The following is a 52,679-nucleotide window of genomic DNA, read 5'->3' on the forward strand; positions in this document are numbered from 1 at the left end:
GGGGGGGGCCGCGCCACGGCGCATGGTGGCGCTTCGCCGGGCTACTTCAGCTGGTCGGCCGTGTAGTAGCCGCTGTCAACCAGTTCCTTTGTGTAGTTCGCCTTGGTGACCACCACCGGCTGGAGCAGGAAGGTCGGGACCACCTTGACCTTGTTGTTGTAGCTGGTGGTGTCGTTGACCTCGGGGGTCTTGCCCTTGAGCAGGTCATCGGCCATGGTTACGGCCTGGTCGCCGAGCTTGCGGGTGTCCTTGTAAATCGTCGAGTACTGCTGGCCGGCGATGATGGACTTCACCGAAGCGGCCTCGGCGTCCTGTCCGGTGATGATGGGCAGTGCGTTGGAGGCGTAGCCGGAGGCCTGCAAGGCGGAGATGATGCCGATGGACAGGCCGTCATACGGGGACAGGATGCCGTCCACCTTCGTGCCGGAAGAGTAGGTGCTGGCAATGAGGTTTTGCATGCGCTTCTGGGCCGTGGCCGGGTCCCAGCGGAGCGTGGCGATCTGGGTGAATCCGGTCTGGCCGCTCTTGACCACCAGGGTGCCGTTGTCGAGGTACTTCTTCAGGGTCTTCATGGCGCCGTTGTAGAAGAAGGTGGCGTTGTTGTCGTCGGGGCTGCCGGCAAAGAGCTCAATGTTGAACGGGCCCTTCTTCCCGGTTTCCTTGCCTGCATCGTCGAGGATGCCCAGCCCGGTCAGCAGCGACGTGGCCTGCTCCACGCCCACCTTTTCATTGTCAAAGGTGGTGTAGTAGTCAACGTTCTTGTTGCCGTTGATGAGGCGGTCGTAGGCAATGACCTTGATGCCGGCCTTGGCTGCGTTGTCCAGCTGGTCGCTCAGTGCCGTACCGTCAATCGAGGCAATGATCAACACTTTCGCACCCTTGGTGATCATGTTGCTGACCTGCTGGACCTGCTGGGGGATCTTGTCGTCGGCATACTCGAGGTCTGTTTTGTAGCCCAGATTTTCCAGCGACGCCTTGATGGCGTCGCCGTCCTTGATCCACCGTTCCGAGGTCTTGGTGGGCATGGCGATGCCGATCAGGGCCCCGCTGGAATTGGCGGCGCCGGAGCCGGCGGCGGCTTCCCCGCCCCGGGTGCCGCAACCTGCCGTCCCCAAAGCAAGGCCCAGGGCTACGGCCCCAACGATCAAACTTTTGAATCTCATGGTTTGTTCCTTTGTGTCCCGAGGGCGTCAACACCAGGGGCCGGCGAAGGTGGCGGCCCCTGGCATGGATTCCAAGTAATTGTCGTGCCAGCAGCGCCAATAGATTGTTAGCGCTAACACGTGGGGTAAAGTGTAAGCCGCCTCACACGGGTCGTGTCAAGCCCGGGATGCGGCGGCTCGCTGGGATCCGCAGGGTTTTGGGGGTTGTTGACATTGTTAATTGTTAGCGTTCACAATTGAGACTGAAACCACACCATCCTGTTTCCGAGAGGCCTCCATGACTGAAATCCCACCGCCGCCGGTGCTGCCCCAACCGGAGGGCGCAGACAGCTACGTGGTTGGCGTTGACTATGGCACCCTGTCCGGACGGGCCGTGGTGGTCCGGGTGAGGGACGGCGCGGAACTGGGCAGTGGGACGTTTGACTACCCTCATGCCGTCCTGGCGGAGGCTCTCCCATGCGGCGTTCCGCTGGGCCTGGACTGGGCGTTGCAGGTGCCCAACGACTACCGCCTGGTGCTCCAACATGCAGTCCCAGCCGCCATCCGCGACGCGGGCATCGACCCGGCAACCGTCGTCGGGCTTGGCACCGACTTCACGGCCTGCACCATGGTCCCCACCCTGGCGGACGGAACCCCCCTGAACGAGGTGCCGGGCTTCGCAGAGCGTCCGCACGCCTATGTGAAACTGTGGCGCCACCACGCCGCGCAGCCCCAGGCGGAACGGATCAACACGCTGGCTGCCCAGCGCGGCGAGTCCTGGCTGCCGCGCTATGGCGGGCTGATCTCCTCAGAATGGGAGTTCGCCAAGGGCCTGCAGCTGCTGGAGGAGGACCCCGAAGTCTACGCGGCCATGGACCGCTGGGTTGAGGCTGCGGACTGGATTGTGTGGCAGCTGACCGGTTCCTATGTCCGTAACGCGTGCACCGCCGGCTACAAGGGCATTTACCAGGACGGCGCCTATCCCTCCGAGGACTTCCTTGCCGCGCTCAATCCCGCCTTCTCCAGCTTCGTCGCAGACAAGGTGGAGCACACGATCGGCCGGCTGGGGGACTCCGCCGGCACACTGACCGCCGAGGCTGCGGCCTGGACGGGGCTCCCGGAAGGCATCGCCGTGGCAGTGGGCAACGTGGACGCGCATGTCACCGCCCCCGCCGCCCGCGCCGTGGCCCCCGGCGCGATGACGGCCATCATGGGCACCTCCACCTGCCACGTCATGAACGGCACCGAACTTCGTGAGGTCCCCGGTATGTGCGGCGCGGTGGACGGCGGCATCATCGACGGGCTGTGGGGCTACGAAGCCGGCCAGTCCGGCGTGGGCGACATCTTCGGCTGGTTCGTGAAGAACGGTGTTCCCCCGCAGTACCACCACGACGCCGCGGCGCGCGGCCTCAGCGTGCACGAACACCTGACGGAGCTGGCTGCCGCACAAAAAATAGGCCAGCACGGGCTTATCGCCCTGGACTGGCACAGCGGAAACCGCTCCGTGCTGGTGGACCACGAACTGTCCGGGGTGGTGGTGGGGCAGACCCTGGCCACCAAGCCTGAAGACAGCTACCGCGCCCTGCTGGAAGCCACGGCCTTTGGCACCCGCACCATCATCGAGGCCTTCAAGGCCTCGGGTGTGCCAGTGAATGAATTCACGGCCGCCGGTGGGCTGCCCCGCAACCGGCTCCTGATGCAGATTTACGCGGACGTGACTGGCCTGCCCGTGCGCACCATCGGCTCCACGCAGGCCCCGGCGCTGGGATCGGCCATTCACGCCGCCGTTGCGGCCGGCGCCTATCCCGACGTCCGGGCGGCCTCCGGTGCCATGGGTGCCGCTCCGGCGGACATCTACCTGCCCATCGCGGGGAACGTGGCTGCCTACAACGAGCTCTTTGCCGAGTACACCGCGCTCCACGACTACTTTGGCCGGGGAGCCAATGGGGTCATGCACCGGCTCAAGGCCATTGCGCGTAGGGCTGCCGGGGAGGTGCCGGCATGAGTGCCGCAGTGACGGGTCAAACATCCCCGGCCCCCACCCCGACCGTGGCGGAGAAGGTGGCCGCCGTCCGCGCAGAGGTGTGCGCCCTGCATGCCGAGCTGACCAGGTACGCCCTGGTGGTGTGGACGGCCGGCAACGTTTCGGCCCGAGTCCCGGGGGAGGAGCTGATGGTCATCAAGCCGTCAGGCCTGGCCTACGCGGAGCTGACGCCGGAATCCATGGTGGTCACCGACCTTGACGGCACCCCGGCGGCAGGCGACTGGGACAACCCAGCCCTTGCACCGTCGTCGGACACGGCAGCGCACGCCTACGTCTACCGCCACATGCCGGAGGTCGGCGGGGTGGTGCACACGCACTCCACCTACGCCACGGCGTGGGCGGCGCGCGGGGAGGCGATCCCGTGCGTGCTGACCATGATGGGCGACGAATTTGGCGGCGACATTCCCGTGGGGCCCTTCGCGCTGATCGGGGACGACTCCATTGGGCGCGGCATTGTGGAAACCCTGCAGTCCTCGAAGTCGCCGGCCGTGCTCATGAAGAGCCACGGGCCGTTCACCATCGGGCGGGATGCGCGCGCGGCGGTCAAGGCCGCCGTCATGTGCGAGGAGGTGGCCAAGACCGTCCATGTTTCGCGCCAGCTGGGCCAGCCGCTGCCCCTTGACCCGGCGCTGATTGCCTCCCTGCACCACCGCTACCAGAACGTTTACGGCCAATAACCCCTAATTTTGAGGAAATCATGACGATCAATCCCGCCGCAGTGTCCCTTCAGCAGTACGAAGTATGGTTTTTGACCGGCAGCCAGCACCTGTACGGGGAGGAGGTGCTGGCCCAGGTGGCCGCGCAGTCCCGCGAAATTTCCAATGCGCTCAATGCCTCCGGCGCCCCCGTGAAGCTGGTTTGGAAGCCGGTCCTGACGGACTCCGACGCCATCCGCCGCACCGCCCTTGAGGCGAACGCCTCGGACCACGTGATTGGCGTGACAGCGTGGATGCACACCTTCTCCCCGGCCAAGATGTGGATCCAGGGGCTGGATGCGCTGCGCAAGCCCCTGCTGCACCTGCACACCCAGGCCAACGTGGAACTGCCGTGGGAAGACATTGACTTTGACTTCATGAACCTCAACCAGGCCGCCCACGGCGACCGCGAATTTGGCTACATCCAGGCCCGCCTGGGCGTCCCCCGGAAAACCGTGGTGGGGCACGTGTCCAACCCGGAGGTGCAGCGCCAGGTGGGCGTGTGGCAGCGTGCGGCAGCCGGCTGGGCGGCCGTCCGCGGGCTGAAGCTGACCCGCTTCGGCGACAACATGCGCAACGTGGCAGTCACGGAAGGGGACAAGACCGAGGCGGAGCTGCGCCTGGGCGTGTCCGTCAACACCTGGAGCGTCAACGAACTTGCAGACGCCGTCCACGCCTCCGCCGAGGCGGACGTTGACGCGCTGGTGGCCGAATACGCTGAACTCTACGACGTGGCCCCGGAGCTGCGCCGCGGAGGGGAGCGGCACGAGTCCCTGCGCTACGGGGCGAAGATCGAACTGGGCCTGCGCTCCTTCCTGGAGGCGAACGGCTCGGCTGCCTTTACGACGTCGTTCGAGGACCTGGGTGCCCTGCGCCAGCTACCGGGACTCGCCGTGCAGCGCCTCATGGCGGACGGCTACGGCTTTGGCGCCGAGGGCGACTGGAAGACGGCCATCCTGGTCCGGGCCGCCAAGGTCATGGGTGCCGGGCTGCCCGGCGGGGCCTCGCTCATGGAGGACTACACCTACAACCTGGTGCCGGGGCAGGAGACCATCCTCGGCGCGCACATGCTTGAAGTCTGCCCGTCGCTGACCACGTCCCGGCCCCGCCTGGAGATCCACCCGCTGGGCATTGGCGGCCGTGAAGACCCCGTCCGGCTGGTCTTTGACACGGACCCGGGCGCGGGCGTGGTGGTGGCCCTGTCCGACATGCGGGACCGCTTCCGCCTGGTGGCCAACGCCGTGGAGGTGGTCCCGCTGGAGCAGCCGCTGCCCAAGCTGCCCGTGGCCCGGGCCCTCTGGTCCCCCAAGCCGGACTTTGCCACGTCCGCCGCCGCCTGGCTGACGGCCGGCGCCGCCCACCACACGGTGCTGTCCACCCAGGTGGGTGTGGAGGCGTTTGAGGACTTCGCCGAAATGGCGCAAACTGAACTTCTGACCATTGACCAGGGCACCACCCTGCGCGACTTCAAGAAGGAGATCCGATGGAACCAGGCGTACTACAAGCTGGCCGGCGGACTGTGAACGGACCCGACTACCTCATCAAGGCCGGGGACTACACGGCCCGCATCGTGGCCCGGGGTGCCGCCCTGTGCGAACTCCAGCACCTGGGCCGCGACTTGGTGGTGCCGTTTTCCGCCGATGAGCCCATCCCCGACTACCGCGGCATCATCGCCGCGCCCTGGCCAAACCGGGTGGCGGACGGCGCCTACCGCTGGGACGGGGACGTCTACCACCTCCCCCTCAACGAGCGCGACCGCGGGACGGCCCTCCACGGGCTGGTGCTGGGCCTGGAGTGGGAGCTGGAAGCGCACGACGACGACCGGCTCACCTTGCGCTGTGCCCTGGAACCGTCGAAGGGGTATCCGTCCGCCCTGGAGGTCCGCGCGGACTACCGGCTGGACGAAAATGGGCTGCACTGCACCGTGACCGCCAGCAACGTTGGCACGGCCGCAGCCCCCTACGGCGTGTGCCCCCACCCCTACCTGGTGGCGGGAGAGGCGCCGCTGGACGAATGGACACTGTCAGTGCCGGCGTCGCACTTCCTGGCCGTAACGCCGGACCGCCTGCTGCCGCTGGGCCTGGAGGCGGTGGAGGGGCACGCCTTTGACTTCCGCACGCCCCGTGCCATCGGAACCACGCAAATTGACCATGCCTTCACCGGCCTTGGCCTGGACGTGGACGGCGTGCACCGGCTGCTCCTCTCCGACCCCTCCGGGACGTTCGTGGGAATGCAATGGGACGCCTCATGCCCCTGGCTCCAGCTCCACACGGCGGACAAGCCGGAAGGTGTGCCGGGCCGCCTGGGCCTGGCCGTGGAACCCATGACCTGCCCGCCGGATGCGTTCAATTCCGGCACCGACCTCATCCGGCTGGAACCCGGGGACAGCCACACGGCCGGCTGGAGCATTTTTGGCGGCTAGGGTCTTGTAGCATCAAAGCGGCGGGCGATTGTCCCGCCGCAACGATGAAACGAGGAACGCATGCGGGCTACGGTGAAGGACGTTGCAGCCCGCGCGGGGGTCTCGCCCAAAACCGTCTCCAATGTGGTGAACGGGCTGGTCCCCGTCAGTGAACGCACGCGCGCCAAGGTGGAGGCCGCCCTGGCGGAGCTGGACTACGTGCCCAATCTTTCCGCCAGGGGCCTGCGCAACGGCCGCACGGGCGTCATTGCGCTGGCACTGCCCGACCTGGCCACGCCGTATTCAGCCGAGTTGGCCCACCACGTTGTCGAGGTGGCCCACGAGCAGGGGTTCGGCGTCCAGATTGAGGAGACGGGCCGGGATCCGGGCCGGGAGTTTGAGCTGGTGACCAAGGCCCGGTCCAACCTGATCGACGGGTTGATCCTGAATCCCGTGGACCTGGATGAGAGCGCCATCAGGGTGGGCGGAAACCTGCCCCCGATGGTGCTGCTGGGAGAGGTGTCGCAGCGGCGCGTGGACCAGGTGGGCGTGGACAATGTTGGTGCCGCGCGGGAGATGACACTGGCACTGGCCGGCACGGGGAGGCGCCGGATCGCCGTGCTGGGCTGCGTTGACCGGCGCAGTTCCGCAACGGCACTGGTGCGCACCGAGGGCTACCGGCTGGCCCTCCAGGATGCCGGAATTCCCCACGACCCCGCGCTGGAAATTGCCTGCGACGAGTGGACGCCGGCAGGCAGTGCCGCCGCACTGGCGGACTTCCTGGCGCGGCATGAATTGCCGGACGCGCTCTTTTGCTTCACGGACTCGCTGGCCATTGGCGCCCTGAGCGTGCTGGCCGCTTCCGGGCACCGCGTGCCCGAAGAGATCCTGGTGGCCGGCTTTGACGACGTGGCGGACGGCCAGTATGCCGTCCCTGCGCTGACCACCATCTCCGTGGACAAGCGCGCCATGGCTGAAAACGCGCTGCGGTTGCTCACCGAACGCATGGCCGACCGGCGGAGGGAACCGGTCCAGCTGGCGCTGCCCTACAAGCTGGTGGTCCGTGCCAGCACAGGGGCCATTTCCGGGCCGGGGGCCTGACACCGGGCCGGGGGCCTGACACCGGGCCGGGGGCCTGACACCGGGCCGGGGGCCTGACACCGGGCCGGGGGCCGTGCGAAAGAAACATTGTGCGCGCTAACAAAAAAACTCTTGCGCCGCCTATTACAACGATGTAATCTGTGTTGCAGGTCACCAAACGTCCACCGGGGCGGCGGCATTTCGCCGCAGGCCGAGGTTGATGGACGGCACGGTTGCCGGATGGCACACAGGCCAGGGATTTACCTCAGACATCGAATGAACTGATTCGGCGCAAACAAAGGAGTGAGCGATGCACGGAGCGCGTGAAGCATCCGCAACCGGGCTGTCCAGGAGGACGCTGCTGCGCAGCGGCGGACTGGCACTGTCCGGGCTGGCGGCGGCCGGCATGCTGTCCGGCTGCGGCGGCACGGCCCAGGCAGCCGGGGCGGAGCAGCTGCGGTTCTGGCACCTGCTTTCAGGCGGTGACGGAATCAAGATGCAGGCCATGATCGACTCCGCCAACGCCTCGCAGCAGGCCTACAAGGTGCTGCCCACCGTACTGGCCTGGGGCGCCCCGTACTACACCAAGCTCGCGATGGCCTCCGCCGGCGGCAGGCCGCCGGAAGTTGCCATCATGCACGCGGCCCGCGTTCCCGGCTATGCCCCCGGCGGGCTCCTGGACCCCTGGGACCTGGACCTGCTGGCCACGCACGGGGTCACGAAGGACGATTTCGCACCGCGCATCTGGGAAAACAGCCAGCTGGACGGCAAGGTCTTCTCCATCGCCCTGGACTCCCACCCCTTCATCCTGATGTACAACACCGAGGTGGCCGGCAAGGCCGGCGTGCTGGGCGCCAACGGCCAGCTGGAGACCATCACCAGCGGGGACCGCTTCAAGGAAGCCGCCCTTGAGATGGCCAAGGTCACCGGCAAGCACGGCCTGTCCTACGGCTACCTCAGCGACGGGGCCCAGATGTGGCGCATGTTTTACACCTTTTACCGCCAGCACGGCGCCACCATGGAACTGCCGCAGGGGCAAAAGGCCAAGGTGGACAGGGACGTGGCCGTGGACGTGCTCGAATACATCCACTCCCTGCTGGACGGCAAGATTGCCACGGCCAGCGGCGACGGCGGCACGGCCATCGCAGAATTTGCCGGCCAGGGCTCGGGCATGCTGGCCAGCGGCGTGTGGGAACTGCCCACCATGCAAACCGCCAAGGTCCCCTTTGACGCCATGCCCATCCCCACCCTCTTCGGCACCCCCGCAGCCTACGCGGACTCGCACGCCTTCGTCCTCCCGCACCAGCAGAACCTGGATGAGCAGAAGCGGTCCGATGTTTACGCCTTCGTGGCCCAAATACTCAAGGGCTCGCTGAACTGGGCCAAGGCCGGACACATCCCCGCCTTCCAGCCCGTGGTGCGCTCGGAGGCCTACAAAAACCTGCTGCCCCAGGCCCATTACGCCGGTGCCGCGGACATCATCAACTACGATCCGCGGGCCTGGTTCACCGGCTCCGGCTCCGACTTCCAGTCCTACTTTGCCGAGAACATCCAAAACGTGTTCCTCGGGCGCACCCAGGCCAAGGACGGCTGGGACGCGTTTGTCCGCCGCCTGGACACCCTGCTGTCCAAGCCGAACCCGGTGTAGGCGGCGGGGATGGAATCACAATTCATGTTTGGGAGAGAAATTCTTGCGGCAAGGGAGCCACGGCAATGAGCACTACCATCGACAAGCGGCAGGCGGCCCCCGCGGCGCCCGCTGAAAACCGGCACGAGGCACGGAAGCGGCGCGACAGGATCCACGGCTGGTCCTTCATGGCGCCCTTCCTGGCGTTCTTTGGCCTGTTCCTCATCTGGCCCCTGATTTACGGGGTCGTCATGAGCTTCACGGGCAAGTCCCTGACAGGGGCCAACAGTTCCTTCCTGGGCCTGGCCAACTATGCCGAAGCCCTCGGGGACGCCGACATGTGGCATTCCCTCGGCAACACGCTGTACTTCACCGTCATCAGCACCGTGCCGCTGGTGCTGGTGGCCCTGCTGATGGCCGCACTGGTCAACATGGGCCTGCCCGCCCAATGGTTGTGGCGGCTGTCCTTCTTCGCCCCGTTCCTGCTCGCCTCGACCGTGGTGTCCCTGTTCTTTGTCTGGATGTTCAACCCGCAGCTGGGCCTCATCAACGACGTCCTCGGGAAGGTGGGCCTGGCCCCGGTTGACTGGCTCAACAACCCCGACGTGGCCATGTGGTCGATCGTCATCGCCACCCTGTGGTGGACTGTGGGCTTCAACTTCCTGCTGTACCTGGCGGCGATGCAAAACATCCCGACGGCGCACTATGAGGCGGCGCAGCTGGACGGCGCCGGAGGGTGGCGACAGTTCTTCTCCATCACGCTGCCGCAGCTGAACCAGACCACCATCATGATCGTGATCCTGCAGGTCCTGGCCTCGCTGAAAATCTTCGACCAGGTGTACCAAATGACCGGGGGAGGCCCCGGCGGGGCAACCCGGACCATTGTGCAGTACATCTTCGAGGCCGGCTTCACCGGCTACCGGCTGGGCTATTCGGCAGCCATCTCCTACATCTTCTTTGGCCTGATCGTGGTTGTCTCGATCGCCCAATTCGCCGTCACCCGCAAGAGGAGCGCATAGCCATGGCCACCACCCTCACCGCACCCGCCCGCACCAGCCGCCGGACCGCCGTCGAGCCTTCCAGGAAACGGCGCAAGCCGCTTTCCCCGGCACGCATCATTGCCACCGTGATTGTCGCCGTCCTGGCGGTGACCTGGCTGGTGCCCTTCGCCTGGGCCACCGTCACCGCCTTCAAGAGCGAGACGGAGGCCGCGGCGGCGCCCATCACGCTGGTGCCAAAGTCAGGGTTCACCTTCGATGCCTTCGCCAAGGTGCTCCAGCAGGGAAACATTCCGCAGTGGACATGGAACTCCCTGTTCACCTCCGCGGCTGTCACGGCCGTCACGCTGGTGATTTCCGCGCTGGCCGCCTACGCGCTGTCCCGGATCGACTTTAAGGGCCGCAAGGTGCTCATGACTGTCATCGTGGCATCGCTGATTGTGCCGCCGCCCGTGCTGATCATCCCGCTGTTCTACCAGATGGTTTCCTTCCACATGATTGACACGTACTGGGGGATCATCCTGCCGCAGGTCATTGCGCCGGCCATGGTGTTTGTGCTCAAGAAGTTCTTTGACCAGATCCCCCGCGAGCTTGAGGACGCCGCCCTGGTGGACGGCGCCGGGCGGATCCGCATCTTCCTGCAGGTGGTGCTGCCGCTGTCCCGGCCCATCCTGGCAGCCGTGGCCATCTTCGTGTTCATTGGCGCCTGGAACAACTTCCTCTGGCCGTTCATCGTCACCAATGACAGCGCCATGCTGACCCTGCCCGTGGGCCTGCAGACCATCAAGAGCGCCTACGGAATCCAGTACGCGCAAAACATGGCCTCAGCCCTGCTGGCCGCGCTGCCGCTGATCCTGGTGTTCCTGTTCTTCCAGCGCCAGATCATCAAGGGCATTTCCACCACCGGCCTGGCCGGGACCTGAATTTCACCCCACCTTTTTCGAATCGCACATACCCACTAGGAGAACCAGCCACATGTCACGCGCACGGATCAGCATTGACCGCGACTTCACCGTTTCCGAGGTTCCGCACCGCCTCTTCGGATCCTTTGTGGAACATATGGGCCGGTGCGTATATACCGGCATTTACGAGCCCGGCCATGCCCGGGCGGATGCGCAGGGCTTCCGCGAGGACGTCCTGGCCCTGACCCGCGAACTGGGCGCCACCGTGATCCGCTACCCGGGCGGCAACTTTGTCTCCGGCTACAACTGGGAGGACGGGATCGGCCCCGTGGCGGAGCGCCCCCGCCGACTGGACGGCGCCTGGCACACCCTGGAGACCAACGCGTTTGGGCTCCACGAATTCGTTGACTGGTCCAGGAAGGCCGGCACCGAGATCATGGAGGCCATCAACTTGGGCACCCGCGGCGTGGAGGCGGCCCGCGAGATTGTGGAGTACGCCAACCACCCCGGCGGCACCTATTGGTCCGAGCTCCGTGCAAAGAACGGCCACCGGGACCCCTTCGACATCAAGCTGTGGTGCCTGGGCAATGAGATGGACGGCCCGTGGCAGATTGGCCACAAGACGGCGCAGGAATACGGCCGGCTGGCCCAGGAGGCAGGGAAGGCCATGCGGCTGGTGGACCCGGACATTGAGCTGGTGGCCTGCGGCAGCTCCGGCTCCGGCATGCCCACCTTCGGCGCCTGGGAGCAGACAGTGCTCACCCATGCCTACAGCGAGGTGGACTACGTCTCCCTGCACGCCTACTACCAGGAGCACGACGGCGACGCCGCCAGTTTCCTGGCCAGCGCCGTGGACATGGACTACTTCATCGACGCCGTGGTGGCCACGGCGGACTCCGTGCGTGCCAAGGGCAAGCACAAAAAGCACATCAACCTGTCCTTTGACGAATGGAACGTCTGGTACCAGCGCGGGCTGGACTCCGAGGACCAGCCGGACCAGGTCAACGCCTCCGGCTGGCGCGAGCACCCCCGCGTCATCGAGGACAAGTACAACGTCACGGACGCCGTGGTGGTGGGCACCCTGCTGAACTCGCTGCTGCGCCACGGCGACCGGGTCAAGATCGCCAACCAGGCCCAGCTGGTCAACGTCATTGCCCCGATCCTGGCGGAACCCAACGGACCGGCCTGGCGCCAGACCATCTTCCACCCCTTCGCCCGGATGGCGGAACTGGCCAAGGGGCAGGTGCTGCGCACGAACGTGGTTTCGGACAAGGTGGAAACCACCCAGTTCGGCGGGGCGGACCTGGTGGATGTCAGCGCCACCTGGAACGAGGAGACAGGCCGCCTTGCCCTGTTCCTCGCCAACCGGGGCCTGGACGAGGCCGCCGAGGTGGACGTGGCGCTGCGCGGCTTTGACGCCAAGCGGGTGCTGCGCGCCGAAGTCCTGAAGGTGCCCGAAGGCGGGGACCGCTTCACCAAGAACACGCTGGCGGCGCAGGACCAGGTGGGGATGGTGCCCCTGGACGGCGTCACGGCCGCCGGGGACCAGCTGAAGGTGGCGCTGCCCGCGCTGTCCTGGTCCGTCGTCGAACTTGAGGTGGCGAAAAACTAGCGCCCGCGGGCGTCCTGGGCCGTGCTAGCTGCGGCGGTCCAGGACGCCGATCGTGGCGCCCTTGGAGTCGGTGATGGTCATCTTGTTGCCGTCGATCTTGGCGCCGGCCGCGCCGCTGAGCCAGGTGTCGATGCCGTCGCAGGACGTCTTGGTGTTTGCCTGGTGCTGGAGCTGGACCGTGTTGGGGTTGGCGTCCTGCACGGCCCACTGGCCCACGATGCGGTTGCAGCCGTCGCTGCCGGAGAGGTAGCCGGCCGAAACGCCGCCCGTCTGCTGCGCCACGGCGAGCTGCAGGTACGGCTGCTTGTCGGTGTTGTAGCCGTTGCCCCAGGTGCCGACCGGGCCGGTTGAGGCACCGCAGGCGGACATGGTGAAGGCGAGGGCAAGGCCGCCGGCAAGGGCGAGGACGCGTTTCATGAAGAGGTTGCTCCGTTCGTGGGGCTCAGCAGTTCCGTTTCCCCCATGGTATTGCATGCACCTTGGTTGCCGCCCCGTCCCTTGCGCCGGGCAGGGTCAGGCGGGCACCAGTGGGGAGGTGGGCACGGCCGCCGTCAGGACGCCGTCGCGCATGGTCGCGACGCCGTCGGTGAGCGGCACGAATTCCGTGTCGTGGGTGACCATCACGGTGGCGACCTGGAATTCGTCCGTCACCTGGCGCAGCAGGCGCACGATCGATTCGCTGCGCTCGTGGTCCAGCGCCGCCGTGGGCTCGTCCACCAGCAGCACCTTGGGCGAGCCCATCAGGGCCCGGGCAATGTTGACGCGCTGGCGCTGGCCGCCGGAGAGCTGGTGCGGGCGCTTGCCGGCGCAATCGGCCAGCCCGACGACGTCCAGCAGCTCCGCGGCCCGGCCCGCCGCCGCGCGCAGGGACTTCCCGCGCAGGTGGTCGCCGATGATGAGCTGTTCGGCAGCCGTCAGGGAGGCGAGCAGGTTGGGCTGCTGGAAGATGATGCCCACTTTGTCCCGGCGCAGCGTGGTGAGTTCCTTGGCGGACAAGGAGTGGGCGTCGGTGCCGTCAATGACCACCAGGCCCGACGTCGGCGTGACCAGGGTGGCGGCCACGGCCAGCAGGCTGGACTTGCCGGAGCCGGACGGGCCCACCAGGGAGACAAACTCGCCGGCGTCCACGGACAGGCTGACGCTGTCGAGGGCGGTGACGGTGCCGTCGCCGTCGGGGTAGTCAAGGGTGACGTTGGAAAGGTTCAGGGCAGACATGGGGATTCCTTAGTGTTGGGAGGTGCAGAGGACGGCGCAGGCCGGGGGCCGGGGCGGGCCGGGGTGCGGGGGGTTGGTCAGTTGCCGCCGAGGGCGATGAGCGCGTCAACGCGGGTTACCTTGCGGACGGCGAGGGCGGCGCCTGCCAGGCCCAGGGCCACGATGCCGACCACGGGCAGGATGGTGGTGGCCGGGGTGACCAGGAACGGCGCGGCCTTTGCGGCGAAGAAGCCGCCCGCCACGCCGACCAGCCCGCCCAGGGCGGCGCCGGCCAGCAGCACGATGGCCGCCTGGGTCAGCGCATCCTTGAGCAGGTACTTGCCGGAGGCGCCCATGGCCTTGAGCACGGCAATGTCCCGGGTGCGCTGGACGGTCCACACGGTCAGGAACGCCACGATCACCAGTGCGGAGATGCCGTACAGGAACGCCTGCATCATCATCAGCGATCCGTTTTCGCTCTTGTACCCGCCCAGGCCCGCGTAGGACCCGCTGCGGGTGGTGCTGACCGTGCCGGCCGCGGTGTTGGCGGAGCCAGTGTCAACCGTGGCGCCGTCGCGGTAGGTCACGGCCGCCACGGTGGCCACCTGCTTTGGGTCGCTGAGGTGGGCCAGCTTGGTCCAGGTGGGCAGGGTGGTCCACACCACGGAGGTGTGCGAGTACCACTGGTCCGCCACCACGGCGGAGATCTTCAGCGTGGTCCCGCCGAGGGTGACGGATTCCCCAACGGACAGGGAAAGTTCCTTTGCCACCCCGGAGCCGATCACCACTGTCCCGTCGGTGACGGCCGACGGCGTGATCCCGGCTTCGGCACCGCCTGCACCGACACCGAACACGGCCACATTGGTGGTCCCCTTGGTGGCGCCGGCACCCTGGAAGCGGGTCTGGCTGATGCCCAGCGGCACGGCGGAGGCGACGCCGGGCTGGCCGGCCCAGGCGGACACCTGGGCCTGCGTGAGCTGGCTTTCGGTGAAGGAGACCTTGGGGTCGTTTGCCCCGGGGGCCCCAAACACCAGCTGGCTGACCGGGGCGTTGGCGCTCTTGCCCAGCTCGGCAATGGCGGAGGTGGACTGGTTGCCCAGCCCGGCGGTGAGGCCGGAGAGCAGCACCAGCAGGAGGCTGATCAATGCCACCACCCCGCCCATGAGGGCGAAGCGCCCCTTGGCGAAGCGGATGTCTCGGATGGCGAGGAACATGGTGTTCACGTATCTTTCTTGTGGTTCGAAACTGTTGGGTTTTCCCTTGGTATCCACTCTTCCGCGGTCCGGGCCAGGATCCATCGGGGCCTTGGATGGTTCCGGAAGGCCCGCCGGTTGATCCTGCCCTCAACCAAATGGTTGATACGCCCCGGGCCGGCACCGCCTAAGCTGGTGGCATGTCTGCCGTGGATGCCCCGCCTGTGACGAGTGACGCCATCCTGCGATTCCTGCGCGTAACGCTGCACGTGGGGTTTGCCCTGTTGCTGGCCGTGGCCGCCACGCGCCTGCTGACAGTCCACTTTGACCGCCCCGAACGGTACATATACCTGGGGCTGTCCGTGGTGCTCGCTGCCGTGTACCTGCTGGGGACCGTGGCGGAAAAGCGGTTCTCCGCCGGTGCCACGGACCGCAACCCGCGCCGCTGGGCCTACCTGTGGCTGGGCATTGTCACGGCCCTGTGGGCCGTGCTGCTGGTCGGCTCCGTCGAGTTTTCCTGGGTTGTCTTTCCGCTGTTCTTCCTGCACCTGCACCTGCTGCCCCGGTGGGCCGGGATTGCGGCCGTGGTGGTCATGACGGCGGGTGTCGTCACGGCGCAGTGGCTGGCCGGCGGCACCCCGGCACCGCAGCTTGCCGCCGTTCTGGGCCCCGTGTTTGGCGCCACCTTTGCCGTGGTCACCTCCAAGGCCTACCGGCTGCTGTACCAGGAGGGCGAAAACCAGCGCCGGGCTGCGGACGAGCTTCGCCGCACCCGTGCCGAACTGGCCGCCACCCAGCATGAATCCGGAGTCCTGGCGGAGCGGGCCCGGCTGGCCCGGGAAATCCACGACACCCTGGCCCAGGGCTTTTCCTCCATCATCCTGGTCTCCCGTGCAGCGGGCCGCTCGCTGGAGTCCGGGGACCTGGAATCCACGCGGGAGAGCATCGCGATGGTGGCGGCCACGGCGTCGGAAAACCTGTCCGAGGCCCGCAACTTTGTGCGCGGGCTCTCCTCCCCGGCACTGGAGGGGACCTCGCTGGTGGAGTCGCTGGCCCGGCTCTGCGAAAAGACGCAGCTGGAGGCTGCCGCCCGCGGGGTCAACCTCAACTGCACCTTCCGGGTGGACGGGGACCCTGTGGACCTGCCGCAGCCCTACCGGGTCACCTTGCTCCGCGCCGCCCAGGCGAGCCTCGCCAACGTCTGGCTGCACGCGCGCGCAGGCACCGCCGTCGTCAGCCTGGCGTACCTGGACACGGAGGTGACCCTGGACGTGTACGACGACGGCCGCGGCTTTGCGCCGTCATCGCTGGCTGCCGCCGCGGCCGGGCGGGCGGACGGGAGCGGGTTTGGGCTGGTGTCGCTGCGGCAGCGCGTGGCGGCGCAAAGCGGGACCTTGGAGATAGAGTCGGCACCGGGTGAGGGAACCGTGGTGGCCATCCGGCTGCCGCTGGCCGCGGGAGTGCAGGAAGAGGGCGGGCATGACGGAAATTAGGATTTTGCTGGTTGATGACCACCCTGTGGTGCGGGCCGGGCTGCGGGCCATGCTTTCGGACTTTGAGGGGTTCATTGTGGTGGCGGAGGCGCCCGAGGGCGGTGCCGCCGTCAGGGAAGTGCAGCGACTGCAGACCCTGGGCGAGCCGCTGGATGTGGTGCTCATGGACCTGCAGATGGGCGCCGGCATGGACGGGGTCACGGCCACGAAGGCCATCAAGGCGCTGCCTTCCGCCCCGCCGGTGCTGATCCTGACCACTTACGACACGGACGCGGACATTCTGGCGGCCGTGGAGGCGGGGGCCAGCGGCTACATGCTCAAGGACGCCCCGCCGGAGCAAATCCGGGCGGCCGTGCAGTCCGCCGCGGCCGGCCAGACGGCGCTTGCGCCCGAGGTGGCGGCCCGGCTGCTGGGGCGCATCCGCAATCCCGAGCCCGTCCTTTCGGCCCGCGAGGTGCAATTGCTGGAGCTGCTGGCCACGGGGATGAGCAACAAGGCCATGTCCAAGCAGCTGTTCATTTCCGAGGCCACGGTCAAGACGCACCTGGTGCACATTTACGACAAGCTCGGCGTGGACAACCGCACGGCCGCCATTTCCGTGGCGTCGCAGCGGCGCATCATCCGCACAGGAGCCTAGCCCCACCCCTTCCGACGCTCCATCACTTTATGCGGGTTTTTCCCCGACGCGGCATCACTTTATGCCGGTTTTTGCCCGATGCTCCATCACCTTTGGGACGCAGGGTTCCCGGTGCGGCATGGCTGGCACCCAGTGTTGAAAATCGGCCCGGCTGAAACGGTGCCGCAGGCCGGACGATCGGCGTATGCTCGGCCATACCGGATGCAATGAAGCAGGGGTAGTCTCAGTGTCATTTTCGCAGGGCGGGCGGCGCACTTACCAGCTGGGCATGGCGGCCGTCTGCACTGTGCTGGCCGCCGGAGGGTTCGTGGCCGCGGGCTATGCCGACAACTCGGTCGCCGATGCAGCGGCCGCCGCGTCGGCTCTGGCGCCGGCCGGTGTCGCCGTCGAATTCACTGACCCTGGACCGGCCCCAGGATCACCCATCCTTTCCCCGGACCCGCACATCAGCCTGACCTTTGCCAGAACGCTGATCCAGGCACAAAAGCCGAAGCCGGCGCTGATCCTTGACCTGTCCAAAACGAACCACGGGTGGACAGGCTCGGCCGGCACCGTGCTTGCCGGCATGCCGGAATATTCGCCGGGCATGATTTCCACGGTTCGGCGGGAGATCCTGCAGGCGGCGTACACGGGGCTGGGCCACAGTTATGTGTGGGGCGGCACCAGCTTTGACCAAGGCTGGGACTGTTCCGGATTCGTCCAGTGGGCCTACGCCCAGGCCGGCATCGCACTGCCGCGCACAGAACAATGGCTGCCCATGGTGGAAACCAACAATCCGCAGCCGGGGGACATTGTGGTCCAAAACCCCGACGGACCCAACCATTGGTCGCATATCGGAATTTACGTTGGCCACGGCGAGATGATCAGCGCGCTGAACCCGTCCGTGGGCACCATCTTGCACACGCCGCAGTCCAGCAGCTCATCGTCGACGTACTTCACCATGCCGGGGTTTGCCGTCCTCGACCAGCAGGCTGCCGCCGCAGCCAAGGCGTCCGCGGCGGCGAAGGCTGAGGCCCTCAAGGCGGCCGGGGCAGGCTCGCCAACGGCTGTCACCACCAGGCCAAGCACGACGGCGAAGCCCGCACCCAGCCATTCGCCTTCGCCTACTCCTCAGCCCTCACCGTCGCCCTCGGCGTCGCCGTCCCCGACTCCAACACCCTCACCGAACCGCCCGCCGCCGCCGTCGCAGTCGGCAACGCCCTCGCCCTCGCCCTCGCCGACACCGACACCCGGCACTGAACCCGCTCCGCCTGAGGCGACTGCTCCGGCCACGCCGCCGCCCGAAACGCCAGCTCCGGCTGAAACGGCCACGCAAACGCCAACCGCTGCAGAGACGGCAGCCCCTGCAGCCACGCCAACGCCCGCGGCGACGGAAGCCGCAACCGAATCCCCAACGGCCACCGGGACGGCCCTGCCCTGACAGGCCTGCGATCGGCCGCGGCCGCGGCCGGTGCCGGGGCGTCGCCGGAACTGACCGTGTAACTATGCCGACGGCACCAGGCCCCCACCACATCGCTGCGGCGCAACAGCCACGCCACCGCCGCCAACCCGGAAATACACCACGAATGCCGAGGGCCTGGGCGTGCATGCCCCCTCAAACGATACGTACTGCCTGGGCGGACACCACGGCCCGCGCGGTCACCGTCACGGCCACGGACTCCGGCCCCGGTATTGCCGTGGTGGAATACTCCACCGACAGCGGCGACACCTGGCAGGCCTATGCGGCACCCGTCAAAGCCGGGAACGACGGCGTGTCCGTCGCCTGCTGCGCCGAGATAGCGGGTCCGTGCCGAGACCGTATGAAAACCTCATGCGGTCTCGGCGCGCTCCCGCTGTCTCGGCGTGAGTGTGAACGTGGCGGGCCCTCCCGCATGGGGCGTTCTGCCCATCGGCATCGGGGGGTGCGCTGGTTATGCTGCGGATGTCAAAGGGGGACATATGACTCATGGGCATCTTGGCGCCGACCCGGAACAGGCACCTGCCTTACGGTTCCCGGGCCATCCCGCCGTGGCCTTGACATTTCTTCTTTCCCTGCTGGTGATGCTGTTCGCCGCCGGCTGCGCCATGGGCCCAAAGCCCGAAAGCCCTGCCCTGGACCTGCACACCGCCAAGAGCACCACGATGGCCAACGAACGGGACATGATTGCCGTCATCCCCGCGGGCGACATTGTTGAAACAAAACAAAACCAAGTCTCCAATTTGCTTGGCTGCAGCGGCGGCAGACACTTGTGGACGGGGCAAATCAACGTGTTCCTCGCACCCGGTGCCGACGGGCCCGGATATGTCCAAAAGATCAAGGCAGCGTGGATGGGCAGGACGCCATTCGGCCGCCGCCGAGATAGCGGGTCCGCGCCGAGACCGTATGGAATGTCCTGCGGATCTCGGCGCGCTCCCGCTGTCTCGGCGTAGTTGTAAAAATTGGCGGCCCCCGGGGATGGGAGGATTAAGCAGTGGGACACATTGACGTTGCAAACATTGACTACTTTCTCTCCGACGGCCGCCAGCTGCTGAACGGGGTGAACTTTCGCGTCTCCGACGGCACCAAGACGGCCCTGATCGGCCCCAACGGCACCGGAAAGACCACGCTGCTGCGCATCATCTGCCAGGACATCAAGGCCGACGAAGGCGCGGTTTCACGCTCCGGCAGCATGGGAGTCATGCGCCAGTTCGTGGGCCAGGTCCGCGACGAAAGCACCGTGCGGGACCTGCTGCTCTCCGTGGCGTCGGCCAACATTGCCGCCGCGGGCAAGGCTGTGGATGCGGCAGAGGAAGCCATGCTGGAGCGCGACGACGAACCCTCCCAAATGGCCTACGCACAGGCCATTGCCGACTGGGGCGACGTGGGCGGCTACGAAATGGAGACCACCTGGGACGAGGTCACCATGGCGGCCATGGGCATGGACTTCTACTCCGCGCAGTACCGCAAGGCGGCGTCGCTAAGCGGCGGCGAGCAGAAGCGGCTTGTCCTCGAGGCGCTGTTTTCCGGCCCGGACGAGTTGCTGCTGCTCGATGAGCCGGACAACTACCTGGACGTGCCCGGCAAGCGCTGGCTTGAGGCAAAGATGGCGGAGTCGGACAAGTCGGTGCTGTTTGTCAGCCACGACCGCGAACTGCTGGCGAACGCGGCGGACAGGATTGTCACCCTGGAACCGGGCATCAACGGCGCCTCCAGCTGGACGCACGGCGGCGGATTTGAGTCGTACGTGAAGGCGCGCGAAGACCGCAACGCCCGATTTGAGGAACTGCGCAAGCGGTGGGACGAGGAGCACGTCAAGCTCAAGGAACTCGTCACCATGTACAAGACCAAGGCGGCGTTCCGCTCCGACATGGCGAACCGCTACCAGGCCGCACAATCACGGCTGGCTCAATTCCTCGAGAAAGGTCCGCCGGAGGCGCTGCCCATTGAGCAAAACGTCAAGATGCGGCTCAAGGGCGGGCGGACCGCCAAGCGCGCCATCGTCGCCACGAAGCTGGAGCTGACGGGGCTGATGAAGCCGTTCAGTGCGGAGATCTGGTTCGGCGACCGCGTGGGCGTGCTGGGCTCCAACGGATCCGGCAAGAGCCACTTCCTCCGTCTCCTGGCCGCGGGCGGTTCGGATCCGGACAAGGAACACGAGCCCGTGTCCGACGTCGACATAGCTCCCGTGCCGCACGAAGGGTCAGTGAAGCTGGGCGCCCGCATCCGGCCCGGCTTCTTTGCCCAAACGCATGCCCGTCCGGACCTTTTGACCCGCACCCTGTTGGACATCCTGCACCGCGGCGACGAGCACCGTTCGGGGCTGGGCCGCGAGGCAGCCGCCGGGGCGCTGGACCGCTACGGCCTGGCTTCCAGCTCCGAGCAAAAGTACGATTCCCTCTCCGGCGGCCAGCAGGCCCGCTTCCAGATTTTGCTGCTGGAGCTTTCCGGCGCCACGCTGCTGCTGCTGGACGAGCCCACCGACAACCTGGACCTGCACTCGGCCGAGGCACTGGAGAAGGCCATCGACTCCTTCGAGGGGACAGTCCTGGCCGTCACCCACGACCGCTGGTTCGCCCGCTCCTTTGACCGCTTCCTGGTGTTTGGATCCGACGGCAAGGTGTACGAGTCCGAAGCGCCTGTCTGGGACGAAAAACGCGTGGAGCGGGCGCGGTAGGCCCTGGCGGCTGGCATTACCGGACGGCGGAATTCCCCCGGCATTTCGCAATGACGGCCAGCACGGCCACCGTCACGGCAAGCAGCACCAGGGTGTTGGCCGCGGCGTCGAACAGCGCCCCGCGGTCCACCAGCGCGAAAACGGTCACGGGCAGGGTGCGCCAACTGGCCGGGTACACCATGACGGTGGCGCCCAGTTCGCCCATGCACAGCGCCACGGCCAGCCCGGCGGCCGCCGCGATGGCCGGCAGCAGCAGCGGCAGCCGGACGGTCAGGAGCACACGCAGCTGCGACGCCCCCAGGCTCGCCGCGGCCAGGGCCACCATGGGGTCCTGGCCCCGGGCGGCCGCAGACACCGTGCTGTAGGCAAACGCCAGCACCAGCATGGATTGGGCCACCACCACTATGGCCACGGTCCCGTTCAGCAGCAGGGGCGGCTTGCTGAAGGCGGTCAGCAGTCCCAGGCCGACGACGACGGACGGCACGGCCGCGGGCAGGTGGAAGACGGCGTCGGCCAGCCTGGCCAGCCCCGGCGAGGCAGCTGCCGAGGCCGAGCACACGGCCGCCCACGTGCCCAGGAGAACGGCCAGCAGGCTCGCGAATACGGCAGTTTGCAGGCTGACCACCAGGGAGGAAAAATTGTCCGCGGCCAGTGCGCCCGCCACGTGGCGCAGCGTGGGCGCCGCGGGCAGCACCCCGTTCCAGCTCCCTGCGAAGGCCGCCATGAACGTCACCAGCAAAGGCGCGGCCACCAGCAGCAGCAAGGCGGCGGCCAGCAGGGTCCAGGTGGCAAGGCGGGCGGATTTAGCGTGGAGCAGCATGGTTCGCTCCCGAAAGTTTTTTGTACGTCCAGCGGTACAGGCAGTACACGCCCAGTGAGAGCGCCACCTGGATGCAGGCAATGACGGCGGCTGAGGGCATGTCAAAGGTGACAATGCTGCGCGTGTAAATGAGCATGGGCAGCGTCATGACATTCTTGGCGCCGGTGAACAAGATGATGCCGAACTCGTTCATCGTCAGCAGGAACGTCAGCCCGGCCGACGCCGCCAGCGCGGGCAGGCCGGCGGGCAGGATCACGGTCCGGACTATGGCGAGCGGCCCGCTGCCGAGGCTCCCTGCCACATCCAGCAGTTCGCGAGGGAGCTGGGAAAACACGGCGAGCAGGGGCCGCACCACAAACGGGGTGTAAAAAGCCACCTCCGCCAGCACCACACCGGGCACGTCATTGACGAAGTTCAGGGCCGGCAGCCCGGGCGCCAACTGGCCCAGCACGGAGTTGACCACGCCGGTGCGCCCGTACAGGATGCTGAAGGCCAGCGGAATCAGGAAGGACGGGAACGAAACCACGGTCTCAATGAGCCGCGTCACCAGCCCCGCCCCGCGGAAGGGCACAAAGGACAGCGCCAGGGCGATGAACGTGCCCAGGAGCAGTGCCCCCAGTGTGGACAGCGCCGCAATTTTCAGCGTGGCGGCGGTGGCCTTCTGCACGGCCGCGGAACTGAGTTCATACTGCCAGTTCGCCAGCCCCACGCCGGCGCCGTACTTGTCCTGGAACGACTGCGCGCCAATTTGCGCCAGCGGGTAGGCGAAGAACACCGCCACAAACAGCAGCGGTACCGCCAGCCACAGCCAGCTGCGCCAGCTGCCAGGGATGTGTGGAAAGCTCGACGCCGGACCCGCCTTGGGTGCCCCCGTCACCCGGGCGGATCCCACCCCGGCGGATCCCACCAGGGCGGGTGTCACCCGGGGGCCGGCCGCGGTGCGCATCACAGCTCCCCGGCCGGGACCAGCACGGCGTGCTGGGGCTCCACCGTCAGGACCACCAGGTCCCCGGGGGCGGGAACGGCAGACATGGCGGGCAGGTCCACGGTGACGCGTTCGGACAGCCCGATCAGGTCCACCTGCAGCCGGTGGCCGGCGCCGCGCCACTGCACGGATTCCACCCGGCCGGGCAGGCTGTTGACGGTGTAGCCGTCCCCGGCCCCGTCCCCGGCCCAGCCGGCGGCAGCAGCCGGGGACCCCGCCGCGAGCTTCCACGCGTGCGGCCGCACGGCCACCAGGACGCGGCCGCCCGGGTTCACGGCAAAGGGTGCCACGGCCTTCATGCGGTGGGCCCCGGCCAGCACCGAACCCATTGCGCCGCCGTCGGGCACCACGGTGGTGGAGATGGCCGGCAACAGTGAGGCGCCGCCCAGGAACTTGGCCGTGAATGCGCCGGCGGGCCGGCTGTACAGCTGTTCGGCCGTGCCAATTTCCTCGAGGCGGGCGTTGCGCATCACCGCGATCCTGTCCGCCAGGGTCAGGGCCTCGGACTGGTCGTGCGTGACGTAGACCATGGCAATGTCCGGCAGCTCGGCGCGCAGGGCCTGCAGTTCCAGGAGCATTTCGGCCCGCAGCGACGCGTCCAGGGCGGACAGCGGCTCGTCCAGCAGCAGCACCTGAGGCCGGATGGCCAGGGCGCGGGCAATCGCCACGCGCTGCTGCTGCCCGCCGGAAAGCTGGCGGGGGAGCTTGTGGGCGTGGCCTTCCATGCCCACCATCTCCAGCATCGCCTTCACGCGGGCGGCAATTTCCGCCTTGGGCATGCGACGCGCCTTGAGCCCATAGGCCACATTGGCGTCCACGCGCATATGCGGAAACAGCGCGTACTGCTGCACCACCACGCCGATCCCCCGCCGGGCCGGAGAGGCGTCCGTGACGTCCACGCCGTCCAGCAGCACCCGCCCCGAGGACGGCCGTTCAAAGCCGGCAATCGCCTTCAGCGCAGTCGATTTCCCGGACCCGGAGGGCCCCAGCAGCGCCACCGTTTCCCCGCGCGCCACCGCCAGGCTGAGCCCCGAAAGGGCCACCGTGGTGCCATAGCTGACGCTGACATCGCGCAGTTCCACGGCGTTTTCAGGCTCGACGGCGGCCGCGGGCGTTGGGTGCCCGGCCGCCGGTGCGGCGCGGCGGGACTTCTTCATGGTGGACAACATGGTGCTCCTGGTTGGCGGGTTGCTACTGGCCGGTGGCGGAGTTGTAGGCCTTGACGTCGGCGTCGAGCCCGGCCAGCACCTCGGTCCAGTTCGGCGTCCAGACGGTGACACCGGCCATCGTCTTCTGCAGGGCCGCGAAGTTGGCATCCGTGGGAGTGACGTCGGAGCGCACGGGCAGGCCGAGTGCGGAACTGGAGATGGTTTCCTGGACCGGCTTCGTGAGCAGGTAGTCCATCAGCTTGGCGGCGCTGGCCTCGTGGGGGGCCTTGGCGGCCAGCCCCATGACGTAGGGGAGGGGCAGCGTGACCCGGGAGCCGTCGTCGTTCTTGGGGAAGAAGACCTCAAAGGCGGACTTGTCGGCCTGGATGGAGGACAGTGCCATCTGGACGTCGCTGTTGGCGACGGTGAGCTCGCCCTTGGACACCTTCGGGCCGAGCTTGCCGGTGGAGGCACTGGGGCCCACATTGTTCTTCTGCAAATCCTTCAGGTAGGACAGCGCGCCGTCCTTGCCCTTCAAGTGCTGGAGCAGCAGGAGCACGGCGGTGCCGTCGCCGGCCTGGCCGGGGGTGGAGTACTGGATCTTGCCCTGGTACTTCGGATCCAGCAGCTGCGCCCAGGAGTCGGGCTTGTCCGTGGCGGCGGTGTTGCGGATCATCGAGAGGTAATTGTTCACCACGGAGACGTACATGCCGTCCGCGGACTTGGAGGCGGCCGGGACCGCGCTGGTGTCTGCGGAGTTCTTTTGCAGCAGGCCGGACTTTTCAGCCAGCTGGATGAAGGGCGGCAGGGTGATGAGCAGGTCCGCCTGGGGGTTCGACTTTTCCTTCTCGGCGCGGGAGACCACTTCGCCCGAACCTGCCTCGACCACGTTGACCTTGATGCCCGTGTCCTTGGTGAAGCCGGCAAAGGTCTTCGTGTACCAGTCGCCCAGGCCGTCGGCGCTGTAAATGGTCACGGACTTGCTGTCCGCGGGGGCGGCCGTGCTGCCGGTAGCGGTGCCGCCGCAGCCGGCCAGGAGGATGGCGCCGGCCGTGGCTGCGGCGATGACGGAGGGAATGCGGAAGGGCTTTTTCATGGGGTGTCCTTAGCGGGTGGTGGCGAGCGTGGATTCGAGTTGGTCAAAGGTCTTGCGGGCCAGGCCAAAGGAAATGGTCATGCCGATCCCGGACGTGACGGACACGGCCGTGACGTGGGGGGCGGGGCGCTCCACCAGGAAGCTTTGCAGCGGGCTGGAGGCGTACACGCCCTGCCAGCGCTGGAGCACCTGGAAGTTGCCCCTGCCCAGCAGGTGGGCCGCCGCGGTGAGCAGCGTGTCGGTGGTCTGTTCGGACAGGAAAGGGTCCGTGGTGGCCTCGGTGCGGTGGCTGTCGCCAATGATCAGCGTGCCGTCGGGGCGCTGGGTCAGCATCACGTTGGCGTCGATCGCCAGCAGTTCCGGGTTCCGGGCGGCCAGTTCCCTTTTGAGCTCGCGCGCCGCCGTGGTTTCGGCGAAGGCGGGGTAGCGCAGCATGGACGTTCCGGTGAGCACGGCCCTGGTGATGTTCAGGCCCGACGGCGGCCGGACCAGCGCCATTTGCAACGCGCAGCGGTCCACTTGGCGTTCCTCGGCCAGTTCCGGGTGGACCCTGTCCAGGTCGTGGCCCACGCAGACAATGACTTTTCCGGCACGGATGGGGCCGCGGGAGGTGTGCACCGTGACCGCCCCGCCGGAGGAGGCGCCGGCGTCGTTCCCTGCGCCCGCCCCTGCGCCCGGCCCTGCGCCCGTCCCGGCGTCGTGCCCTGCGCCCGTCCCGGCGTCGTGCCCTGTGCCCGGCCCTGCGCCGAAGTAGGAGGTGCGCCAGAGGAAGCGCACGCGCGGCTGGCGGCCCAGCCAGGCAGCCAGCTTGGCCACGGCCTCCCGCGGGTCTACTCGGATGTCATCGCGCAGCACGGCGCCGCCCAGGATTTCGGCGCCGCCGTGGCCGGAGAGTTCCGCCCGGACGGCCGCCGGGCCGATCAGGCTTACTTCGCCTCCCCGGGTGGCAGCCAGTTCCTCGAGGACGGCCACTTCCTGGCTGTTGCGGGCCACGGCCACGGCCCCGGATTCCACGGAGAAGAAGCCGGCCAGTTCGCTGTGGCGCAGCCAGCCCTCGCGGGCAGTGCGTGCCAGCTCCAGCAGCTCGCCCGTCTGGGCGGTGACGCAGCAGTGCCCAAAATTGCGGATGGAGGCTCCCACGGCGCGCGAATCCCGTTCCACGATGCACACGGCCAGGCCCCTCGCCACAGCCTCGGCGGCGTGGGCCAGGCCGGTGATCCCGGCGCCCACAATCACCACGTCGGTGCTGTGAATGGGTGAAGTTGCTTTGTTCATGGCAACGACATTGCCGGTCCGGGGGCAGTCGAATCAAGCCAGAACGGCACATGTATGGACAAGTTCCCGAACGGTTCATTTAGGGCCCCGAACGTTTACCAATTGTTCGCCTTGTGCCGTGAATTACCAGCCTTGACGCGTCGGGCCAACTTGTATACTCAACTCATGAAATTGCCCCTGCACCAACAGCTTCGGGACGAATTCCGCCACCGGATCGAGACCGGGGAATGGGCGGAAGGGACGCCTGTCCCCTCCGAGGCGCAGCTGTGCCGGGAGTTCGGCGCCTCCCGCGGCCCGGTCCGCCAGGCGCTGGCAGCCCTGCGCGCCGAACAGGTGATTACGGGTGGCCGCGGCAAGCCGCCCGTGGTGCGCGCCGCCGTCGCCTCCCAATCGGTGGAGACCTTCATGTCCTTCACGGAATGGGCGGAATCCATCGGCAAGGAGCCGGGGCAGCGAACAGTTGAAATCGCCCGCCGCGAGGCCGGGCCCCTGGTGGCCGAACAGCTGCTGGTCAGCGCCGGGGAACCCGTCGTGTCCCTGCTGCGGCTGCGCTCGCTGGACGGTGAGCCCGCGATGGTGGAGCGCTCGCATTTTGTGCCGGAGGCCGGCAATCCGCTGTTCGACTTTGACACCAGCTCCGGCTCCACCTTCCGGTTCCTGCTGTCCGTGGGGGTGGATCTGCACAGTGCCCGGCACATCATTGACGCCGTTGCGGCGGATGCCGTTGACGCCTCGCTGCTGGGCATCCCGGAAGGCTCGCCGCTGCTGCGGGAACGCCGCGTGACGTTCTCCACGGAAGGGACGCCGCTGGAATTCGCTGACGACCGCTACCGCCCCGAGCTGGCCAACTTCATGGTCCACAACACCCTTCACGGGCGTGCGCCGGTGGCGCGCGTCCAAAGCACCCGGCCGCCGGCACCCGCCGCCGGCCAGCCTTCCGCAGGAGAAAACCCATGATTGAACTTGCCGCCCTTGACATGGCCGGGACCACCATTGACGACTACGGCATGGTCTACACGGCCCTGCAACAGGCGGTGGAGGAGACCGGCGCGCCCGTTGCCTCGGCCTCCCTGCAGCTGTGGATGGGCGCGGACAAGGTCTCCGCCATCACGGCCCTGATGGAACTGGGCGGCCAGGAGCCGGCCCCGGACCGCGTGGCGGCGGCGTTTGGGCGTTTCCGCACCATCCTCGACGACGGCTACCGGGCCAAGCCCCCCGTGGCCCTGCCCGGCGTGCCGGAGGCCATCGCCACCCTGCGCGAACGGGGCATCAAGGTGGCCCTGACCACGGGATTTGACGACGGCGTGGCCCGCCCGCTGCTTGACATGCTCGGCTGGAGCGTGGGCCCCGGGGCGGAATGCACGGTTGACGCCCTGGTCACCACGTCCGACGTGGCCGCCGGCAGGCCGGCCCCGTACATGATCCACCGGGCCATGGAACGCACCGGCGTTGTGTCGGTGGCCGCAGTGCTGGCGGCCGGGGACACCGCCGTCGACGTCCAGGCGGGGCGCAACGCGGGGGCTGTCTCGGTGGGCGTGCTGACGGGGAAGCTCACCCGGGAGCTGTTGGCGGGGCTGCCCTGCGACCATGTGCTGGACAGTGTGGCAGACATCCCGGGGCTGGCCGAAACGCAGCGGTAGCCCGCCCCCCAGGCGCCCAGTCTAAAATCTAATGCGACTAGGTTTTGGGGCGCCCGGGTGAATAGACTGGCACCATGCCTCCCTCCCCAACCCTGCGGGGCCGGGCAGGACGTGGCCGGGCGCCATGGGCGGTTGCTGGACGCCCTTCCGGACATCGCTGCGCGCAGACCTGCCGGCGGAGGTCATGGCCCGGCTGGTGGTGGCCGTGTCTGACGGGCTGCAGAAGTTCGCCGCCGCCCCATCCACCACCAAACTCTGAGGATCCGCGCCACCATGAACACCCAGACAGTCCGCCGCGCAGCAATGGCCACCTTTGCCGTCTTTGCCATCAACGGCTTTGTGTTTGCCAGCTGGGCTGCGCGCATTCCGGCCGTCACTCGCATCCTGGAGCTGACGTCGGGCGAGATGGGCCTGCTGCTGCTGAGCATCGCCGCCGGGTCCGTCATCGCCCTGCCGCTGGCCGGCACGGTGGTGGCGCGCAAGGGGACGGCAACCAGCATCCGCCTGGGCGGCTTTACCGCTGCCCTGGGCGGGCTGGTGGTGGCCACGGCGCTGGGCCTGGTCTCCGTCCCCCTGACCGCTGCGGGGCTTTTCCTCTTCGGCGTGGGCATCGGCCTGTGGGACGTGTCGCAGAACATTGAGGGCGCCGACGTCGAACGCCACCTGGGCAGAACCATCATGCCCCAATTCCATGCGGGTTTCAGCGGGGGAGCCTTTGTCGGGGCCTTGGTCGGTGCGGGCCTGTCCAGCATCCACGTGGGCCTGCCCGCGCACCTGTTCGCCATCGTGGCCCTGGTCAGCGTGGCCATGGTGTTTGTGCCAAGCCACTTCCTGCCAAGCACGACGCCGGCCCCCGCCGGGGCGGTCATGTCACCCGAGGTGCCAGGAGGGAAGGCCCCGGCCCGCGGACGCACCGCATGGGCCGAGAGCCGCACCCTGCTGGTGGGGCTGGTGGTCCTGGGCGCGGCCCTGACCGAAGGCGCCGCCAATGACTGGATTGCTAAGGCCACGGTGGACGGGCTGGGCGCCACGGAGTCCGAGGGCGCCATCATGTTTGCCGTGTTTGTGGCGTCCATGACGGCGTTCAGGTTCTTTGGCGGAAAGTTCATTGACAACTACGGCCGGGTTCCTGTGCTCTACGGGAGCCTGGGGGCCGCACTGGTGGGCCTTGTCCTGTTCGTTGTGGCACCGAACGTGTGGCTGGCCGGGCTCGGCGCAGTATTGTGGGGCGCCGGGGCGGCCCTGGGCTTCCCCATGGGCATGTCCGCCGCAGCCGACGACCCTGCCCGCGCGGCGGCCCGCGTTTCAGTGGTGTCAACGATCGGCTACGTGGCGTTCCTGGCAGGCCCGCCGCTGCTGGGTTTCCTGGGCGACCACTTCACCGTGCGCTGGGCGTTGTTGGCCATCGGCGTGGCCATTATTGCCTCCATCCTCACGGCCCCGGCCGCCAAGCCGCTTCCCCAGCCGGTGTCCGGAGGGGCCGCCCCGCGGACCGGATCGCCCGCACCCGAACAGGCCGAAAGGGGCTAGCGGTACTGGGCGGTTGGAACGTCAGCCAATCGGTGCCGGCAACGAATGCCGCTCCAGGCATTTATCCCGCACAGCCGCCCACAGCAGAAGCGTAAGCCCTGCGCCCAGCAGTGCGCCGGCCGCGGTGTCGGAGATCCAGTGGGCGCCCAGGTAGGTGCGGCTGTACATCATGGCCACGCTGAGGATGGCGCCGCTGAGCCACATCCACAGCCGCCCGATGACGATGGCTGTGCACACCATGGCTGCCACCGTGGCACTCACATGCCCGGACGGGTATGAACCGGAATCCACGTGCACCAGCCGGTCCAGTGGCCGCGGCCGGCCCACCAGGAATTTCAGCAGGTGGGTTGCCGCCAGGGCCGCGAGATTGGCCGCGGCGGTGAACATGGCCAGGCGCCAGTGCCGGCGCAGCAGCACCAGGAACAGGGCCGCCGCATAGATGACCATGCCGGCGTTGCCCACAAAGTCCAGGACCCTGTTGGCCGAGGTGAGCCACGGTGTCCGGGACGCCAGCATCACCTGGTTCCAGCCGGCGTCGAGCGCCTGAAAGGGCGGCACGCTGTGCGTGGACCACACCAGCACGGCGCCGGCCAGCAGCACGGCCAGGGCGGGAATGGACACGGCCCACAGCACGCGGGAGGGCAGTTGGCGGGGATTCAGGGGTGCGGCCACCGGTCCATCCTAGGACCCGCCGCGGCCCATCCGGCACCGCGCCGGGACCGGCTCCGCCGGCCGCCCGTTTTGCCCCGTTCTGCCGCCCATCATCCAAAGGGACGACCCTGAACGGACCCTGATTCATCCCTGAGATCGAAGAAAAGCCGCTACCCGGTGCGTACGGTTGTTAACAAGCCTAGAAACAAGGGGATGTCCACATGATTGAGGCAGTAAACCTCACCAAGCACTATGGTGCCAAGACCGCGGTGGCGGGTGTCACGTTCACGGTCAAGCCCGGGATGGTGACCGGTTTTCTGGGGCCCAACGGCGCCGGCAAGTCCACCACCATGCGCATGATCGTGGGGCTGGACAAGCCCACGGCGGGTTCCGTCACGGTCAACGGCAAGCCGTACGTCAAGCACCATGACCCGCTCCACCAGGTCGGTGCGCTGCTGGACGCCAAGGCGGTGCATACCTCCCGCAGCGCCTACAACCACCTGCTGGCCATGGCCGCCACGCACGGCATTCCCACCAGCCGGGTCAACGAGGTCATCGACATGACCGGGCTGGCCGCCGTCGCCAAGAAGAAGGCAGGCGGCTTCTCCCTCGGCATGGGCCAGCGCCTGGGCATTGCCTCGGCACTGCTGGGCGACCCCCAAACGCTGATCCTGGACGAGCCCGTCAACGGCCTGGACCCGGAAGGCGTGCTGTGGGTGCGCAACCTGGCCAAGCACCTGGCGGCGCAGGGCAAAACGGTGTTCCTGTCCTCGCACCTCATGAGTGAGATGGCGCAGACCGCGGACCACCTGATCGTGATCGGCCGCGGGCGGATCATCGCGGACGCACCCATCGCCGAGATTCTGGCCGGCAACCAGCAGGCCAAGGTCAGGGTCCGCACCGCCGACGTCACCCATCTGGGCCAGCTGCTCAGCGGCAGCGGGGTGCAGGTGGAGTGCAACGAAAACGAGACCCTGGAAGTTTCCGGCCTCGACTCCCGCCAGATCGCCAAGATTGCCCTGGACAACCATGTCCTTGTCTACGAACTGACCCCGCTGTCCACCTCGCTGGAAGAGGCGTACTTCGACCTGACAAAGGATTCGGTGGAGTACCACTCGCAAGAACTCGATGACGCCGCCGCGCCGGCCCCCGCCCTGGAAGGGACACTGAAGTGATGAGTACGACGACGATCCCCTCGCCTTCCGCCGCTGCCGGCGGCACGGGGCTGACCTTCAGCGGCGTGCTGCGCAGCGAATGGATCAAGTTCCGGTCCCTGCGCTCCACCCAGCTGCTGCTGCTCTTCACCTTTGTGGCCATGGTGGGCGTGGGCACTTTCGCAGCTTGGGCGCGTGGAAAAGCCGTCGAAAGGTTCATGGAATTAGGGCCCGCGGCGGTCAATGGCCCCGGCGTCAGTCCCTCCGGCTCACCGAAGCTGACCATTGACCAGGCCATTGCGGCAGCCAATGCAAACGGGTTGAACATTTACGGCACCCCCATCGCCGGCATCCAAATGGGTGTGCTGATTCTCGGCGCCTTGGCTGTTTTGCTGATCTCCTCCGAGTTCGGCACCGGCATGATCCGCTCCACCATGACGGCGGTGCCCAAGCGCCTGCCCACGTTCTTCGCCAAGGCCATTGTGCTGGTGGTGGTTTCCTACGTGCTGACACTTGTTTCCGCGTTCGTCACGTTCCTGATTTCCATCCCGATCATGAGCTCCGCTGGAATCACCATGTCCTTGGGCATGGACGGCGTCCTGTCCAGCATCCTCTTGGGCGGAGTCTACGTTGCCGGCGTCGCCCTCGTTGGGCTTTCTCTGGGCACGCTCATCCGCAGCTCCGCGGGCGGAATCGTGGTCCTCGTCGGACTGTTCTTCCTTTTGCAGATCGCCACCCAGCTGCTGGGACTGGTGCCCGGCGACTTCTGGAAATACGTGGGCCAGTACGTGCCCAGCGTGGCCGGCGGGCGCATGTTGGAAATCGGGGACAAGGCGGCGTTCATCAGCCCCCTCTCGGGAGGACTGATCTTCCTGGGTTGGATTGTGCTGGTGACGGTCCCGGCAGTCATCTCCCTCAAGAACCGCGACGTATAGGAATGTCCGGTGCCCGGCCTGGCGGCCGGGCTTCTAGACTCACCCTTATGCGCACATCAGACCAGGCGGGGGCGGCGGAACGAACGGCCGCAGCCCCCGCCGAACCCCGTTCCACCTCCGCCACCGCGGCGGCCAGGCAGGCCGATGAATTCTCAGCCCGCCGCCGCGGCGCGGTCCGCCGCTATCTTTACGACCACCCCCGCGTCATGGACGCCCTGGTGGTCCTGGCATATCTGCTGGCAGGTTCCGGCACTTTCCTGAACGGACGCGTCACCAACCTGCCAGCCCACCTGGTGCTGCTTGCCGCCACCAGCACGGTGCTGATGTTCCGCCGGGACAGGCCCCTGGCCGTGCTGGTCATCCTCTCCGTCTTTGAAATCATCAACATCAACGTGGTGCCCTCGTCCAACAACATCGGTGCCAGCCTGTGGTTTGCGCTCTACGCCGTGGCAGTGGCCTACCGGGGCATTTTCAGTTTCGCCATCGCAGCCGCCGCATCCGTGCCGCTAGTTGTCTATACGCTGTTCTTTTACCAGTTCCCCGTCGAATTCCTCCGCCCGGACGGTCCCACAGCCCTGGAGAGCAATGTCATTACAGTCATTGTCATGCTTCTGGCCAATGTCATCGCCACGGGCATCGGCGCCTCGGTGCGCCGGGGGCGGGAGCATGAGGCCGAGCTGCGCCAATGGGCCGTCCGCAACGCCCAGCTGGCCTCCGTGGCCGAGCGGAACCGGATTGCACGGGAAATGCATGACGTCGTGGCGCACTCGCTGACCGTGATGGTGGCACTCTCCGACGGCGCCGCCGTCGTGGTCAAGCGCGACCCGGAGCAGGCGGGGGAGGTGCTGGGCCAGCTGTCCCAGACCGGCCGGACCGCGCTGGCCGACATGCGACGGGTGCTGGGCGTGCTGCGCGAGGACGCAGGCGGAGGGCAGCGGACCCCGCAGCCTGACCATGCCGATTTGGGCGCGCTGCTGGAGGGCTTCCGGCAGGCCGGCCTGCCGCTGGCCGTGACCCAGTCGGGGCCGCTGCTTCCCGGCGACCCGGCGCTGCAACTCACCGTTTACCGGATCGTGCAAGAGTCGCTCACCAATGTGCTGCGCTACGGCACGGCAGTTTCACGCGTGCGGGTGCTCATCGAGAACCAGCCCGACGGCGGCGTGCTGCGGGTGGTGGTCAGCGACGACGGCCACGGCTCCCTGGACGCTTCGATGGGCACGGGGCAGGGCATTGTTGGCATGCGCGAACGTGCCGGCATCTTCTCCGGAACGGTCGACGCCGGGCCCTCCCCCCAGGGCGGCTGGACCGTCACCGCCACGCTGCGGCCCAATCAGAACAGGAATTAGCCACCATGGAGAACACCTTGACGCAGGCGCCCATCTCAATCCTTTTGGTAGACGACCAGCCGCTGCTGCGCATGGGCTTCCGGCTCATCCTTGAAGGCGAGGACGACCTTGCCGTGGTTGGCGAGGCCTCCAACGGCATTGAGGCACTGGCCGCCGTGGAGCGGCTGGACCCCGACGTGGTGCTCATGGATGTCCGCATGCCCCTCATGGACGGGATCGAGGCCACCGGCAAGATCAGTGCCTCCGCCTCCGGCGCACGCGTCATCATCCTCACCACCTTTGACCTGGACGAATACGCGTTTGCCGGGCTGCAGGCAGGCGCCTCCGCATTCCTCCTCAAGGACGTGGCGCCCACGGAACTGGTCAACGCCGTGCGCCTGGTGGCCAGCGGGGACGCCGTCGTGGCCCCTCGCGTCACCCAGCGCCTGCTGGAAAACTTTGTGCGCTCACAGCCCACGCCTCCCACGCACCCCCGCGACCCGCTGCTGGAGGAGCTGACGCCGCGCGAGCTGGAAGTGGCGCTGGCCATTGCCCAAGGCCTGTCCAATGCCGAGATTGCCCACCAGCTGTTCCTGTCCGAGGCCACAGTCAAGACGCACGTGCGCCGGATCCTGACGAAGCTCCACCTGAGGGACCGTGTGCAGGTGGTGGTGTACGCCTACGAGACAGGGCTTGTCACGCCCAGCAATCCCGACTACTAACACCGTGGACGCTTCGTGGTTGAATCGAACCATGACTTCCGTTGAGCACATCCTGGACCTGCGCGACTTCATCGCCGCGTCGCCGTCGAGCTTTCACGCCGCCCATGAGGCGGGCCGCAGGCTGGAGGAGGCGGGCTTCACCCAGCTCGAGGAATCTGCCGAATGGCCCGCCGGGGGCCGGCACTTTGTGATCCGCGACGGCGCCATCATTGCCTGGGTGGTGCCCGAGGGCGCGTCCGCCACCACTGGCTTCAACATTCTCGGCGCCCACACCGACTCGCCGTCCTTCAAGCTCAAGCCAAAGCCCACCACGGGCCGATTCGGCTGGCTGCAGGCGGGCGTGGAAGTTTATGGCGGCCCGCTGCTGAATTCCTGGCTGGACCGGGAACTGCAATTTGCCGGCCGCCTGGTGGACCGGGACGGCACGCAGACCCTGGTGGCCACCGGTCCGCTGCTGCGCTTCCCCCAGCTGGCCATCCACTTGGACCGGGGCGTGAATGACGGCCTGAAGCTGGACAAGCAGCAGCACATGAACCCCGTCTGGGGCCAGGGGCATCCCGGCAAGGAGGACCTGCTGGGCCTGCTGGCGCGGCACGCGGGAGTGGATGCGGCCAGCATTGGCGGCTACGACATCCTCGTGGCAGACACCCAGCCCGGCCAGGTGTTCGGTGCCAACCAGGAGTTCTTCGCCGCCGGGCGCATGGACAACCTCACCTCCGTCCACGCCGGACTGGCGGCATTGATCAACGCCGCCGCCACCGAATCCACCGCGGACACCGTGATCCCCGTCCTGGCCGCCTTTGACCACGAGGAAATCGGCTCCGGCTCCCGCTCCGGCGCGTGCGGCCCCATCCTGGAGGACATCCTGGTCCGCATCTCCGACGGACTGGGCGCCTCCGTGAGCGAGAGGCGTCGCGCCTTTGCCAGTTCCTTCTGTGTCTCAGCTGATGCCGGGCACGCCGTCCACCCCAACTATTCCGAGCGCCACGACCCGGCCAACCTGCCCGTATTGGGCGGCGGCCCGCTGCTGAAGATCAACGCGAACCAGCGCTACGCCACGGATGCCACGGGGGCGGCCATCTGGGCGAATCTGTGCCGCACCACGGGCGCGCCGTACCAGGAGTTCGTGTCCAACAACGACGTGCCGTGCGGCTCCACGATCGGCCCGCTGACGGCCACGCGGCTCGGCATCCGCACGGTGGACGTGGGCACGCCACTGCTCTCCATGCACTCCGCCCGCGAACTGTGCGGCGTGGACGATCCCTTCCACCTGTCGCGCATCACGGAGACGTTCTTCCGAACTGCCGTGTAGACGCCTACTGGGTCAGGCTGACCACCAGGTTGATGGTGGTGGCCAGGATTCCGGTGCCAAACACGAAGGCGAGCAGGCTGTGGCGGAATGCGGCGGAGCGCATTTCACGCGTGGTGATGTTGGTGTCGGAGACCTGGTACGTCATGCCGAGGCTGAATGACATGTAGGCAAAGTCGGTGTACTGCGGCAGTTCCTCCTGGTTGAAGCCGATGCCGCCAGGCTCCCCCGCGTAGTAAATCTCCGCATACCGCAGCGTGAACAGGGTGTGGACCATGAGCCAGGACATGGCCGTGCACGTCAAGGCGAGCAGGGCCAGCAGCAGCCTGCCGGTGCCCGCCACGTCCTTGCTGCCCACCATGACCAGCACGACGGCGGCCAGCGAGCCCAGTGCGGCCAGCAGGATCAGCAGATCCGAGGTGTTCCGGCCGGGGTCCTCCTCCTGGGCATGCGTCGCCGTGCGGACGTTGTCCATCGGGGCGATGGTCAGCCACACCCAAAGGTTGTACACCAGCGCCGCAACGCCCCAGCCCACGGCCGGGGCGTAGAACCAGGCGCCAAAGACGACGGTGACCGCGGCGGCGGCAAGCCCGGCCAGGAGCATGACCGTCAGGCGCCGCCTGCGGTGCCGGGTGCGGGTGGTTTCCATGGCTTGATCATGCCATGGACGCTTCGTTCAGGCGCGGTGCTTTGGGGCGGATGGCATTATGGCGGGGTCAGCAGGTGCTGCAATGCCGCCAAATACCTCCTTGGAGAATGCCTCGATGAACTCCGGGCAGCAATGTGCCACGCCCGTGCCCATGGCCTGGGTTTCGGTGGTCCGGAGCTCGCCAGCCCACTCGTACAGGTCGCCGACCAGTTTTCGGTGGATGGCTTGTAGGTGTGGAAAATCGAAGCTGCCGCGACGGCGTGCGGCTCAACTCTGAGAGCCCAATATTGACCAAGTTTTGCTCGGTCAAGTCGAGCACGACTTGGTCTTTGATGCCCAGACGGTTGATGAGTGTTTCCGTGCCCGGGTACGTCTACTTGTCGGGCATGACCGCTAGATCCTGGCGCGAAGGGCTTCTTCGATAACCTGGTGCCTCGCCTCGTCGGCGTCTCCGAACTCCATGGCTGACTGAACTTCGGCCTCCGTGAGCCCGCTCTTGTTTTTCAGAGTCGACATGTAGAACTCCTTTGGGTCTTGAACGGGCTTCCAAGATGGCGCCGCCGCACCTTCCATTCTACCGGGCGGGGTCGGCAGCGGGCCGGGACCGAGGCAATCCTGTGCACAACTCCACCACAGCGTGTGGTGAGGCTTACCCACAGGGGTGACTGGCCGGCGTCGTCCGTCCTGTAAGATGGATAAGTCTGTGCTGGCACCGGGCCCACTGTAATGGTGTGGCCGAGCGCCCGGCAGGCACCGCAAATGAACCTCCTGTTACGGAAAGACCGTAACCGCCCAGCCCAAAGGAGGTGGGTTCACATATGCGTCCTTACGAATTGATGGTAATCATCGACCCCGATGTTGATGAGCGTACCGTTGAGCCGTCGCTTCAGAAGTTCCTCAATGTCATCACCACCGATGGTGGAACCATCGAAAAGGTTGACATCTGGGGCCGTCGTCGCCTGGCTTACGACATCCAGAAGAAGTCCGAAGGTATTTACGCCGTGGTGAACTTCACTGCTGCCCCCCATACCGCTCAGGAACTTGACCGCGTGCTTGGCCTCAACGAGACCATCCTGCGCACCAAGATCACCCGTCCGGAAGAGCAGAAGATCGTCGCCGAGTAATTTCGGCTGACCACTTTTTACTTTTTCACCCGTAGGAAAACACTCAAGCAGGAAGCAGGGGCAGATGGCAGGCGAAACCACTATCACGGTCATTGGTAATCTCACCAGTGACCCGGAACTTCGGTTTACACCGAGCGGTTCAGCAGTAGCGAACTTCACCATTGCGTCCACTCCGCGGACTTTTGACCGCCAAAGCAATGAGTGGAAGGACGGCGAAACGCTGTTCCTCCGCGCATCGATCTGGCGTGAAGCGGCCGAGAACGTTGCGGAGTCCCTGACCAAGGGAACCCGCGTCATTGTCTCCGGCCGGCTGAAGTCGCGCACCTACGACACCAAAGAAGGCGAAAAGCGCACCGTCATGGAGCTTGAGGTCGACGAGATCGGCCCCTCGCTTCGCTACGCCAATGCCAAGGTCAACCGCACCCAGCGCTCCGGCGGACAGGGTGGCGGCTTTGGCGGAGGCCAGGGCGGCAACGCCGGCGGGGGCCAAGGCGGCTTCGGCGGCAATTCCGGCGGAGGAAACTTCGGCGGCAATGGCGGCCAGCAACAGCAGCAGTCCGCACCGGCATCCGACCCCTGGGCCACGCCCGGTGGATCCACCGGCGGCTGGGGCGCGGGCCCGGACAACTCCGAGCCCCCCTTCTAAAAACCGTTTTTACCAAAGTGCGGCAACCGCCGCACGCTCACCATCCCGCGGATTAATATCCACGGGCTCCACGAATATTAAGGAGCTCCACGATGGCTAAGGCTGAACTCCGTAAGCCCAAACCAAAGTCCAATCCCTTGAAGGCCGCTGACGTCACCGTCATCGACTACAAGGACGTAGCATTGCTGCGCAAGTTCATCTCTGACCGCGGAAAGATCCGTGCGCGCCGCGTCACGGGTGTCACCGTCCAGGAGCAGCGCAAGATCGCCCAGGCAATCAAGAACGCCCGCGAAGTTGCACTGCTGCCCTACTCCGGCGCTGGCCGAGGCTAAGGGAGATAAACAAACATGGCAAAGATCATTTTGACCCACGAAGTATCCGGTCTCGGCACCTCGGGTGACGTCGTCGAGGTGAAGAACGGTTACGCACGTAACTACCTTCTGCCCCGCGGCTTCGCCCTCCCCTGGTCCAAGGGAGGCGAGAAGCAGGTTGAGTCCATCAAGGCTGCCCGCGCCGCCCACGAGCACGCTTCCGTTGAAGCTGCCCAGGCCCAGGCTGCTGCCCTGGCCGCCAAGCCGGTCACGCTGACCGTCAAGGCCGGCGAGGCCGGACGCCTGTTCGGCACCGTCAAGACCGACGATGTTGCAAAGGCTGTTGCCGCTGCAGGTCTCGGCAACGTTGACAAGCGCAAGATCGAACTGCCCACCCACATCAAGTCGGTTGGCAAGTACACGGCAAACGTGCGCCTTTACGAAGACGTCACCGCTGTGATCACCCTGGACGTTGTTGCAGGCTAATACCCGCAACCGCTCCACGAAAGGCCCGGCCCCCGTTCGCGGGGTGCCGGGCCATTTGATTTATTTGTCCTTCTGGGACTGCAACGACTGGACGTCCGCGGTGGTCATGTATCCGTAGGCGGCCCTGATGAGCTCCCGCAGCACCCCTTCGTTGATGTCGGCAAGCTTGTTGAGATAGATGCAGCCCGCGCCGCGCTTGAAGGTGCCGAGCCGGTCCAGGAGCTGTTCGGCTCCGGGCGGGTACGTCAGGCCGTAAATCACCAGTTTCGCCTTTCTCGGTGAAAATCCGACGGCGGCCGCGTCGCCTTCGCGGCCGGACGCGTACTTGTAGTGGTAGCTGCCAAAGCCGACGATGCTGGGCCCCCACATGACGGCCGGCTCCCCGGTTTCCTGCCCCATGATGTCCAGCAGCGCGCGGGCGTCCGCGCGGCGGACTGCGGAGGTGTCCACGGCGTCGATGAACTGGGCTGCGTCGGCCGCCGTCGGCTGGGTCTTGTTGGTGCTCTTCCCGGTACTGTCCCTGGGTGCCATGATGGGCCGCCTCCTTGCGTCTGGCTGGGGTTTGACCCAGCCTAACGTGCCGCCGGGGCCGGACCCGGGCGGCCCGTGCATGCCCCCTGGTGCATACGCGCAGGTGGGGGCGCTTTTTAGCGGCCGTGGATGATTCACATGCTGGGCATATGTCTGTGGATATCGTTGCCGTATCCCTGTTTTGGAAGCTTGTCAACATCCAAGTTGTGGATGAGGCTTGGCCGGAAATTTATGTTTCTCCACAGGTGGTGGACACTGTTTGCGCAGGTCAGGCGCCCATTATGACTAGTTGGTGATCATTATCCACAAAGTTGTCCCCATCCTGTGCACAAGCGATGGCACTTAATGCACAAGTTATCCACAGGGTGGGTGGATGGCTGGGTTGGCAGTTGTCCACAGAGCGTCTAACGTTGCAGGGGATCACCTCCCCGAACAGCGATAATTGTTGTATGGCCGGCAGGCCGGGAGGGATCATTCCCGACAACCATCAAGCATCAATGTTTGCCGGGCCAGCAGGAAAGAAAGTGGGCGCAGGATCATGTCAGCTCCAGCAATGGACAACGTCTCAACGTCCCGGGAGCCGGACTTTGCCCGGACGCCCCCGCAGGACCTCGTGGCGGAACAGAGCGTCCTGGGCGGAATGATGCTCTCCAAGGATGCCATCGCCGACGTGGTGGAAGTTCTGCGCGGCAATGACTTCTACCGCCCCTCCCACGAAAGCATCTACGAGGCCATCCTTGACCTCTATGGCCGCGGCGAACCGGCAGACGCCGTTACGGTGGCCGACGAACTGACCAAGCGCGGTGAAATCGCGAAAATGGGCGGGGCCGCCTATCTGCACCAGTTGATCCAGTCGGTCCCGACCGCCGCCAACGCCGGCTTTTATGCGGAGATTGTCGCCGAGCGGGCGGTGCTGCGCCGCCTGGTGACCGCCGGCACCAAGATTGTCCAGATGGGCTATGCCCAGGACGGCGAAGTGGAAGACGTGGTCAACGCCGCGCAGGCGGAGATTTTCAAGGTCGCCGAACGGCGTACTACGGAGGACTACGTGATCCTCAAGGACGTCATGGAATCCACCGTGGATGAGATTGAGGCGTCCGGCCACAAGGGCGAGGGCATGACCGGCGTGCCCACCGGCTTTTACGAATTTGATGAACTGACCAACGGCCTGCACCCCGGCCAGATGATTGTCATCGCGGCCAGGCCGGCCGTCGGGAAGGCGCTGGCCCTGGACACGCCACTGCCCACGCCTGCCGGCTGGACCACCATGGGCGAGGTCAAGGTTGGCGACACGGTCCTGGCCGCCGATGGAACTCCCACGGTGGTGGTTGCCGCCACCGAAGTCATGCTTGGTCGGCCGTGCTTTGAAGTGACTTTCGACGACGGCAGCATCCTGGTTGCCGATGCCGAGCACCAGTGGCTCACCGACACGCGGGCGTCAAGGAAATCGGCCCAGGGGGCAGCGCATCCCCGCATCTTTCCGCAGGTGCGCACCACCGCGCAGATCGCCGAAACTGTTCGGTGCGAAACTGCTGACCAGCGCTTGAATCACTCAATCCGGAATGCACAAGCGCTGGACCTGCCCCCCGCAGATCTGCCCATCGGGCCCTACACGCTAGGGGCCTGGCTCGGTGACGGGGCATCCGCCGCAGCGCGGGTTACCAACGCCGACCAAGAAGTGTTCATGCGGATCTCCGCTGAAGGCTATGAGCTGGACAATCTGGACCATGGTTCATTGCAGGCCTTGTTGCGCTCCAACTCATTGTTGGGCAACAAGCACATTCCGGACATGTATCTCCGGGCGGCTGTCGCCCAGCGACGGGACCTCTTGGCGGGCCTGTTGGACACCGACGGAACCGTGACCAACAGTGGCTGCGTTCAATTCGCAGTAACGAGTCTGCGTCTGGCCAAAGATGTGCGCGAGCTTGCGCACAGCCTGGGCTACCGCACCGGTTGGTCGGAGAAGCGTGTCAACGGACGCACCGAAGAATCCTCCACCTGCTACACCATCACCTTCGCCACCGACGATGTTGTTTTTGGACTAACGCGCAAGCAGTTGCTGCACAAGGAACGCGATGCACGGGCCACGCCAAAACGGAGCCAACGCTTCATCACTTCAGTCCGCGCGGTTGAGTCCGTGCCGGTGAAGTGCATCCAAATTGCCCACAGCACTCACTTGTACCTGGCAGGGCGCTCCTTCATCCCGACCCACAACTCCACGTTCGCCCTTGACTGGGCGCGTTCAGCGGCCATCACCCACAACATGGCGACCGTAGTGTTCTCCCTTGAAATGGGCCGCAACGAGCTGGCCATGCGACTGCTCTCCGCCGAGGCAACCATCAACCTGCAGGACCTGCGCAAGGGAACTGTCAAGGACGACCAGTGGTCCAAGATCGCCACGACCATGGGCAAGATGAACGATGCCCCGCTGTTCATCGACGATTCCCCCAACATGTCGCTGATGGAAATCCGGGCCAAGTGCCGCCGCCTGAAGCAGCAGCATGACCTCAAGCTGGTGATCCTGGACTACCTCCAGCTGATGTCCTCCGGGAAGCGTGTGGAATCTCGCCAGCAGGAGGTCTCGGAGTTCTCCCGTGCCCTGAAGCTGCTGGCCAAGGAGTTGCAGGTGCCGGTGGTGGCGCTGTCCCAGCTCAACCGTGGTTCCGAGCAGCGCACGGACAAGAAACCCATGGTTTCTGACCTTCGTGAATCGGGTTGCCTCACTGCCGACACCCGCATCATGCGTTCCGACACAGGCGCAGAAACCACCATGGGTGAGCTGTTCTCAACTGACGCAAGGGATGTCCCCGTTTGGTCGTTGGGCGACAACCTGCGCTATGTTGAGCGGCACTTGACGCATGTCTTCCCCACAGGCAGCAGACCAGTCTTCAAGCTGACGTTGGCGTCCGGCCGGACCATCCGCGCAACGGCGAACCACCCGTTCTTCACCTACGAAGGTTGGCGCCCGCTGGGCGAGTTGGCCTCCGGTGACCGGCTCGGCATCCCGCGCCATGTCAATGGACCATCTGCCCGGACTGAGTGGGACGACCGTCAAGTCGTCATGCTCGCACACCTACTGGGCGATGGATCTTTTGTCCGCAAACAGCCGATTCGGTATGCGACAAAGGATGAACAAAACATTAAGGCCGTCACTGACGCGGCCGGTTACTTTGGGATAACCGCCAAACGCGATGACTACGCGGTGGCTCGCTGCACCACGCTCAGACTCCCGGCGCCCTTTCCCTTGGCGCGAGGCAAAAGGAACCCGATTGCCGCATGGCTCGATGGCCTGGGGCTTTTTGGCCTGAGAAGTCACGAGAAGTTCGTCCCCGAAGCCGTTTTTGCTCTCCCTAAGATTCAAATAGCGAAGTTTCTTAGTCACTTGTGGGCCACAGACGGCTCAGTCACGGTCAACAAAGCTGGTCATGGGGGGCGCATTTACTATGCGTCCACCTCGCGCCGGTTGGTTGACGACGTTGCGGGCTTGCTACTCCGCTTTGGCATAACCGGCAGAATTCGGCAGGCGAGCGCCAAGGGACACTACCGCCCTGGCTACACTGTGGATGTCTCAGGTGCCGATGACCAACGGCGCTTCCTTCAGGAAATTGGCGTTCATGGCGAACGCTCGGCATCGGCAGAAAGACTACTCGGCATTGTCAAGAACATCAGCGCCAACACAAATGTAGACACCCTTCCGATTCAGGTCTGGGACAAAGTGCGCGACATTTTGTCGGAGAGTGAGCTGACGCACCGGGAATTTCAGGGCGCACTCGGAACCCACTACTGTGGCTCTGCACTGTTCAAGTCCGCACCGTCGCGACAACGCCTGGGACGAGTAGCTGAAGTTCTGGACAGCGCGGAGCTGGAAGTTGAAGCTGTCAATGATCTGTTTTGGGACAGCATCGTCGCCATTGATCCGGACGGGGAGGAAGAAGTTTTCGACGCAACCGTCATTGGCAACCACAACTTCATCGCCAACGGCATCGCCGTCCACAACTCGATCGAGCAGGATGCCGACATGGTCATCCTGCTCCACCGCGAGGACATCTACGACAAGGAGTCGGCGCGGGCTGGCGAGGCAGACGTCATCGTGGCCAAGCACCGCAACGGCCCCACGAAGACCATCGTGGTGGGCTTTCAGGGCCACTATTCACGGTTTGCCAACATGGCGAACGACGGCGGCGGCGGGTATTAGCGGGCCCGTCCCGTTGAGACCCGTCCCCGGCCCGGCGGCGGCCCGCAGCCGGGCCTCGATCCGCTGCCCGGCGTAGCAGCCCCCCAAAATCAAGGCTGCCCCGCACGCCCCCGGCCAGCCCAGCGCCTCCCCGGCAAGCAGCACCCCGGCGGCGACGGCCCACACGGGTTCCGTGCCCATCAGCAGGCTGGCCCGGGAGGCCGACGTCCGCCGGACTGCCCACAGCTGGACCAGGAAGGCGAACACGCTCGCACCCAAGCCCAGGTACAGCACGCCCAGCCATCCGGAAACCCCAAAGGCGGAGGCCGCGCGGACCATGCCGGGCGGGTCCAAGGCAATCCCCGCCACGGCGCACACCACGGACTGGATCAGCGTGATGGTCACGGAACTGTAGGGCCTGCCCCTGGTCAGCGTGCCCAGCAGCGTCACGTGGAACGCACGGACGGCGGCAGCGGCCAGCATCAACACATCTCCCGGATTCGGGGCGCGGAAACCGTTGCCTGACACTAGCAGCGCCACGCCAACAATGCAGACCACGGCTGCCACAAAGTATCCCCGCGGCAGCCACCGCCTGGAGGCTGCGGCCTCCAGCAGGGGAGTAAAGATCACCGTCAGGCTGATGATCAGCCCGGCATTGGACGCCCTGGTCTGGGCCACGCCATACGTTTCCAGGAACAACACGGCAGCCTGCGTGCCGCCGAGCACCACTGCCGTCAACACCTCCGCACGGCCCGGCCGGCGGCGGACCCGCCAGGCCCACAGCACGGCAAGCGCCGCCGACGCCACCAGAAAGCGCCACCCCAGCACGGCCGGCACGGACGCCACCATCGTCAGGTCCTTGGCGGCCAGGTAGCTTCCGCCCCACACTGCGGCCACAGCCAGCAGCGCCACATCGGTGCCGCGTCCCGGCCGGAATCGTTCGCCGCGCTTGCCGCCCGTGGGCCCGCCAATAGTCATCACTGTTCAATCGTCACGGACAAAAGCACTAAGAACCAGATGATGTTTGCCGGGTAATGCATTAGTTTGGACTTATGGAACTGGGTCAATTGCGCGCACTCCGCGAAGTCCAGGCGAGGGGAAGCATTGCCGCGGCCGCGCTGGCACTGAACGTCACGCCGTCGTCCGTGTCCCAGCAGCTGGCGGCACTGCAGCGCAAGGCGGGCACGGCCCTGACCTACAAGGCCGGCCGGCGGACCGCCCTGACCCCGGCGGGGCTGGCCCTGTGCCGCGCCACGGTGGACGTGGAGGTGGCGCTGGCCCGTGCGGATGCCGCCGTGGCCGCCTTCAGGGACAGCCCCTCCGAACCGGTCAGCGTGGCCGCCTTTCACAGTGCCGGGCTGGCGTTTTTTGGTCCGCTGGCCCAAGCGCTGGCGGGCGACGGCGGCCCCCGCCTCAGCTTTGCCGACCAGGACGTGGCGCAACAGGACTTTGCCGCCCTCACGGCCGACTACGACGTGGTGGTGGCCCACAGGCTGCTCAACAGCCCGGCCTGGCCAGGCACCGTGGCGGTGGTCCCGCTTGCCTTTGAGCCCCTGGACGTGGCGGTGGGCGCCACGCACCGCCTGGCCGGACGCAGTTCGCTCCGCCCTTCGGAACTGCGCGGGGAGCGCTGGATTTCGGTCCACCACGGCTTCGCCCTCGAAGGCGCCATTGAAATGATCGGCACGCTGGCCGGCCAGGAAGTCACCGTGGCCCACCGGATCAACGAGTTCTTCGTTGCGGCCTCCGTGGTGGAAGGCGGCGGCTGCATCTCGCTGATGCCCCGCTTCACCGTTAATCGGAAACAGTTCCCCCACCTGGTGCTCATTCCCTTGGCGGAGCCCAGGCTGGGGCGCCGCATCGACATCCTGGCCCGGCCCGAGGCCCTCGAGCGGGCCGGGGTGCGCCAGGTGGTGGCGGCCCTGCAGGCCGTCATGGCGGAACTGGTGGAGGCCGGCCGCGGACCCGGGCCGATACTGTTGGACCATGCCTAAACCAAGCCGTCCCGGGACTGCACCGCCGTCCGGCGGGCGGCCCGCGAGGACGCCCGCGGCCCGCCCCTCCGCTTCGCAGCCGCGGCAGATCCTCCAGCTTGCCGTGCCTGCCTTCGGGGCACTCATTGCCGAACCGCTGTTCCTGCTCGCCGATTCGGCCATCGTGGGGCACCTGGGCGTGGCGGAACTGGCGGGAGTGGGCCTGGCTGCCACGGTGTTCCAGACCGTAGTGGGGCTCATGGTGTTCCTGGCCTACTCGACCACTCCGGCCGTGGCCCGGCTGCTGGGGGCCGGGCGCCGTGCCGACGCGCTCGCGGTGGGCCGCGACGGGCTGTGGCTGGCCCTGGGACTGGGCGTGGTGCTGGCGGGGGCCGGCGCCTTCCTGGCAGGGCCGCTGCTTTCCGCCATGGGCGCGCACGGTGCCGTGCTGGGGTTCGCCAACGACTACCTGCTGGTCAGCCTGGCGGGAATTCCGGCCATGCTGCTGGTGCTGGCGGCCATGGGAGTCCTGCGCGGACTCCAGGACACCCGGACGCCGCTGCTGGTGGCCGGGATCGGCTTCGCCGTGAACATCGCCCTGAACTTCACCCTGGTGTACGTGCTGCACATGTCGGTGGCCGGCGCAGCGCTCGGCACCGTGCTGGCCCAGTGGGGCATGGCCGCCATCTACCTGGTGATAGTGGTCCGCGCTGCGCGGGCGGACGCAGTGGGCCTGCGACCGGACTGGGCGGGCATTCGAACGGTTTCCCGCGTGGGCAGCTGGCTCATGGTCCGCACACTCTCACTGCGCCTCGCCATCCTGGCCACTGTGCTGGTGGCCACCGCCCAGGGCCCGCAAAACCTGGCCGCCCACCAGCTGGCCATGACACTGTTTTCATTCCTGGCCTTTGCCCTGGACGCCCTGGCCATCGCCGCGCAGGCGCTCATCGGCAAGGAACTGGGCGCCGGGCGCATTGCCGCCGTGCGCACGCTGACGGCCACCATGACCCGCTGGGGCCTGGGCTTTGGCGTCATCACGGGGCTGGCCCTGTGGGCATCCTCCGGCGGGGTGGGCTGGCTTTTCACGAACGACGCCGGCGTGCACAGGACGCTGGCCGCCGCCCTGCTGGTCATGGCGATTGGGCAGCCCGTGGCGGGCTACGTGTTTGTCCTGGACGGCGTGCTGATCGGTGCGGGGGACGCGCGCTACCTGGCCCTGGCCGGGCTGGTCAACCTGGCGGTGTACCTGCCTCTGCTGTTCTGGGTCAGTGCGGCCGGCCTGGGCAGCGGGCCCGCAGCCATGGCCTGGCTGTGGGCGGCCTTCAGCCTGGGCTACATGGCCGCCAGGGCGCTGACCCTGGGGCTGCGCGCCCGCACGGACCGCTGGATGCGCGTGGGCATCCCGGACTGAGGCGTTCCGGCCCGGGGCGTTCCGGCCCGGGGCCTTCCGGCCCGGGGGACCGCTGGCTTGTATTGTGCCGGCGCTGTGGCCCGCCCCGCTAGACTTGACGGGTGAATGATACAGCTGTGCCCCAGAACCTCAATGCCGCCGTGACCGGCACCCCCGCCTCCGCCCTGTGGCAGCCGGTCATGTTGCGCTCCATGGCCACCCTGCTTTTTGGCATTGTCACGGTCTTCTTTGGGGCACCGGACACCCTGGGTCTCTGCCTGAACTTTGGCTGGTATTTCCTGGTCCTGGCCGCACTGCATTATTGGTTTGTGCGCCGCCTGGCCCTGCCGCGTGCCGACGCCCGGCGGTTGGCGCTCCTGGGTGCCGCAGGGCTCCTGGCGGTGGCCGGCGTCGTGATTTTCATTGCCATCAACACGGCGCTGGCGGCGTGGCTGGGGGCAGCGGCCCTGGCCGTCATGGGCGGCGCGGAACTGTTTGCCGCACTCCACAACCCGTCCGGGAAGGCGGGGAAGTCCCCGCTGCGCAGCGACTGGCTGATCTCCGGCGTGCTGGGGCTGGGCACCGGGCTGCTGCTGCCCTTCTTTGCCGCTGCCGGGCCGCATGCCCTGCTGGGCGTTGCCGGCGGCGGGGCGCTGATGACTGGCGCCCTGTGGCTGCTGTCAGCGCTCACCATGCGCCATGATGCCCGGAAGCCAAAAGGAAAGTAAACTGGATGCAGTGTTCTACTTTATGTAGAACGCGTGCTGCGCAGACCGTGTGCGTGCAACGGCGCGATGAGCCGGCGACAACCAATATGAAGGACCAAACTGTGGGCAATGTAGAGCCGCAAGATTCGAAGTCGGGAAACTCCATCAGGTTCCCGCTCAGCTTTTCCTTTGCCATGGGCGCAGTGGCCGGCGTGGTGACCCTGGTGGTCTCGGCCGGCGGCCTCAAGCACGGCCTGCGGTGGGACCTGGGGGCCATCGCTTTTGGCATCGCCTTCATCGCCTCAGTGCTGATTTCCTCGCTGCTCGTCATGGGCCACAAGGAAAATCCGGCCTACCTCAGCGAGGGCTCCGGCGTAAACCGCAAGTCCTCCGACCGCCTGGCTGCCGCCCGCGCCAAGTCGGAGGAGGCCGCGAAGGCTGCCGCTGCCGACAACGAGGCTGGGACCGGCAAGAACGACGACGGCGGCCCCTCCGCACGCTGATGCCGGCACCGGAGCTGGGCCTGCTTCTGCTGAAAGCAGCACGACACTAGGCGCGCAGGGCCGCCAGGCTGGCAGAAATGCGTTCAAATACAGCCTCATCTACTTTTACCCCGGCGCGTTTGAGCGCCAGGACGGCCGCTCCCGCCATGCCGTCGGCGACCAGGATTGGCACCACCAGGTTTTGGGCCCCCTCCTGCCGGCTGGCCCCTTGTTGTCTCGTCCCTTGCTGAATGGTCCCGCTCAGCCGTGAGACCACGGCACCCGCAACGGAGCCGCCCCTGGTGAGGACGCTGCCGCCGAAGACTAAGGGGCCATCCACGGCACCGTCCAGCACGGCCGTCAGGGTCCCGGCCAGTGCGGCAGCTGCCCGATCGGTGATGTCCCGGGCAACGGCGTCGTCCCCGGCGTCAAATACCATCGGTGCGAAGCGTGAGAGTTCAATGGGGGCCAGCGCATAGATTTTGGCGATCAGCTGCTGTTGCGCCCGGATCCGGCCGTTGGTGCGCTCCTGGGTGCCGCCGGAAATGCCCAGCTCCGCCAGCACTGGTTCCAAGAGTGCCGTGGGCTTCCCGCGCCCGTCCAGGGCGGCGGCAACGGCGCGCAACACCTCCCGGCCCAGCCAAAATCCCGCCCCGCTGTCGCCCAGGAGCCAGCCCGTGCCGTCTGCCACCGCGGCCAGCCTGCTGTCGCTTATTCGCGCCGCCACGGCGCCGGTGCCGGCTATCAGGGCGTATCCATTGTCCTGACATGTTCCGGAGTAAAACGTAGCCAATAAATCAGATTCGATCACTACATTTCCGCTGAGGCCAAGCCCGGCAAAGCGTTCGCGGAACGGTTCGGTGGCCAGTTCCAAGGAAGCCCCGGCCATTCCGATGGTGACGGAGCTGAAGGGTTGCGGGGTGCCCCCAAGGGCCCCCGACGATGCCTGCAACAGGGCCTCCATGGCATCGTCAAATCCCCGAGAAACCGGGTTTCCGCCGCCGGAAACGCCGTACCCGAGACACTGCCCGGAGCCGGTCAAAAACACGGCCCGCGTGGACGTTCCGCCGGCGTCGATTGCCAGGTAATTACGCATCGTTACCATTCTGTGTCTTCACTGTGACTTGACTTACACTGCTGATGATAATAGTTTTCAGTTATCGCTTACAAAAAAGAAATGGATTTTCACATGACGTCGACTTTGCCAACTCCAGCAGTGGTGAGCGCTGCCGGCGTCGTGAACCGCATTCAGGCCAAACTACCTGACATGCCGGCGGCGATGGCCAAGATTGGTGCGTTTCTTCTGGAGCACCCCCAGGCGCCGCTGGAACTGTCCATCATGGACCTGGCCCATGAGACCAAGACCTCCCCGGCCACCGTCACCCGCTTTTGCCGGCTGTTGGGATATGCCGGATACGTGCCCTTCCGCGTCAGCATTGCCTCCGAGATGGGCCGCGGTGACGCCCGGGAATCGTGGAAGGCCGACATTGGCCGCGCGTTTGGCCCGGACGACTCGGCGCGGGACGTTCTGAGCACCCTGGTCAATGCGCACACCCGTTCGCTGGAGGAAACCGCGGCCGTGATGGACCTGGCGCTGATGGACAAGATTGCCCGGCGGATAGCCATGAGCGCACATGTGGACATCTACGGCATCGGCGGCAGTGCCGTCATGGCCAAGGAACTTCAGTCGCGCCTCTACCGCATTGGCATCAACGCCCACCACTGGTCCGAAGTCCATGCCGGGCTGACCAGCGCCGCCATTCAGGACACCAACTCCGTGGCCATTGGGATTTCCAACACCGGGCGCACGGAGGAGACCATCCAGATGCTCCGCGCCGCGGGGGAAGCCGGTGCGCTGACGGTGGCGCTGAGCAACAACCCGGGCTCGCCGCTGGCCGAAAGTGCCGATTCCTCCATCATTACCTCGGTCCATGAGCAGTTCCTGCAGCCTGATGACCTCTCCGCCAAGCATGTCCAGCTGCTGGTGATCGACCTGATCTACCTGCTGGTGGCGCAAATCAATTTCGCCCAAACCACGTCCAAGCTTGCCGCTTCGGCCATGGCCGTTTCCCCGCATCGGCGTCCCACCCGGGCGGCGCGGATGGAACTGGGCGGCCATCGCGGGAGCCACGCCGGTGGAAAGGCGCGGAACCATGTCTGATTACACAACGGCTTTTAGCCTGGAAGTTTCTTCCCGACTGGACGCCCTGACGCAGTGGGCGCAGGACGGTGGCCTGGATGAGGCTGCGGCAGCCCTGGCCGACGCCGTCGCGGCCGGCGGGGTCATCCAAGCCTTTGGCACCGGACATTCCGAGGCCTTTGCCATGGAGATCGCCGGCCGGGCGGGCGGACTGATCCCCACGAGCAAGATTGCCCTGCGCGACCTGGTGCTGCATGGCTCGCGCGGCGTCGACGCACTGGATTCGCTGGAGGGTTCGGTCCTGGAGCGGGAGAACGGCGTGGCGCAGGAACTTTACGAGGTGTCGCTGGTGGATCCTCGGGACATCTTTGTCATTGCCTCGAATTCCGGCGTCAACGGGGCAATTGTTGGCCTGGCGCTGTTGGCCAAGGAGCGCGGCCACAAGGTGATCGCAGTCACCAGCCTGGAACATACCGCCGCGGTTGAGGCAAAACACCCAAGTGGGATGCGTCTCAGTGAAATTGCGGATATTGTTATGGATAACAAAGCTCCTTATGGCGATACAACCCTTGAAGTTTCCGACGGCATGGGCGTAGGCGCTGTCTCATCGATCACGGGTGCGTACATTGCGCAGCTGCTGACCATGGGGACCGTCCAATGCCTCATCCGTGCGGGGAAGAAACCGCCCGTCTACATTTCGTCAAACATTCCGGGCGGGGACGAACACAACAACGTACTGGTTGGCCGCTATGTTGGCCGTCTCAGGCGGGAAGCATGATGCGCAGCATTGCCTGTACACCTCGTACAAAGTAGTACCGAATCAGCGTTCGTACCATCAATGGAAGGCAGTACATAAAAATGACTATCCAGAATAAGCAGCTGCAGCGCCGCGGTTTCCTCCGCGGAGCCCTGGCCACGGCCGTGCTCTTGCCTCTCGGTGGGGCCCTCGCTTCCTGCGCCGGTGGCGGTGGCGGTGGCGGCGCCACCACGGCAGCCGGCGGTGCCGTCTCGGCAACCAACCCGTTTGGTGTTGCCGCCACTGGCGCCCTTGACGCCGTCATTTTCAAGGGCGGCTACGGGATTGACTACGTTGACTTCGCCGGCGCCATCCTGAAGAAGAACTACCCCGGCATCGACGTGAAGATCAGCCCTTCCACGGACATCGCCCAGGAGATGCAGCCTCGCTTCGTCGGCGGCACGCCCCCGGACCTGATCGACAACTCGGGTGCCAAGTCCATTGGCTTCAGCACCATCCTGGACCAGCTGGAGGACCTCAAGTCCGTCACCGAGGCGAACAACCTCGAGGGCACCAAGATTGCCGACACCCTCTACGGCGGCGTGCTTGCGCCAGGGACGTTCAACGGCAAGGTTGCGGCCATCAACTACGTGCTGACGGTCTACGCCCTGTGGTACTCCAAGTCCCTCTTCGACGCCAACGGCTGGAAGGTCCCCACCACCTGGGACGAGGCCCTGGCACTCGGGGCCGCTGCCAAGGCCAAGGGGAAGTACCTGTTCCTCTGGGGCAAGGAAGCCGCCACCTACTACCAGACCATGGCCATTGAATCGGCCATCAAGGAAGGCGGCGACGAGGTCCGCCTGGCACTGGAGAACCTCAAGCCCGGCTGCTGGTCCCTGCCCGCAATCCAGAGCGTCTTTGGCGCCCTGGAAAAGATCGTCAAGGCCGGTTACATCAAGCCCGGCGGTTCCGGAACCCAGTTCACGGCCGCCCAGGCCCAGTGGTCCAACAACCAGGACGCCCTGCTTTACCCGTCGGGATCCTGGATTGAAAACGAAATGAAGGACCAGACGAAGGCCGACTTCAAGATGACCGGCACCCCCGTGCCCGTTGTGTCGTCCAGCCCGAAGATCCCGCAGACGGGCATCCGCTCCGCAGCCGGCGAGCCGTTCATTGTCCCGTCCAAGGGCAAGAATGTGGCCGCGGGCAAGGAATTGCTGCGCATCATGCTTTCCAAGGATTCGGCCGTCAACTTCGCCAAGACAAAGCTGGCGCCGACCGTGGTGAAGGGAACCGTCCCGGCAGACGGCTTCGGCTCCACGGCGCTGGTGTCCCAGACCACCATGCTGGACAACGCCAAGACGAACATCTTCACCTGGAACTTCGTTGACCTGTACGGCATGAACCCCGACCAGCTGGTGCCGTGGAACTCCTTCCTGGACGGCAAGCTCGACGCCGCCGGGCTCACCAAGGCGCTGCAGGACATTACCGACAAGGTTGCCAATGACAGCTCGGTTACAAAGATTGAAGTGAAGTGACTCAAGTAACAAGCCACGTGCAGTCGGGGCGCGGCGGTCCCCCCGCGGGCC

The 52,679-nt window shown here is 66.4% G+C and carries 50 protein-coding genes; 35 read left to right on the forward strand and 15 right to left on the reverse strand.

Annotation, left to right across the window (positions count from 1 at the left end; genetic code table 11):
* Positions 1-41: 41 nt before the first annotated feature.
* Positions 42-1,163, reverse strand: coding sequence for a multiple monosaccharide ABC transporter substrate-binding protein (chvE, locus tag G6N77_RS15620; RefSeq protein WP_205678333.1), 1,122 nt, complete (start codon positions 1,161-1,163; stop codon positions 42-44).
* A 277-nt stretch (positions 1,164-1,440) separates the two neighbouring features.
* Here chvE and araB point away from each other — a divergent pair, with 277 nt between their 5' ends.
* The 9 genes from araB to arfA all read left to right on the forward strand — a co-directional run bounded on the left by araB (position 1,441) and on the right by arfA (position 12,501).
* Positions 1,441-3,147 carry a ribulokinase gene (gene araB / locus G6N77_RS15625; RefSeq protein WP_165183099.1) on the forward strand — a complete coding sequence of 569 codons (1,707 nt, stop codon included), beginning with the start codon at positions 1,441-1,443 and terminating at the stop codon, positions 3,145-3,147.
* The gene (locus G6N77_RS15630; protein WP_165183100.1) at positions 3,144-3,863 is read left to right on the forward strand and encodes an L-ribulose-5-phosphate 4-epimerase; all 720 of its coding nucleotides are present in this window, start codon (positions 3,144-3,146) and stop codon (positions 3,861-3,863) included. The genes araB and G6N77_RS15630 overlap by 4 nt, the downstream gene beginning before the upstream one ends.
* Before the next feature lie 20 nt (positions 3,864-3,883).
* A complete protein-coding gene (araA, locus tag G6N77_RS15635) occupies positions 3,884-5,404 on the forward strand; it encodes an L-arabinose isomerase (protein ID WP_165183101.1) in 1,521 nt (506 codons plus the stop codon).
* Positions 5,401-6,303: an aldose 1-epimerase family protein gene (locus G6N77_RS15640; RefSeq protein ID WP_306987204.1), complete on the forward strand. Its 903-nt coding sequence runs from the start codon at positions 5,401-5,403 to the stop codon at positions 6,301-6,303. The genes araA and G6N77_RS15640 overlap by 4 nt, the downstream gene beginning before the upstream one ends.
* Positions 6,304-6,363: 60 nt before the next feature.
* On the forward strand, positions 6,364-7,383 hold the full coding sequence (locus G6N77_RS15645) for a LacI family DNA-binding transcriptional regulator (protein WP_165183103.1): 1,020 nt from the start codon (positions 6,364-6,366) through the stop codon (positions 7,381-7,383).
* Positions 7,384-7,672: 289 nt separating this feature from the next.
* The gene (locus tag G6N77_RS15650) at positions 7,673-9,010 is read left to right on the forward strand and encodes an extracellular solute-binding protein (RefSeq protein ID WP_165183104.1); all 1,338 of its coding nucleotides are present in this window, start codon (positions 7,673-7,675) and stop codon (positions 9,008-9,010) included.
* A 65-nt stretch (positions 9,011-9,075) separates the two neighbouring features.
* Positions 9,076-10,008: a carbohydrate ABC transporter permease gene (locus G6N77_RS15655; protein ID WP_165183105.1), complete on the forward strand. Its 933-nt coding sequence runs from the start codon at positions 9,076-9,078 to the stop codon at positions 10,006-10,008.
* Positions 10,009-10,010: 2 nt separating this feature from the next.
* Positions 10,011-10,910, forward strand: coding sequence for a carbohydrate ABC transporter permease (locus G6N77_RS15660; protein WP_165183106.1), 900 nt, complete (start codon positions 10,011-10,013; stop codon positions 10,908-10,910).
* Positions 10,911-10,962: 52 nt separating this feature from the next.
* Positions 10,963-12,501 carry an arabinosylfuranosidase ArfA gene (gene arfA / locus G6N77_RS15665; protein WP_165183107.1) on the forward strand — a complete coding sequence of 513 codons (1,539 nt, stop codon included), beginning with the start codon at positions 10,963-10,965 and terminating at the stop codon, positions 12,499-12,501.
* A gap of 24 nt (positions 12,502-12,525) precedes the next feature.
* Here arfA and G6N77_RS15670 read toward each other — a convergent pair whose 3' ends face one another.
* From G6N77_RS15670 to G6N77_RS15680, 3 genes are all read right to left on the reverse strand, one after another.
* Positions 12,526-12,918 carry an META domain-containing protein gene (locus G6N77_RS15670; protein WP_165183108.1) on the reverse strand — a complete coding sequence of 131 codons (393 nt, stop codon included), beginning with the start codon at positions 12,916-12,918 and terminating at the stop codon, positions 12,526-12,528.
* Between the two features lie 96 nt (positions 12,919-13,014).
* The gene (locus G6N77_RS15675) at positions 13,015-13,716 is read right to left on the reverse strand and encodes an ABC transporter ATP-binding protein (RefSeq protein WP_165183109.1); all 702 of its coding nucleotides are present in this window, start codon (positions 13,714-13,716) and stop codon (positions 13,015-13,017) included.
* 77 nt (positions 13,717-13,793) lie between these two features.
* Positions 13,794-14,909: an ABC transporter permease gene (locus G6N77_RS15680; RefSeq protein WP_165183139.1), complete on the reverse strand. Its 1,116-nt coding sequence runs from the start codon at positions 14,907-14,909 to the stop codon at positions 13,794-13,796.
* Between the two features lie 179 nt (positions 14,910-15,088).
* Here G6N77_RS15680 and G6N77_RS15685 point away from each other — a divergent pair, with 179 nt between their 5' ends.
* The 5 genes from G6N77_RS15685 (at position 15,089) to G6N77_RS15705 (ending at position 21,151) form a co-directional block, all read left to right on the forward strand.
* Positions 15,089-16,381, forward strand: a complete 1,293-nt coding sequence (locus G6N77_RS15685) for a sensor histidine kinase (RefSeq protein WP_165183110.1) — start codon at positions 15,089-15,091, stop codon at positions 16,379-16,381.
* Positions 16,368-17,018, forward strand: a complete 651-nt coding sequence (locus G6N77_RS15690) for a response regulator (protein WP_165183111.1) — start codon at positions 16,368-16,370, stop codon at positions 17,016-17,018. The genes G6N77_RS15685 and G6N77_RS15690 overlap by 14 nt, the downstream gene beginning before the upstream one ends.
* Before the next feature lie 226 nt (positions 17,019-17,244).
* Positions 17,245-18,438 carry a C40 family peptidase gene (locus tag G6N77_RS19670; protein ID WP_306987203.1) on the forward strand — a complete coding sequence of 398 codons (1,194 nt, stop codon included), beginning with the start codon at positions 17,245-17,247 and terminating at the stop codon, positions 18,436-18,438.
* Positions 18,439-18,956: 518 nt separating this feature from the next.
* Positions 18,957-19,427, forward strand: a complete 471-nt coding sequence (locus tag G6N77_RS15700) for a hypothetical protein (RefSeq protein ID WP_165183112.1) — start codon at positions 18,957-18,959, stop codon at positions 19,425-19,427.
* A gap of 41 nt (positions 19,428-19,468) precedes the next feature.
* Positions 19,469-21,151 carry an ABC-F family ATP-binding cassette domain-containing protein gene (locus G6N77_RS15705; protein WP_165183113.1) on the forward strand — a complete coding sequence of 561 codons (1,683 nt, stop codon included), beginning with the start codon at positions 19,469-19,471 and terminating at the stop codon, positions 21,149-21,151.
* Between the two features lie 16 nt (positions 21,152-21,167).
* On the opposite strand, the gene G6N77_RS15710 is transcribed toward G6N77_RS15705, so the two are convergent.
* From G6N77_RS15710 to G6N77_RS15730, 5 genes are read right to left on the reverse strand one after another with little or no spacing between them, the layout of a single operon-like run.
* Positions 21,168-21,971 (reverse strand): ABC transporter permease subunit, encoded by an 804-nt coding sequence (locus G6N77_RS15710; protein WP_165183114.1) that lies wholly within the window; start codon positions 21,969-21,971, stop codon positions 21,168-21,170.
* Positions 21,955-22,917 (reverse strand): 2-aminoethylphosphonate ABC transporter permease subunit, encoded by a 963-nt coding sequence (locus G6N77_RS15715; protein ID WP_165183115.1) that lies wholly within the window; start codon positions 22,915-22,917, stop codon positions 21,955-21,957. The genes G6N77_RS15710 and G6N77_RS15715 overlap by 17 nt, the downstream gene beginning before the upstream one ends.
* A complete protein-coding gene (locus G6N77_RS15720; RefSeq protein WP_205678334.1) occupies positions 22,917-24,125 on the reverse strand; it encodes an ABC transporter ATP-binding protein in 1,209 nt (402 codons plus the stop codon). The genes G6N77_RS15715 and G6N77_RS15720 overlap by 1 nt, the downstream gene beginning before the upstream one ends.
* A 22-nt stretch (positions 24,126-24,147) precedes the next feature.
* Positions 24,148-25,200 (reverse strand): 2-aminoethylphosphonate ABC transporter substrate-binding protein, encoded by a 1,053-nt coding sequence (locus G6N77_RS15725; RefSeq protein WP_165183116.1) that lies wholly within the window; start codon positions 25,198-25,200, stop codon positions 24,148-24,150.
* 9 nt (positions 25,201-25,209) lie between these two features.
* Positions 25,210-26,475, reverse strand: coding sequence for an FAD-dependent oxidoreductase (locus tag G6N77_RS15730; RefSeq protein WP_165183117.1), 1,266 nt, complete (start codon positions 26,473-26,475; stop codon positions 25,210-25,212).
* A 165-nt stretch (positions 26,476-26,640) separates the two neighbouring features.
* On the opposite strand from G6N77_RS15730, the gene G6N77_RS15735 reads away from it, so the two are divergent.
* The 4 genes from G6N77_RS15735 to G6N77_RS15745 all read left to right on the forward strand — a co-directional run bounded on the left by G6N77_RS15735 (position 26,641) and on the right by G6N77_RS15745 (position 29,645).
* Entirely contained in the window at positions 26,641-27,432 is a 792-nt protein-coding gene (locus tag G6N77_RS15735) for a GntR family transcriptional regulator (protein ID WP_165183118.1), read from the forward strand.
* Positions 27,429-28,115, forward strand: coding sequence for a phosphonatase-like hydrolase (locus G6N77_RS15740; RefSeq protein WP_165183119.1), 687 nt, complete (start codon positions 27,429-27,431; stop codon positions 28,113-28,115). The genes G6N77_RS15735 and G6N77_RS15740 overlap by 4 nt, the downstream gene beginning before the upstream one ends.
* A 124-nt stretch (positions 28,116-28,239) precedes the next feature.
* On the forward strand, positions 28,240-28,374 hold the full coding sequence (locus tag G6N77_RS20185; RefSeq protein WP_276609820.1) for a hypothetical protein: 135 nt from the start codon (positions 28,240-28,242) through the stop codon (positions 28,372-28,374).
* 14 nt (positions 28,375-28,388) lie between these two features.
* Positions 28,389-29,645, forward strand: a complete 1,257-nt coding sequence (locus G6N77_RS15745; protein WP_165183120.1) for an MFS transporter — start codon at positions 28,389-28,391, stop codon at positions 29,643-29,645.
* 21 nt (positions 29,646-29,666) lie between these two features.
* Here G6N77_RS15745 and G6N77_RS20370 read toward each other — a convergent pair whose 3' ends face one another.
* Positions 29,667-30,317: a phosphatase PAP2 family protein gene (locus G6N77_RS20370; protein WP_165183121.1), complete on the reverse strand. Its 651-nt coding sequence runs from the start codon at positions 30,315-30,317 to the stop codon at positions 29,667-29,669.
* A gap of 200 nt (positions 30,318-30,517) precedes the next feature.
* Here G6N77_RS20370 and G6N77_RS15755 point away from each other — a divergent pair, with 200 nt between their 5' ends.
* The 5 genes from G6N77_RS15755 to G6N77_RS15775 are packed head-to-tail and all read left to right on the forward strand — an operon-like array spanning position 30,518 to position 35,744.
* A complete protein-coding gene (locus G6N77_RS15755; protein WP_165183122.1) occupies positions 30,518-31,471 on the forward strand; it encodes an ABC transporter ATP-binding protein in 954 nt (317 codons plus the stop codon).
* Positions 31,471-32,385: an ABC-2 transporter permease gene (locus G6N77_RS15760; RefSeq protein ID WP_165183123.1), complete on the forward strand. Its 915-nt coding sequence runs from the start codon at positions 31,471-31,473 to the stop codon at positions 32,383-32,385. Before G6N77_RS15755 ends, G6N77_RS15760 begins: the two co-directional genes overlap by 1 nt.
* A gap of 47 nt (positions 32,386-32,432) precedes the next feature.
* The gene (locus G6N77_RS15765) at positions 32,433-33,731 is read left to right on the forward strand and encodes a sensor histidine kinase (protein WP_240902291.1); all 1,299 of its coding nucleotides are present in this window, start codon (positions 32,433-32,435) and stop codon (positions 33,729-33,731) included.
* Positions 33,732-33,736: 5 nt separating this feature from the next.
* Positions 33,737-34,432, forward strand: coding sequence for a response regulator (locus tag G6N77_RS15770; RefSeq protein WP_165183124.1), 696 nt, complete (start codon positions 33,737-33,739; stop codon positions 34,430-34,432).
* Positions 34,433-34,463: 31 nt separating this feature from the next.
* Positions 34,464-35,744: a M18 family aminopeptidase gene (locus G6N77_RS15775; protein WP_165183125.1), complete on the forward strand. Its 1,281-nt coding sequence runs from the start codon at positions 34,464-34,466 to the stop codon at positions 35,742-35,744.
* A 4-nt stretch (positions 35,745-35,748) separates the two neighbouring features.
* On the opposite strand, the gene G6N77_RS15780 is transcribed toward G6N77_RS15775, so the two are convergent.
* Both G6N77_RS15780 and G6N77_RS20190 read right to left on the reverse strand, forming a co-directional pair.
* A complete protein-coding gene (locus G6N77_RS15780) occupies positions 35,749-36,390 on the reverse strand; it encodes a DUF1345 domain-containing protein (protein ID WP_240902293.1) in 642 nt (213 codons plus the stop codon).
* A 393-nt stretch (positions 36,391-36,783) separates the two neighbouring features.
* Positions 36,784-36,906: a hypothetical protein gene (locus tag G6N77_RS20190; protein ID WP_262454398.1), complete on the reverse strand. Its 123-nt coding sequence runs from the start codon at positions 36,904-36,906 to the stop codon at positions 36,784-36,786.
* Between the two features lie 302 nt (positions 36,907-37,208).
* Here G6N77_RS20190 and rpsF point away from each other — a divergent pair, with 302 nt between their 5' ends.
* The 4 genes from rpsF to rplI all read left to right on the forward strand — a co-directional run bounded on the left by rpsF (position 37,209) and on the right by rplI (position 38,957).
* Entirely contained in the window at positions 37,209-37,514 is a 306-nt protein-coding gene (rpsF, locus tag G6N77_RS15790) for a 30S ribosomal protein S6 (protein WP_165183126.1), read from the forward strand.
* Positions 37,515-37,578: 64 nt separating this feature from the next.
* Entirely contained in the window at positions 37,579-38,160 is a 582-nt protein-coding gene (locus tag G6N77_RS15795; protein WP_165183127.1) for a single-stranded DNA-binding protein, read from the forward strand.
* 92 nt (positions 38,161-38,252) lie between these two features.
* The gene (gene rpsR / locus G6N77_RS15800; protein ID WP_005273147.1) at positions 38,253-38,492 is read left to right on the forward strand and encodes a 30S ribosomal protein S18; all 240 of its coding nucleotides are present in this window, start codon (positions 38,253-38,255) and stop codon (positions 38,490-38,492) included.
* 15 nt (positions 38,493-38,507) lie between these two features.
* Positions 38,508-38,957: a 50S ribosomal protein L9 gene (rplI, locus tag G6N77_RS15805; protein ID WP_165183128.1), complete on the forward strand. Its 450-nt coding sequence runs from the start codon at positions 38,508-38,510 to the stop codon at positions 38,955-38,957.
* A gap of 60 nt (positions 38,958-39,017) precedes the next feature.
* Here the strand turns inward: rplI and G6N77_RS15810 are convergent, their stop codons facing one another.
* On the reverse strand, positions 39,018-39,488 hold the full coding sequence (locus G6N77_RS15810) for a DUF1801 domain-containing protein (RefSeq protein ID WP_165183129.1): 471 nt from the start codon (positions 39,486-39,488) through the stop codon (positions 39,018-39,020).
* 538 nt (positions 39,489-40,026) lie between these two features.
* Between G6N77_RS15810 and G6N77_RS15815 the strand changes: the two genes are divergently transcribed.
* The gene (locus G6N77_RS15815; protein WP_205678335.1) at positions 40,027-43,683 is read left to right on the forward strand and encodes a replicative DNA helicase; all 3,657 of its coding nucleotides are present in this window, start codon (positions 40,027-40,029) and stop codon (positions 43,681-43,683) included.
* On the opposite strand, the gene G6N77_RS15820 is transcribed toward G6N77_RS15815, so the two are convergent.
* Complete coding sequence (locus tag G6N77_RS15820) at positions 43,639-44,640, reverse strand: DMT family transporter (RefSeq protein WP_240902301.1); 1,002 nt, start codon at positions 44,638-44,640, stop codon at positions 43,639-43,641. The two genes, G6N77_RS15815 and G6N77_RS15820, sit on opposite strands and share 45 nt — an antisense overlap.
* 74 nt (positions 44,641-44,714) lie before the next feature.
* Between G6N77_RS15820 and G6N77_RS15825 the strand changes: the two genes are divergently transcribed.
* From G6N77_RS15825 to G6N77_RS15840, 4 genes are all read left to right on the forward strand, one after another.
* Positions 44,715-45,656: a LysR family transcriptional regulator gene (locus tag G6N77_RS15825; RefSeq protein ID WP_165183130.1), complete on the forward strand. Its 942-nt coding sequence runs from the start codon at positions 44,715-44,717 to the stop codon at positions 45,654-45,656.
* On the forward strand, positions 45,649-47,046 hold the full coding sequence (locus G6N77_RS15830) for an MATE family efflux transporter (protein WP_165183131.1): 1,398 nt from the start codon (positions 45,649-45,651) through the stop codon (positions 47,044-47,046). Before G6N77_RS15825 ends, G6N77_RS15830 begins: the two co-directional genes overlap by 8 nt.
* 101 nt (positions 47,047-47,147) lie before the next feature.
* Positions 47,148-47,753 (forward strand): hypothetical protein, encoded by a 606-nt coding sequence (locus tag G6N77_RS15835; protein ID WP_165183132.1) that lies wholly within the window; start codon positions 47,148-47,150, stop codon positions 47,751-47,753.
* A 101-nt stretch (positions 47,754-47,854) separates the two neighbouring features.
* Positions 47,855-48,235, forward strand: coding sequence for a hypothetical protein (locus tag G6N77_RS15840; RefSeq protein ID WP_165183133.1), 381 nt, complete (start codon positions 47,855-47,857; stop codon positions 48,233-48,235).
* A gap of 46 nt (positions 48,236-48,281) precedes the next feature.
* Here G6N77_RS15840 and G6N77_RS15845 read toward each other — a convergent pair whose 3' ends face one another.
* Positions 48,282-49,310, reverse strand: coding sequence for an N-acetylglucosamine kinase (locus tag G6N77_RS15845; protein ID WP_165183134.1), 1,029 nt, complete (start codon positions 49,308-49,310; stop codon positions 48,282-48,284).
* A 93-nt stretch (positions 49,311-49,403) separates the two neighbouring features.
* Between G6N77_RS15845 and G6N77_RS15850 the strand changes: the two genes are divergently transcribed.
* From G6N77_RS15850 to ngcE, 3 genes are all read left to right on the forward strand, one after another.
* Complete coding sequence (locus G6N77_RS15850; RefSeq protein WP_165183135.1) at positions 49,404-50,375, forward strand: MurR/RpiR family transcriptional regulator; 972 nt, start codon at positions 49,404-49,406, stop codon at positions 50,373-50,375.
* Positions 50,368-51,132: a sugar isomerase domain-containing protein gene (locus tag G6N77_RS15855; RefSeq protein ID WP_165183136.1), complete on the forward strand. Its 765-nt coding sequence runs from the start codon at positions 50,368-50,370 to the stop codon at positions 51,130-51,132. The genes G6N77_RS15850 and G6N77_RS15855 overlap by 8 nt, the downstream gene beginning before the upstream one ends.
* Before the next feature lie 80 nt (positions 51,133-51,212).
* Positions 51,213-52,628 (forward strand): N-acetylglucosamine/diacetylchitobiose ABC transporter substrate-binding protein, encoded by a 1,416-nt coding sequence (gene ngcE, locus G6N77_RS15860; protein ID WP_165183137.1) that lies wholly within the window; start codon positions 51,213-51,215, stop codon positions 52,626-52,628.
* The last annotated feature ends 51 nt before the right edge of the window (positions 52,629-52,679 follow it).

It is taken from the genome of Arthrobacter silviterrae (assembly GCF_011045165.1).
GTDB classification, from domain to species: domain Bacteria; phylum Actinomycetota; class Actinomycetes; order Actinomycetales; family Micrococcaceae; genus Specibacter; species Specibacter silviterrae.

Bases quoted from the DNA above. Each gene is read 5' to 3' on its own strand.
- G6N77_RS15670 (WP_165183108.1), bottom strand. From the start codon at position 12,918: ATGAAACGCGTCCTCGCCCTTGCCGGCGGCCTTGCCCTCGCCTTCACC.
- G6N77_RS15820 (WP_240902301.1), bottom strand. From the start codon at position 44,640: ATGACTATTGGCGGGCCCACGGGCGGCAAGCGCGGCGAACGATTCCGG.
- G6N77_RS15770 (WP_165183124.1), top strand. From the start codon at position 33,737: ATGGAGAACACCTTGACGCAGGCGCCCATCTCAATCCTTTTGGTAGAC.
- rpsF (WP_165183126.1), top strand. From the start codon at position 37,209: ATGCGTCCTTACGAATTGATGGTAATCATCGACCCCGATGTTGATGAG.
- araB (WP_165183099.1), top strand. From the start codon at position 1,441: ATGACTGAAATCCCACCGCCGCCGGTGCTGCCCCAACCGGAGGGCGCA.
- G6N77_RS15755 (WP_165183122.1), top strand. From the start codon at position 30,518: ATGATTGAGGCAGTAAACCTCACCAAGCACTATGGTGCCAAGACCGCG.
- arfA (WP_165183107.1), top strand. From the start codon at position 10,963: ATGTCACGCGCACGGATCAGCATTGACCGCGACTTCACCGTTTCCGAG.
- G6N77_RS15660 (WP_165183106.1), top strand. From the start codon at position 10,011: ATGGCCACCACCCTCACCGCACCCGCCCGCACCAGCCGCCGGACCGCC.
- G6N77_RS15850 (WP_165183135.1), top strand. From the start codon at position 49,404: ATGACGTCGACTTTGCCAACTCCAGCAGTGGTGAGCGCTGCCGGCGTC.
- G6N77_RS15760 (WP_165183123.1), top strand. From the start codon at position 31,471: ATGAGTACGACGACGATCCCCTCGCCTTCCGCCGCTGCCGGCGGCACG.
- G6N77_RS15650 (WP_165183104.1), top strand. From the start codon at position 7,673: ATGCACGGAGCGCGTGAAGCATCCGCAACCGGGCTGTCCAGGAGGACG.
- G6N77_RS15855 (WP_165183136.1), top strand. From the start codon at position 50,368: ATGTCTGATTACACAACGGCTTTTAGCCTGGAAGTTTCTTCCCGACTG.
- G6N77_RS15730 (WP_165183117.1), bottom strand. From the start codon at position 26,475: ATGAACAAAGCAACTTCACCCATTCACAGCACCGACGTGGTGATTGTG.
- G6N77_RS15710 (WP_165183114.1), bottom strand. From the start codon at position 21,971: ATGCTGCTCCACGCTAAATCCGCCCGCCTTGCCACCTGGACCCTGCTG.
- G6N77_RS15675 (WP_165183109.1), bottom strand. From the start codon at position 13,716: ATGTCTGCCCTGAACCTTTCCAACGTCACCCTTGACTACCCCGACGGC.
- G6N77_RS15830 (WP_165183131.1), top strand. From the start codon at position 45,649: ATGCCTAAACCAAGCCGTCCCGGGACTGCACCGCCGTCCGGCGGGCGG.
- ngcE (WP_165183137.1), top strand. From the start codon at position 51,213: ATGACTATCCAGAATAAGCAGCTGCAGCGCCGCGGTTTCCTCCGCGGA.
- G6N77_RS20190 (WP_262454398.1), bottom strand. From the start codon at position 36,906: ATGTCGACTCTGAAAAACAAGAGCGGGCTCACGGAGGCCGAAGTTCAG.
- G6N77_RS15815 (WP_205678335.1), top strand. From the start codon at position 40,027: ATGTCAGCTCCAGCAATGGACAACGTCTCAACGTCCCGGGAGCCGGAC.
- G6N77_RS15700 (WP_165183112.1), top strand. From the start codon at position 18,957: ATGACTCATGGGCATCTTGGCGCCGACCCGGAACAGGCACCTGCCTTA.
- G6N77_RS15845 (WP_165183134.1), bottom strand. From the start codon at position 49,310: ATGCGTAATTACCTGGCAATCGACGCCGGCGGAACGTCCACGCGGGCC.
- G6N77_RS15655 (WP_165183105.1), top strand. From the start codon at position 9,076: ATGAGCACTACCATCGACAAGCGGCAGGCGGCCCCCGCGGCGCCCGCT.
- chvE (WP_205678333.1), bottom strand. From the start codon at position 1,163: ATGAGATTCAAAAGTTTGATCGTTGGGGCCGTAGCCCTGGGCCTTGCT.
- G6N77_RS15765 (WP_240902291.1), top strand. From the start codon at position 32,433: ATGCGCACATCAGACCAGGCGGGGGCGGCGGAACGAACGGCCGCAGCC.
- G6N77_RS15745 (WP_165183120.1), top strand. From the start codon at position 28,389: ATGAACACCCAGACAGTCCGCCGCGCAGCAATGGCCACCTTTGCCGTC.
- G6N77_RS15720 (WP_205678334.1), bottom strand. From the start codon at position 24,125: ATGTTGTCCACCATGAAGAAGTCCCGCCGCGCCGCACCGGCGGCCGGG.
- G6N77_RS15715 (WP_165183115.1), bottom strand. From the start codon at position 22,917: ATGCGCACCGCGGCCGGCCCCCGGGTGACACCCGCCCTGGTGGGATCC.
- G6N77_RS15685 (WP_165183110.1), top strand. From the start codon at position 15,089: ATGTCTGCCGTGGATGCCCCGCCTGTGACGAGTGACGCCATCCTGCGA.
- G6N77_RS15775 (WP_165183125.1), top strand. From the start codon at position 34,464: ATGACTTCCGTTGAGCACATCCTGGACCTGCGCGACTTCATCGCCGCG.
- G6N77_RS15690 (WP_165183111.1), top strand. From the start codon at position 16,368: ATGACGGAAATTAGGATTTTGCTGGTTGATGACCACCCTGTGGTGCGG.
- G6N77_RS15725 (WP_165183116.1), bottom strand. From the start codon at position 25,200: ATGAAAAAGCCCTTCCGCATTCCCTCCGTCATCGCCGCAGCCACGGCC.
- G6N77_RS15810 (WP_165183129.1), bottom strand. From the start codon at position 39,488: ATGGCACCCAGGGACAGTACCGGGAAGAGCACCAACAAGACCCAGCCG.
- G6N77_RS15735 (WP_165183118.1), top strand. From the start codon at position 26,641: ATGAAATTGCCCCTGCACCAACAGCTTCGGGACGAATTCCGCCACCGG.
- G6N77_RS20185 (WP_276609820.1), top strand. From the start codon at position 28,240: ATGGGCGGTTGCTGGACGCCCTTCCGGACATCGCTGCGCGCAGACCTG.
- araA (WP_165183101.1), top strand. From the start codon at position 3,884: ATGACGATCAATCCCGCCGCAGTGTCCCTTCAGCAGTACGAAGTATGG.
- G6N77_RS15795 (WP_165183127.1), top strand. From the start codon at position 37,579: ATGGCAGGCGAAACCACTATCACGGTCATTGGTAATCTCACCAGTGAC.
- rplI (WP_165183128.1), top strand. From the start codon at position 38,508: ATGGCAAAGATCATTTTGACCCACGAAGTATCCGGTCTCGGCACCTCG.
- G6N77_RS15645 (WP_165183103.1), top strand. From the start codon at position 6,364: ATGCGGGCTACGGTGAAGGACGTTGCAGCCCGCGCGGGGGTCTCGCCC.
- rpsR (WP_005273147.1), top strand. From the start codon at position 38,253: ATGGCTAAGGCTGAACTCCGTAAGCCCAAACCAAAGTCCAATCCCTTG.
- G6N77_RS15825 (WP_165183130.1), top strand. From the start codon at position 44,715: ATGGAACTGGGTCAATTGCGCGCACTCCGCGAAGTCCAGGCGAGGGGA.
- G6N77_RS15740 (WP_165183119.1), top strand. From the start codon at position 27,429: ATGATTGAACTTGCCGCCCTTGACATGGCCGGGACCACCATTGACGAC.
- G6N77_RS15680 (WP_165183139.1), bottom strand. From the start codon at position 14,909: ATGTTCCTCGCCATCCGAGACATCCGCTTCGCCAAGGGGCGCTTCGCC.
- G6N77_RS15780 (WP_240902293.1), bottom strand. From the start codon at position 36,390: ATGGAAACCACCCGCACCCGGCACCGCAGGCGGCGCCTGACGGTCATG.
- G6N77_RS15630 (WP_165183100.1), top strand. From the start codon at position 3,144: ATGAGTGCCGCAGTGACGGGTCAAACATCCCCGGCCCCCACCCCGACC.